This is a genomic window from Mycoplasmopsis opalescens ATCC 27921, assembly GCF_000712185.1.
Classification (GTDB): domain Bacteria; phylum Bacillota_I; class Bacilli_A; order Mycoplasmatales; family Metamycoplasmataceae; genus Mycoplasmopsis; species Mycoplasmopsis opalescens.
The window spans coordinates 1-57,671 of sequence record NZ_JOOB01000012.1; the positions used below are offsets into that span (position 1 = coordinate 1).

The 57,671-nt window shown below is 29.8% G+C and carries 46 protein-coding genes, 1 tRNA gene, 1 other RNA gene and 1 pseudogene (1 of these 49 running past the window's edge); 28 read left to right on the forward strand and 21 right to left on the reverse strand.

What is annotated here, in order from left to right; translation table 4 throughout:
* Positions 1–314 precede the first annotated feature (314 nt).
* A complete protein-coding gene (locus tag T385_RS0101040; protein ID WP_029905727.1) occupies positions 315–1,934 on the reverse strand; it encodes an ABC-F family ATP-binding cassette domain-containing protein in 1,620 nt (539 codons plus the stop codon).
* 45 nt (positions 1,935–1,979) lie between these two features.
* Positions 1,980–3,206 (reverse strand): trigger factor-related chaperone, encoded by a 1,227-nt coding sequence (locus T385_RS0101045; protein WP_029905729.1) that lies wholly within the window; start codon positions 3,204–3,206, stop codon positions 1,980–1,982.
* A 619-nt stretch (positions 3,207–3,825) separates the two neighbouring features.
* Between T385_RS0101045 and rpsL the strand changes: the two genes are divergently transcribed.
* From rpsL to fusA, 3 genes are read left to right on the forward strand one after another with little or no spacing between them, the layout of a single operon-like run.
* Positions 3,826–4,245 (forward strand): 30S ribosomal protein S12, encoded by a 420-nt coding sequence (rpsL, locus tag T385_RS0101050; RefSeq protein ID WP_029905731.1) that lies wholly within the window; start codon positions 3,826–3,828, stop codon positions 4,243–4,245.
* A 31-nt stretch (positions 4,246–4,276) separates the two neighbouring features.
* The gene (rpsG, locus tag T385_RS0101055; RefSeq protein ID WP_029905736.1) at positions 4,277–4,747 is read left to right on the forward strand and encodes a 30S ribosomal protein S7; all 471 of its coding nucleotides are present in this window, start codon (positions 4,277–4,279) and stop codon (positions 4,745–4,747) included.
* A 57-nt stretch (positions 4,748–4,804) separates the two neighbouring features.
* Positions 4,805–6,895: an elongation factor G gene (fusA, locus tag T385_RS0101060; protein ID WP_029905737.1), complete on the forward strand. Its 2,091-nt coding sequence runs from the start codon at positions 4,805–4,807 to the stop codon at positions 6,893–6,895.
* 214 nt (positions 6,896–7,109) lie between these two features.
* Here the strand turns inward: fusA and T385_RS0101065 are convergent, their stop codons facing one another.
* The 7 genes and pseudogenes from T385_RS0101065 to T385_RS03470 all read right to left on the reverse strand — a co-directional run bounded on the left by T385_RS0101065 (position 7,110) and on the right by T385_RS03470 (position 13,385).
* Positions 7,110–8,096, reverse strand: a complete 987-nt coding sequence (locus tag T385_RS0101065; RefSeq protein ID WP_029905738.1) for an alpha-ketoacid dehydrogenase subunit beta — start codon at positions 8,094–8,096, stop codon at positions 7,110–7,112.
* A 59-nt stretch (positions 8,097–8,155) separates the two neighbouring features.
* Positions 8,156–9,247 (reverse strand): pyruvate dehydrogenase (acetyl-transferring) E1 component subunit alpha, encoded by a 1,092-nt coding sequence (gene pdhA, locus T385_RS0101070; RefSeq protein WP_029905739.1) that lies wholly within the window; start codon positions 9,245–9,247, stop codon positions 8,156–8,158.
* Positions 9,248–9,434: 187 nt separating this feature from the next.
* Positions 9,435–10,403: a lactate/malate family dehydrogenase gene (locus T385_RS0101075; RefSeq protein ID WP_029905740.1), complete on the reverse strand. Its 969-nt coding sequence runs from the start codon at positions 10,401–10,403 to the stop codon at positions 9,435–9,437.
* Positions 10,404–10,580: 177 nt separating this feature from the next.
* On the reverse strand, positions 10,581–11,909 hold the full coding sequence (locus T385_RS0101080) for an AEC family transporter (protein ID WP_029905742.1): 1,329 nt from the start codon (positions 11,907–11,909) through the stop codon (positions 10,581–10,583).
* Between the two features lie 313 nt (positions 11,910–12,222).
* A pseudogene (locus tag T385_RS0101085) lies at positions 12,223–12,450 on the reverse strand (biotin/lipoyl-containing protein); the annotation flags it as partial.
* A gap of 1 nt (position 12,451) precedes the next feature.
* Entirely contained in the window at positions 12,452–13,177 is a 726-nt protein-coding gene (locus T385_RS0101090; protein WP_029905746.1) for a 2-oxo acid dehydrogenase subunit E2, read from the reverse strand.
* A 1-nt stretch (position 13,178) separates the two neighbouring features.
* Positions 13,179–13,385 (reverse strand): hypothetical protein, encoded by a 207-nt coding sequence (locus T385_RS03470; protein WP_036450718.1) that lies wholly within the window; start codon positions 13,383–13,385, stop codon positions 13,179–13,181.
* Positions 13,386–13,703: 318 nt separating this feature from the next.
* Here T385_RS03470 and T385_RS0101100 point away from each other — a divergent pair, with 318 nt between their 5' ends.
* From T385_RS0101100 to T385_RS0101110, 3 genes are all read left to right on the forward strand, one after another.
* On the forward strand, positions 13,704–14,681 hold the full coding sequence (locus tag T385_RS0101100) for a phosphate acyltransferase (RefSeq protein WP_029905748.1): 978 nt from the start codon (positions 13,704–13,706) through the stop codon (positions 14,679–14,681).
* A 33-nt stretch (positions 14,682–14,714) separates the two neighbouring features.
* Complete coding sequence (locus tag T385_RS0101105) at positions 14,715–15,893, forward strand: acetate/propionate family kinase (protein ID WP_029905750.1); 1,179 nt, start codon at positions 14,715–14,717, stop codon at positions 15,891–15,893.
* Between the two features lie 145 nt (positions 15,894–16,038).
* Positions 16,039–16,806: a hypothetical protein gene (locus T385_RS0101110; RefSeq protein WP_029905752.1), complete on the forward strand. Its 768-nt coding sequence runs from the start codon at positions 16,039–16,041 to the stop codon at positions 16,804–16,806.
* 53 nt (positions 16,807–16,859) lie between these two features.
* On the opposite strand, the gene lpdA is transcribed toward T385_RS0101110, so the two are convergent.
* Positions 16,860–18,314 carry a dihydrolipoyl dehydrogenase gene (gene lpdA / locus T385_RS0101115; protein WP_036450721.1) on the reverse strand — a complete coding sequence of 485 codons (1,455 nt, stop codon included), beginning with the start codon at positions 18,312–18,314 and terminating at the stop codon, positions 16,860–16,862.
* A 253-nt stretch (positions 18,315–18,567) separates the two neighbouring features.
* Positions 18,568–20,178, reverse strand: coding sequence for a DUF2179 domain-containing protein (locus T385_RS0101120; RefSeq protein WP_051677946.1), 1,611 nt, complete (start codon positions 20,176–20,178; stop codon positions 18,568–18,570).
* Positions 20,179–20,293: 115 nt separating this feature from the next.
* On the opposite strand from T385_RS0101120, the gene gyrB reads away from it, so the two are divergent.
* The 3 genes from gyrB to T385_RS0101135 all read left to right on the forward strand — a co-directional run bounded on the left by gyrB (position 20,294) and on the right by T385_RS0101135 (position 23,151).
* Positions 20,294–22,222 carry a DNA topoisomerase (ATP-hydrolyzing) subunit B gene (gene gyrB / locus T385_RS0101125; RefSeq protein WP_029905757.1) on the forward strand — a complete coding sequence of 643 codons (1,929 nt, stop codon included), beginning with the start codon at positions 20,294–20,296 and terminating at the stop codon, positions 22,220–22,222.
* A gap of 70 nt (positions 22,223–22,292) precedes the next feature.
* Positions 22,293–22,736 carry an SsrA-binding protein gene (smpB, locus tag T385_RS0101130; protein WP_029905759.1) on the forward strand — a complete coding sequence of 148 codons (444 nt, stop codon included), beginning with the start codon at positions 22,293–22,295 and terminating at the stop codon, positions 22,734–22,736.
* Between the two features lie 103 nt (positions 22,737–22,839).
* The gene (locus tag T385_RS0101135; RefSeq protein WP_029905761.1) at positions 22,840–23,151 is read left to right on the forward strand and encodes a thioredoxin family protein; all 312 of its coding nucleotides are present in this window, start codon (positions 22,840–22,842) and stop codon (positions 23,149–23,151) included.
* A 79-nt stretch (positions 23,152–23,230) separates the two neighbouring features.
* On the opposite strand, the gene T385_RS0101140 is transcribed toward T385_RS0101135, so the two are convergent.
* On the reverse strand, positions 23,231–24,181 hold the full coding sequence (locus T385_RS0101140; RefSeq protein ID WP_029905762.1) for a LacI family DNA-binding transcriptional regulator: 951 nt from the start codon (positions 24,179–24,181) through the stop codon (positions 23,231–23,233).
* Between the two features lie 146 nt (positions 24,182–24,327).
* Here T385_RS0101140 and ffs point away from each other — a divergent pair.
* The 3 genes from ffs (at position 24,328) to T385_RS0101150 (ending at position 26,487) form a co-directional block, all read left to right on the forward strand.
* Positions 24,328–24,416, forward strand: an RNA gene (gene ffs, locus T385_RS03625) — signal recognition particle sRNA small type.
* Between the two features lie 138 nt (positions 24,417–24,554).
* Positions 24,555–25,379: an HpyAIV family type II restriction enzyme gene (locus T385_RS0101145; protein ID WP_051677947.1), complete on the forward strand. Its 825-nt coding sequence runs from the start codon at positions 24,555–24,557 to the stop codon at positions 25,377–25,379.
* Entirely contained in the window at positions 25,369–26,487 is a 1,119-nt protein-coding gene (locus tag T385_RS0101150; RefSeq protein WP_029905764.1) for a site-specific DNA-methyltransferase, read from the forward strand. Before T385_RS0101145 ends, T385_RS0101150 begins: the two co-directional genes overlap by 11 nt.
* A 25-nt stretch (positions 26,488–26,512) precedes the next feature.
* Here T385_RS0101150 and rsmD read toward each other — a convergent pair whose 3' ends face one another.
* Positions 26,513–27,061, reverse strand: coding sequence for a 16S rRNA (guanine(966)-N(2))-methyltransferase RsmD (gene rsmD, locus T385_RS0101155; protein ID WP_029905765.1), 549 nt, complete (start codon positions 27,059–27,061; stop codon positions 26,513–26,515).
* Positions 27,062–27,097: 36 nt separating this feature from the next.
* On the opposite strand from rsmD, the gene def reads away from it, so the two are divergent.
* Positions 27,098–27,676 carry a peptide deformylase gene (gene def / locus T385_RS0101160; RefSeq protein WP_029905766.1) on the forward strand — a complete coding sequence of 193 codons (579 nt, stop codon included), beginning with the start codon at positions 27,098–27,100 and terminating at the stop codon, positions 27,674–27,676.
* Positions 27,677–27,774: 98 nt separating this feature from the next.
* Here the strand turns inward: def and T385_RS0101165 are convergent, their stop codons facing one another.
* Positions 27,775–28,356, reverse strand: coding sequence for a hypothetical protein (locus T385_RS0101165; RefSeq protein ID WP_029905767.1), 582 nt, complete (start codon positions 28,354–28,356; stop codon positions 27,775–27,777).
* Positions 28,357–28,424: 68 nt separating this feature from the next.
* Between T385_RS0101165 and T385_RS0101170 the strand changes: the two genes are divergently transcribed.
* The 5 genes from T385_RS0101170 to T385_RS0101190 all read left to right on the forward strand — a co-directional run bounded on the left by T385_RS0101170 (position 28,425) and on the right by T385_RS0101190 (position 35,497).
* A complete protein-coding gene (locus T385_RS0101170) occupies positions 28,425–30,713 on the forward strand; it encodes a HinT-interacting membrane complex protein P80 (protein ID WP_029905770.1) in 2,289 nt (762 codons plus the stop codon).
* A 9-nt stretch (positions 30,714–30,722) separates the two neighbouring features.
* Positions 30,723–32,168: a HinT-interacting membrane complex lipoprotein P60 gene (locus T385_RS0101175; protein WP_051677948.1), complete on the forward strand. Its 1,446-nt coding sequence runs from the start codon at positions 30,723–30,725 to the stop codon at positions 32,166–32,168.
* A 16-nt stretch (positions 32,169–32,184) separates the two neighbouring features.
* Entirely contained in the window at positions 32,185–32,505 is a 321-nt protein-coding gene (hinT, locus tag T385_RS0101180; protein ID WP_029905773.1) for a histidine triad protein HinT, read from the forward strand.
* Positions 32,506–32,600: 95 nt separating this feature from the next.
* Complete coding sequence (locus T385_RS0101185; protein ID WP_029905782.1) at positions 32,601–34,325, forward strand: S8 family serine peptidase; 1,725 nt, start codon at positions 32,601–32,603, stop codon at positions 34,323–34,325.
* Positions 34,325–35,497: a hypothetical protein gene (locus T385_RS0101190; protein ID WP_029905784.1), complete on the forward strand. Its 1,173-nt coding sequence runs from the start codon at positions 34,325–34,327 to the stop codon at positions 35,495–35,497. The genes T385_RS0101185 and T385_RS0101190 overlap by 1 nt, the downstream gene beginning before the upstream one ends.
* A 75-nt stretch (positions 35,498–35,572) precedes the next feature.
* Here the strand turns inward: T385_RS0101190 and T385_RS0101195 are convergent, their stop codons facing one another.
* On the reverse strand, positions 35,573–36,964 hold the full coding sequence (locus tag T385_RS0101195; protein ID WP_029905786.1) for a M17 family metallopeptidase: 1,392 nt from the start codon (positions 36,962–36,964) through the stop codon (positions 35,573–35,575).
* Positions 36,965–37,050: 86 nt separating this feature from the next.
* Here T385_RS0101195 and T385_RS0101200 point away from each other — a divergent pair, with 86 nt between their 5' ends.
* The 10 genes from T385_RS0101200 (at position 37,051) to T385_RS0101245 (ending at position 50,961) form a co-directional block, all read left to right on the forward strand.
* Positions 37,051–38,070: a folate family ECF transporter S component gene (locus T385_RS0101200; RefSeq protein ID WP_051677949.1), complete on the forward strand. Its 1,020-nt coding sequence runs from the start codon at positions 37,051–37,053 to the stop codon at positions 38,068–38,070.
* A gap of 41 nt (positions 38,071–38,111) precedes the next feature.
* A tRNA-Lys gene (locus tag T385_RS0101205) sits at positions 38,112–38,187 on the forward strand.
* Between the two features lie 292 nt (positions 38,188–38,479).
* Positions 38,480–39,265 carry a DUF5378 family protein gene (locus tag T385_RS0101210; protein ID WP_029905791.1) on the forward strand — a complete coding sequence of 262 codons (786 nt, stop codon included), beginning with the start codon at positions 38,480–38,482 and terminating at the stop codon, positions 39,263–39,265.
* Between the two features lie 107 nt (positions 39,266–39,372).
* Entirely contained in the window at positions 39,373–40,593 is a 1,221-nt protein-coding gene (locus T385_RS0101215) for a YitT family protein (RefSeq protein WP_029905792.1), read from the forward strand.
* 242 nt (positions 40,594–40,835) lie between these two features.
* Positions 40,836–42,824 carry an excinuclease ABC subunit UvrB gene (gene uvrB, locus T385_RS0101220; RefSeq protein ID WP_029905794.1) on the forward strand — a complete coding sequence of 663 codons (1,989 nt, stop codon included), beginning with the start codon at positions 40,836–40,838 and terminating at the stop codon, positions 42,822–42,824.
* A gap of 39 nt (positions 42,825–42,863) precedes the next feature.
* The gene (gene uvrA, locus T385_RS0101225; protein WP_029905797.1) at positions 42,864–45,689 is read left to right on the forward strand and encodes an excinuclease ABC subunit UvrA; all 2,826 of its coding nucleotides are present in this window, start codon (positions 42,864–42,866) and stop codon (positions 45,687–45,689) included.
* Between the two features lie 157 nt (positions 45,690–45,846).
* Entirely contained in the window at positions 45,847–47,832 is a 1,986-nt protein-coding gene (locus T385_RS0101230; RefSeq protein WP_029905798.1) for a GGDEF domain-containing protein, read from the forward strand.
* Positions 47,813–48,268, forward strand: coding sequence for a 50S ribosomal protein L9 (gene rplI, locus T385_RS0101235; RefSeq protein ID WP_029905800.1), 456 nt, complete (start codon positions 47,813–47,815; stop codon positions 48,266–48,268). Before T385_RS0101230 ends, rplI begins: the two co-directional genes overlap by 20 nt.
* Positions 48,258–49,688: a replicative DNA helicase gene (gene dnaB, locus T385_RS0101240; RefSeq protein WP_029905802.1), complete on the forward strand. Its 1,431-nt coding sequence runs from the start codon at positions 48,258–48,260 to the stop codon at positions 49,686–49,688. Before rplI ends, dnaB begins: the two co-directional genes overlap by 11 nt.
* A 1-nt stretch (position 49,689) precedes the next feature.
* Positions 49,690–50,961: a CNNM domain-containing protein gene (locus tag T385_RS0101245; protein ID WP_029905804.1), complete on the forward strand. Its 1,272-nt coding sequence runs from the start codon at positions 49,690–49,692 to the stop codon at positions 50,959–50,961.
* 87 nt (positions 50,962–51,048) lie between these two features.
* Here the strand turns inward: T385_RS0101245 and msrB are convergent, their stop codons facing one another.
* The 6 genes from msrB to rsmA form a co-directional block, all read right to left on the reverse strand.
* Positions 51,049–51,480, reverse strand: a complete 432-nt coding sequence (msrB, locus tag T385_RS0101250; protein ID WP_029905806.1) for a peptide-methionine (R)-S-oxide reductase MsrB — start codon at positions 51,478–51,480, stop codon at positions 51,049–51,051.
* Positions 51,481–51,593: 113 nt separating this feature from the next.
* Positions 51,594–52,919 (reverse strand): transglutaminase-like domain-containing protein, encoded by a 1,326-nt coding sequence (locus T385_RS0101255; RefSeq protein WP_029905808.1) that lies wholly within the window; start codon positions 52,917–52,919, stop codon positions 51,594–51,596.
* Positions 52,829–55,447, reverse strand: coding sequence for a rhodanese-like domain-containing protein (locus T385_RS03555; protein WP_051677950.1), 2,619 nt, complete (start codon positions 55,445–55,447; stop codon positions 52,829–52,831). Before T385_RS03555 ends, T385_RS0101255 begins: the two co-directional genes overlap by 91 nt.
* Before the next feature lie 151 nt (positions 55,448–55,598).
* Positions 55,599–56,588, reverse strand: a complete 990-nt coding sequence (locus T385_RS0101265; protein WP_029905812.1) for an NAD(P)H-dependent glycerol-3-phosphate dehydrogenase — start codon at positions 56,586–56,588, stop codon at positions 55,599–55,601.
* 14 nt (positions 56,589–56,602) lie between these two features.
* Positions 56,603–57,007 (reverse strand): hypothetical protein, encoded by a 405-nt coding sequence (locus T385_RS0101270; protein ID WP_029905813.1) that lies wholly within the window; start codon positions 57,005–57,007, stop codon positions 56,603–56,605.
* Positions 57,008–57,039: 32 nt separating this feature from the next.
* A protein-coding gene (gene rsmA, locus T385_RS0101275) for a 16S rRNA (adenine(1518)-N(6)/adenine(1519)-N(6))-dimethyltransferase RsmA (RefSeq protein WP_029905814.1) crosses the window boundary here: on the reverse strand, positions 57,040–57,671 show its 3' portion. 148 nt of this gene lie beyond the right edge of the window; 632 of the gene's 780 nt are visible here — the last part of the coding sequence; its start codon lies off the right edge, out of view — the gene reads right to left on this strand; the stop codon is at positions 57,040–57,042.

Sequence of the window (57,671 nt, forward strand, 5' to 3'; positions counted from 1 at the left end):
AATACTAAGTTAATTGATTTTTTAAAAGACTGTAATAAGTTAACTAAATTAAGAAATGGGAAAATAATTGAAGAAAGATTTATTGATCCCGCTATTAATAAAAGCAATGAAGAAACGTATAATGAATTTTTAGAAATTGTAAAAAATTGTATATAGAAAAAACAAAAAGTGTATTTTGACTAAAAATAACGGTCAATTTTACACTTTTTGTTTTTTACTCCGAAACTCAGGAAAAAAAAAAAGAAGTATAAATTCACCAAAAGAGCTGTATTACAACATTTTTGGTGAATTTATTATTTATGATTATTATATTATTAGTGTTCTAAAATTGGATATAACTCTTCTCATTCTTCTAGCGAACCATGGAAAATATAACTATTTTGCGGAGAAATTTCTAGAATGACATTTGCTACTTGGTTAACTAAAGCACGGTTATAAGTGGTAAAAATTACACCACCACGATATGATTTTAAACCTGCTATTAATGAGTCGATGCTTTCAGTATCTAAGTGGTCAAGCGGTTGATCTAAAACCAAGAAGTTAGCTTCAAGAAGCATCATTCTTGAAAACATTAATCTTGCTTTTTCGCCACCACTAGTAACGGCAACTTTTTTAAAAACTGAATCATTTGAAAAAAGCATACGGCCTAAAAAACTACGCATTCTTTGGTCAGAAACATCTTTGGTTTCTTCGGTTGAGTTATAAGGTGGTCATTGCGCGATTCACTCTAAAATTGACATATCTTTTTGAAAATATTCTCTATTTTCATTTGGATAATATGTATGTTTAATTGTTTGCCCTCATTTGATTGTGCCTGTAGTTGGCTTGATTTTGCCAATTAAGCATTCTAAAAAACGAGTTTTTGCAATGTCATCTTCACCAATTAAAACCATTTTTTCACCTTTAGCTAAAGTAAATGAAACTTTTTGGAATAACACTTTACCATTTTCTTCATAAGAAAGATTTTCAACATTTAATATATCTTTACCTGGTTCACGGTTTATATCCCAGTGAATGTATGGATATTTACGGTTTGACGGTTTAATTTCATCAAGTGTAATTTTTTCAAGAGATTTTTTTCTTGATGTTGCTTGACGTGATTTTGATGCATTTGCACTAAAACGTGCAATGAAGCTTTTAAGCTTATCTATTTGAATTTCTTTTTTAGCATTGGATTGTTTCATTAATTCCCGAGCTAATTCACTACTTTCTTTTCAAAAAGTATAGTTTCCAGTGTAGATTTTAGCTTCATTATAGTCAATATCAACAATGTGAGTGCAAATATTATCTAAAAAGTCACTATCGTGACTAACTACAATCACAACATTTTGATAATCAGCTAAAAAGTTTTCAAGTCATCTAATTGCACGTAAATCAAGGTGGTTTGTAGGTTCGTCCATAATTAAAATGTCAGGGTTTCCAAATAAAGCTCTCGCCAATAAAACTTTGATTTTTTGGTTAGCTGTCAATTCAGACATTAATACGTCTCATTTATTCTTTGGAATTTGTAAGCCTGCTAATAATTCTTGGGCATCATTTTCAGCGCTTCATCCACCTAATAAACCATATTTTTCTTCCAATTCGCCAGCTCTAGTGTAATCATCCATAGTTGCATCTGGGTTAGCATAAATTGCATCTTTTTCGTCTTTAATTTGTTGTAATTCTTTATTGCCGGCCACAACAACATCAGTAACATTTAAATTATCATAAGCATTATGGTCTTGAGCTAAAACGCTTATTCTACGGCCTTTTTCAACAATTATTTGCCCTGATGATTGTTCAACATCACCGGCTAAAATTTTTAAAAATGTACTTTTGCCAGCCCCATTAGCACCGATAATTCCATATGTATTTCCAGCCACAAATTTTAAGTTAACACCTTCAAAAAGCTTTTTATCACTAAAAACTTTACTTAGATTTTGTACTTCTATCATGATTCTCCTTAGTTATAGTCATATTATACAAATACCTATGCCTAATTAGACATAGATATTTAAATCATTAGATAAATTATTATATAAATTTTCATCATTAATTTTAGCTAATCGTAAAGCAGTAAGTTTACGGCGCAAAATATTGTGCATTTGTTCAGGACTTTTAGCGATTGTATCGCTTGAACCGGTTTCTTCGATGTGGCGCAATTCATTACTGATTAACTCATTGGTAATTAACTTATCGTTTTCGTCTAAAAACATTCTACTTAGGACAACTTCAGCCAATTGAATTGCTTTATTGGTTATAGCGGAAAGCAAAATTTCATGCATAAGTTTTTTATTTTCTTCATTATTTTCATCTTCTAATTTAGCCTTAAGAGCTTCGTTCGCATCTTTAAAAAATGCTTCTTTTTTAGCTTCGAAATCTTGATCTATATCATGTGGATGAGGTTGCAAATTATTTACTAAAATTAGCTGTTCGAGGGCATAATGGTAAAATTGTAATAAATTTTGTGAGGCAAAATCTTTTTTAAAATCTTTAAATAATTTAGCTTTTAAATCATCTAAAGTTTTTATTGTTTCCATTTGTAATGTTGGTAATAATTCTTTTGTAAGCTCGGCATGAAAAATACGTCTAATTTTTTTAATTGTTATTTCATAATGTTGGCGATCTGGATCATTTACACCGATTGTATCGTTTAATTTAGCTCCAATTAATTCTTGATTAATTGTTCAAGTATCTTTTTTTGATGCTTTAATAGTTAAATTAACATCTTTAGCTAATTCTTGTGAATCTTGTGAAACATTATAAGTAATTGACACAATATCATCTTCATTAACTTCGCTAACATCGTCTAAATATTGATAATTTTTAACAAATGCTTGATAAGCTTCTTCTAATTTTGCTTCAGTAAGCGAAGGATATGAAAATTTAGAACAGTCAAATTTTAAGTTAAAATTAGCGAATTGTCTAGTAGATGTATAAGAAAATTTAATTTGATACTCACAAGAATCTTTGTCAACTTTAACTACTTCTATAGTTGGTTTAAAAGGAATAATTAATTCATCATGATTAATATTTTCATCTTTGACTAAAGTTTGGATAATATTGTCCATATTGAACTTCACATTATTTTGTAATGCAAGAGCTAAAATATCATCAGGACTAACTTTTTGTTGATTTTTAATGCTATGCAAAAGAACATTATTTTGTGTTTTTTTTCATTCTTCTTTATTAACATTAATTATCTTGCTTAAAAAATCTATTTTCATATTCACCTCATATTAATTTATTTTATCAAATTAGTAATAATATTGATTAAAAATAGAATTTGGGTTCATTTTTGTCTATTAATTTTTTTTATGTATTTTTTATTTCTCTAATTTTTGACTTAGCATCTGCTACTATGACTGATTTATGTTCAACTAAGTCAAAAATTAGTGAGCTAAAAAAATATATTAAATTAATAGTCAAAATCGCATTAAAAATCCACCAAATGATGCAACAAATGAACAGTTGAAAAAATTAAAAGAAACTACTAAAAAGTTGCACAAAAAACATTGGATGGTGTGAAATTAATTTCAAAGGGATGAAGATTATCTTGAGAAAAAGAAAAGACAATAGCCTTGCTTGGATTCACTAAATAAATTGCTAAAAAAGCTGCGCTACAGCTATTTTCGCAACAAAAAAGTTAATATAAAAGTACTTTTTTGTCGCGGTTTTATTATCTTTTTATTAAATAATATTCGTTATTTTGCTTAGTTTTTAAACTAAAGATATGAAGCGTAAAAAAAATTATTTTTTTTGATACACACGGCATAGTTGTTATATAATAGTTCTAACTGCCTTGTGGTAGTTATACTATTACTATATTATTAAGAAAGGAAAAAAATGCCTACAACTAATCAGTTAGTTACAAATGGCCGTGAGCAAAAAGTGCGTAAACAAAACGCGCCTGCTCTCTCATTAATTTTTAACTCATTAAATAAAACTGCACGTCGTATGAATTCACCTTTTAAACGTGGTGTATGTACTCGTGTGGCTACTATGACTCCTAAAAAACCTAACTCAGCTATGCGTAAATATGCTCGTGTTAGATTATCAAACGGTATGGAAATTACAGCATATATTGGTGGTGAAGGACACAACCTTCAAGAGCACTCTGTTGTTTTAATTCGTGGTGGTCGTGTTAAAGACTTACCTGGTGTTAGATATCACATCGTGCGTGGAACTCAAGACTTAGCTGGTGTTAACAACCGTAAACAAGGTAGAAGCTTGTACGGAACTAAAAAAGAAAAAGCTTCTAAATAATTAGTAAAGAAAAAGAAAGGAAATAATAACTATGTCAAGAAAACATAAAGCCCCTGTGCGTGAAGTTTTAGCAGACCCAATTTTCAATTCTGTTTTAATTACTAAATTAATTAACACCATTATGCTTGATGGTAAAAAATCAATCGCACAAGATATTCTATATTCAGCATTTAACATCATTAAAGAAAAAACAAACAAAGATCCAATGGAAGTTTTCGAAGTTGCTTTAGCTAACGTTACTCCACAATTAGAAATTCGTACAAGAAGAATTGGTGGAACCAACTACCAAGTTCCTACTGAAGTTTCAAAACGTCGTCAACAAACATTATCATTACGTTGGTTAGTGCAATATGCAAGATTAAGAAACGAAAAAACAATGGATGTTCGTTTAGCGACTGAAATTATTGACGCGTCAAACAAAACTGGTGGAGCTGTTAAAAAACGTGAAGATACTCACAAAATGGCCGAAGCCAACAGAGCATTTGCTCACTTTAGATGATAATTTGTTCTTACTAAAATTTAACCAAAATTACATTACTACTATTATTTAAGGAAAATTATGGCAAGACAATATGAACTAAAAGATTACCGTAATATCGGTATCATGGCACACATTGACGCAGGTAAAACTACCACAACAGAAAGAATTTTATACCACACTGGTAAAATTCACAAAATTGGTGAAACACACGATGGTGCTTCACAAATGGACTGAATGGCTCAAGAACAAGAAAGAGGTATTACAATTACTTCGGCTGCTACAACAGCTTTTTGAAAAGGTAAAAGAATTAACATCATTGATACCCCTGGTCACGTTGACTTCACCGTTGAGGTTGAACGTTCACTTCGTGTACTAGACGGTGCCGTTACTGTTCTTGATGCTCAATCAGGTGTTGAACCGCAAACAGAAACAGTTTGAAGACAAGCTACAAACTATAAAGTTCCACGTATCGTTTTCATTAACAAAATGGATAAAGCTGGTGCTGACTTCTTCATGTCTGTTCGTTCAGTTAAAGAAAGATTAAATGGAAATGCAGTTGCAATTCAAATGCCTATTGGTGCAGAAAGCAACTTCCAAGGTATCATTGACTTAATCGAAATGAAAGCATATATTTATGATGGTAAAGCAGATGAAAATGCTGAACCACAAGATATTCCCGCTGATTTAGTAGATGAAGCACAATTAAGAAGAACCGAATTAATCGATGCGCTCTCTACATACGATGATGAATTTATGATGAAAGTTTTAGAAGGCGAAGAACCTACTCAAGAAGAAATTAAAGCAGTATTACGTAAAGCTACAATTTCAGCAACTTTATTCCCTGCTATTTGTGGTACAGCATTTAAAAACAAAGGTGTTAAGAAAATGATTGACGCTGTTGTTGATTATTTACCTTCACCACTTGATATTCCGGGTGCTTCAGCAACATTAAATGATAAAGAAGTAGAGCTTACTTCTTCAGATGAAAACGATTTTGTTGCTTTAGCTTTTAAAGTTATGACTGACCCTTATGTTGGATCATTAACTTTCTTTAGAACTTACTCAGGTGTTCTTAAAAAAGGTTCTTATGTATACAATACAACTAAAGATATTAAAGAAAGAATTGGACGTATTATCCAAATGCATGCTAATTCACGTCAAGAAGTTGATGAAAGCTACGCTGGTGATATCCACGCAGCTGTTGGACTTAAAGGCACAACAACCGGTGATACTTTAGTTGGCGAAAAATCACCTAGATATGTACTAGAAAAAATGGTCTTCCCTGAACCAGTTATTTCTCAAGCTCTTGAACCAGAAAGCAAGGATGCTATGGAAAAATTAGCGCTTGGTTTACAAAAATTAGCTGCTGAAGATCCTACTTTTAGAACTTATACTGATGAAGAAACCGGTCAAACAATTATTGCTGGTATGGGTGAATTACACTTAGATATCATCGTTGACCGTCTTAAACGTGAACATGGTGTTAAAGCTAATGTTGGTGCACCTCAAGTTTCATATCGTGAAACAATTACTAAAACTGCTGAAGTTGAAGGTAAACACATTAAACAATCTGGTGGTAAAGGTCAATATGGTCACGTATGAATTAAATTCGAACCAAACCACGACAAAGGCTTTGAATTCGTTGATAAAATTGTTGGTGGTAAAATTCCAAAAGAATACATTAAACCAATTCAAAAAGGTCTTGAAGACAAAATGGCTAGTGGTATTTTAGCTGGATATCCAATGATTGATATCAAAGCTACATTATTTGATGGTTCATACCACGATGTCGACTCTTCAGAAATGGCTTACAAAATTGCGGCTTCTAAAGCTTTAACTAAAGCTAAAGATCAACTAGGCACAGTTTTACTTGAGCCAATTATGGACGTAGCTGTTGTTATTCCTGAAGATTACTTTGGAGATGTTATGGGTGACTTAACCCGTCGTCGTGGGGGAATCGAAGATAACGAAACTAGAAATGATGGAGCTCACATTATTCGTGCATTAGTTCCACTTAAAGAAATGTTTGGTTATGCAACCGATTTACGTAGTATGACTGCTGGACGTGGGACATACCAAATGCAATTCCACCACTATGAAAAATGTCCAAAAACCATCAGCGACGAAATCATCAAGAGAAGAAACATCCAAAATAAAGACGAAGATTAATAATAAAAAATATTGGCTTATGACCAATATTTTTTGTAAGCGAATTAAACTTAATTAATAAAATTATCTACGCTACCATATTATTACAAATATGATAATTATTTAATTAGCAAAATTACAGCATTTAATTCATTTTATAGCTCAGAAAAAGTGTCAATTAAAGATAAAAAAAATTCAAAGGAAAACCCTTTGAATTTTTTTAGGATTATGTTGATTATCCAAGCATTTCTTTAATAACTTGAGCAATTTTGTTTTTGTCAACCATATATAAGTATTCTAAAGCAGGAAGTGGAATTGTAACGTCAGCACCGTTTAAACGAACTGGAGCAGCTACTAATGAGTCGAAGCATTTTTCGTTTACACGAGCAATAATTTCAGCAGCGATTGAACCTGATTTAACAGCTTCACTAACTACTAATAAACGTCCTGTTTTGTTTACTGATTTAACAATGGTTTCTGTGTCAAGTGGTTTAAGTGAACGAAGGTCGATAACTTCGATTGAGTATTCTTTTCCTTCTTCTTTAAGAGCTTTAAGAGCAGCAATAGTTTCGTGAACCATGTGTCCATAGGTCACAATTGTTAAATCTTCACCTTCAACAGCAACATTTGCTTTTCCAATTTCAACTTTGTAGTATCCTTCAGGAATTTCTGATTTAAAAGCACGGTAGTCACGTTTGTGTTCTAAGAAAACAACTGGGTCATTGTCTTCAATAGCAGCTAACATAAGACCTTTTGTGTCATATGGGGTAGCTGGCATAACAACTTTAATACCTGGAATGTGTGTGAAAATAGCTTCAATTGATTCTGAGTGGTGTTCAAGAGCTTTAACTCCACCACCACAAGGCATTCTTAATACCATAGGAACAAATCATCTGCCACGTGAACGGTTACGCATACGAGCTGCGTTTCCAAATAATTGCGACATTGTTAAGAATGAGAAGCCAGAGAATTGAATTTCTGCAACTGGTCTAAGACCTGCAACAGCAGCTCCAACAGCTCCACCTGCGATAGCAGCTTCTGAAATTGGAGTGTCAAATACTCTTAAATCACCATATTTAGCTTGAAGACCTTTTGTAGCACGGAAAACACCACCTTCAAACCCTGCGTCTTCACCAAAAACAACAACGTTTTTGTCTCTTTCCATCGCAATGTCTAAAGCGTTTGTAAGTGCTTCGATATTATTTACTTTAATTGTATTCATAATAATTTCTCCTTATTAATTAAATAGATTATGTATAAATTGATTAATATTTCTACAAACTATTTTTTAAGAAATCTCATGTTTTCTTGTTTTTGTTCTTCAAGTTCAGCTGGCAATGTTTCATAGGTGTATTTGTAAATATCGTCATAGCCTTCTTCTGTTAATCTCGCATTAGAACTTTCGTTTGCAGCTTTTGCTTCTTCTGTGTATTTTTCGTATAATGAATCAATTTTAGCTTGTGTAATTAAACCATGTTCGAATAAGTATTTTTCAATACGGTGGAATGGTTCTCATTTTTCTTTTTCTTCTTCCATTTCTCTTGAACGGTAAACTCTAGGATCATCACTGGTGGTGTGTTGTCCTTGACGTCATGTAACTGCTTCAACTAAAACAGGTCCATTGTTATTTCTTGCTCATTCAACAGCTTCATTAAGAACTTCTGAAACTGCTAATAAGTCGTTACCATCAACACGAATTCCTGGAATGCCGTATGACATTGCACGTTGTGATAATGTTGGAACTGAGTATGAGTTGTGTTCTGGAACTGAGATAGCTCATTGGTTGTTTGAAATAACAACAACAAGAGGTAATTTACGAACTGCAGCTAAGTTAAGAGCTTCGTGGAATTCACCTTCGTTAGTTCCACCGTTACCAATCATTGTTAAAGCAACTTTCTTTTCACCTTTAGCTTTGATTGCATAAGCAACACCAGCAGCTTGTGAAATTTGAGCTCCGATAATAACTTGGTAAGGTAAGATGTTCTTGTTAAAGAATGATCCACCTAATTCTGAACCTTTTCAGTATAGGTAAATTTGTTCATAGCTAACACCACGTGCTAATAAAGCGCCTAAAACACGGTAGTGAGGTACGAAGAAATCTTCATCTTTCATTGAATATCCAACAGCTGTTAAAAGAGCTTCTTCACCAAGGCTAGGTGCAAATGTACCTAGACGTCCAGTTTTTTGTAATGTAAGAGCATAGTTATCTCATGCACGAGATTTAACCATATTTTCATACATTTTAACTAATGTATCGCTTGAAATTGATGTTTTGTAATTTTTTTCAATTAAGTTTCCATCAATATCTAAGTGACGAATCATTGCTTTTGGGTAAGTCATGACTTTGCCTGCTTCAATGTGTTTAAATTCCATATTAATCCTTTCGGTAAAAAAAATTTGTATAGTATCGATACGTTCTATACATATATATTATATTAGAAAAATATTAAATACTTATTCAAATATGGTATTATTTTCATTTTTTAGATTTTTTCTTTGTTAGAGATTTATGTCCAGTTAATAAAAAAATATGTCCGCATAAGCGAACATATAATTATTATTATTTAAAATCGATGTTAATTCCGATTTGTGCCAATGTTTCGGTGTGAACATTTGCCATGTGAGCTGTTGAAGCTTCAAATTTTTCCATTTCTTCTTTAGATAATTTTAATGTACCTGGGAGATATTCGTATCCTCTTTCACCAACGATAACTGGGAAGCATGTGTAAATTCCAGCGTTTTTGAATGGTTTAGGTAATTTAACACCAAGAGGAATAATAGCTCTTTGATTTTCTAAAATTGCTTCTGTTGTACGGTAGCATGATGTAGCAATACCGAATTGAGTATTTCCTTTACGTGAGAAAATAAAGAATGGTTCAGATAATGTTTGTTTTAAAATTTCATCTAAGTCTGAACGTTTTAATTTTCTTGCTTTAATTAAATCTTCAACTGAGCTTAATCCAACTCTTAATTGTGATCATGCGATCATAGCTGATCCACCGTGTTCTGCGCAAACAAAACCATGTACATTTTCTGGTGATGTTTTAACTTTAGCTGCAACGAATTTTCTCATACGTCCTGAATCAAGCACTGTACCTGCAGACATAACTTTGTTAGCTGGTAAGCCTGAAGCATAGTGGATAACAGCAGCCATAACATCGCATGGGTTTGCCGCAACAATAACAGAACCTTTAAATCCAACTTCTTTAAGTTTATCGCCGAATGATTTCATTAATTTAGCATTTGCACCAGCTAAAGCTAAACGATCTGAAAAGTCTTTTCCGGCAGGGATTGATGCAGCAATCATAACGATATCAGCACCTTTAGCATCATCTAATGTACCAACTTTAAAGCTTGAGTTATTACGTGGTAGGATTGCACACATATCTTCAAAGTCATGTGCATGAGCTTCTGCAACCTCTGTGTTTTTATCAACAAAAATTCATTCTGCTTGAATATTACGTGCAACACAAATTGTTACATATGTAAAACCAACATTTCCTAGTCCGATTACAACTATTTTTTTCATATTATCTCCATATTCTTTTTTGTTTTTCAAATATTATGCATGATTTTTTAGGCATGCTATTAAATTATATTTAATATTTTTGAGATTTTTACCAAAAAAATTTTTTTGATTCATACTGAAAAGACAGTAAAAAAGCACCAGCGGTGCTTTTTTTATTTTTTCAATATTCCTTTATTTTTAAGCTGGTATTGCAACAACCGATTGATATGCGATTGATGATAAAATAATGAATAAAGGCATTGAGATTACACATACAGCTGTTGAAAGTGATGAAACTTTTGCAATGTAATCCAATGAACGGTGTTTGTTAGCACTAGCGAAAATTACGTTAACTGCCGCAGGTGGAGTAGCCATCATTAATACAATTAATGTAGCTGAAGCTGGGTCAAGAAGACCAGCATTACCTTTGAGTTCACCTGTTAATTGAACCTCACCGTAGTTTAATTTTCCTCAAATTGGAAGAACAAATAAGAACATTATTCCAAATGTTACAAGAGGGTAGATGAAGTTTTTAACAACTGTAGCTGTTCAAACTCCTTTATCTTTAATAACTTCTTTAAGGTTAGATGCTGCTAATGATCCACCAATTACTAATCATGCTAATGGAGAAACTAATCCAGTAGCCATTGTCATTCCACTCATTAGGAATGTCATGTTAGTTTTGAATGCACCTCAGAATTGTGGAGCTTTTGCATAATCTTTTGCTGCGTCTGATCCTGCAGGTCCATCTTTAAGAAGGTTATCGTATGGGAAGTCATTTGGTTCACCAAATCTTGCTTCGTAGATTCCAGGAATAAATTGTAATAATCAAAGAACTAATGATAAGTATAAGCAGCACATCATTGGGCTGAATACTTGTTGCATGATAGGTTTAATGTTCTTTTTAGAGAATTTAAGACCTGAGTATTCTAATGGTAAAATAATAAATACTGAAACCATATATGGAACACATCATGTTTGTGCTAGAACTAAGCTAAAACTGTTGAAGATTCCACTACCATTTAAGGCGATGATTAATGGGTAAGCAAAGAATTGTAATGAACCGAATATATTCATTCATTGGAATGCCATATATTTTGCTTTGTAATCGGCTAATGCTTCTTCTTTGTATTTTTCTAAATCAACTCCATTTTCGTTAGCTGATTTTTTTCTTCAAAGAGCTTCAGCTTTTGCTGTAATTCGCTTTGAAACTAAATGTGGGTAGTAATTAATAAGTAATTTTCCCACTAAAATTGCGAATGTATAGAATAATATTGACAAAATAAAGATTGCTGCTCAAATTTTGATTTGTGATGTATTTGCGCTAATCATAAATGCGGTTAAGCAAATAAATGGAAGAGCATATTTTAGGTTAAAAGCAGAAAGCTTTTTATTAATTTCTTTATCAAATATGCCTTTCCGAGTCACAATGAAACCCATTGCTATAAATAAGAAAGTAGCAAGAATTCCACCTCAAAGAGCTTGTTGTTTTGTCACAGATAAGAATATCGTACTAAAGTTATTCATTCAAATCCTTTCAAATGACAAATTAAATGCGTTTTTATAAATGTGGTTAAAAAGGGATAACCAATATTATTATATACAAAAAAACGTGGAATTATTTACATTGTCGAGAAAAATAGTCATTTTCTAATATTTTTTAGTATTTTTGTAATGAATTAGAAGAGTTAAGCATATTTTTTATGTGCATAAATTTTTTCATTTTTTGAAAATTTTTTTATTTTAAAAAAACCAAAAGAGCTGTATTACAGTGTTTTTTGCAACAAAATAAAAAAATAACTTCACACGTGAAAGTTATTTTTAACATTAATTAGTTTGTTTCAATGTTGAAAATTTCGTCTCCAACTGTAATTTCGTCACCAGCTTTAATTAAAACTTTAACTACTTTTCCTGTAACTGGTGCAGGAATTTCTGAAGTCATTTTGTCGGTTTCAACTGAGAAAAGAATATCCCCTTCTTTAACTGAGTCTCCTTCTTTAACAAAAACTTCAGCTACTGTTCCTTCGTGTAATCCTTCTCCGATGTCTGTAAATTGCATTTTAAACATATTAAATTTCTCCTAATGATTCTGGGTTTTCTAATAATTCAATAATTCTGCCTGTAAAACGGCCCATGTCTGCACCATCAACTCAACGGTGATCTGCAGCAATTGAAATGTTCATTATTTTGCTTGGAACAATGTTGCCTTCTTCAACAATCACGGTATCTTTGATACGTCCAGTAGCGATGATTGATAATTGTCCTTTATTCATAATTGGTGAACCGCTAATTACGCCAACTGAACCAACGTTAGTTACTGTAAAGCATCCGCCCATCATATCTTTCATAGATAATTTTCTATCACGAGCTAAACCTGATAAACGGGTAATTTCTTGTTGAATTTGAACTAATGATAAGTTTTCAATGCCCCTGATAACTGGAACAACTAGTCCGTAAGGTGTATCAACTGCGATTGAAATATCAATAGTTGAAGGGTATGAAACTTCACCTGTAGTTTCGTCGAATTTTGCTGTAAATACAGGGAATTCGCTTAAAGCGATTGAAGCAGCTTTAATAATTCATGGTAAAAATGTTAATTTTAAATTATGTTTTTCTAAAGCTACTTTATTTACAGCTGCACGGTGATCTCATAGTTTTTTCATCTTTGCTTCCATATCTAATGAGCAGTATGCAACTGAGTTCATAACTTCTTTTAAGTTAATTGCTATAGCTTTACGAATAGGTGCGATTTTTTCTACCTTTGCTACAAGTGGTTGTTCTTTGATTTGACTCATTTTATTTTTCCTTTGCTTTTAGTCTTTCTAAAATAGCTCTTTCACGAGGTGTTAAGTTATCGTCAGCTTTTTTAGCACATTCGCTTTTTTTGCATGATTTTTTAACTGAAAGTGAGCTAAAATCTAAAATTTCGTCTGATACTTGTAGTGTACCAACAACTGCTGGAGCAGCTTGGTTTCCTACTTGTTCTTTTTCTTTGTCTAACATGTAACCTCCTACAATGTTTATTATTGTTTAAATTCGAATTCATAGCAATAATATCAAGGCCTAGTAATAATATTGCTATTCATATTATAATGTAAAGCCACAAAGTCAAAAATATTTATTTTTTTATATACTTTTACCAAAAACGTAGTGCTACAGCATTTTTGGTAAAAATTTAGATGAATAAATAGGTAAATTTTTTTTGCTTTTGTTTTGGAAAAATAGTTTGAAATATAAAAATATTTCCATATATCGCCAGAAATAATAAAAATATTGGTAAAATTAAAAAAGATATAAAAGAAATAAAATTATGGAGAAAAAATGGCAAACATTTCAAAATTTAGTACACATATTCAAAACTTATTAACAAAAAAAGCACAATGTAAAGTTTTAAGCGTGCTATTTATTGATGGAGATGACAAGCGTTCACGTGAAGCAGCTTTATTTTTACAAAATAATAAATTGGCTAAGCCAATTATGCTTCTAGAAAATGAAAATCAGGTAATTAATGACGGTTTAACAAACGTTATAATGACTGAAGAAACCAAGCTAATTGAAAAGTTAGCTTCAAGAATGGCTGAAATTAGAAAAGGCAAAGAAGATTATGAAACATGTTTAAAATTAGTCTCATACCGTCCATACTTTGGGGCTATGATGCTTCGTGAAAAATTAGTGGAAAGTGCTGTAGGTGGCTTAATTTATTCAACCGCTGATATTCTAAGAGCAGCATTTAAATGTGTTGGTGCAAAAGCAGGAATCAAAACAATGTCTTCAATTATAGTTATGCATAAAGACGATGAAAAACTTATTTTTACGGACCCTTCAACTGTTGAAAAGCCTACTGCATCTCAATTAGTTGATTTAGCAATTAATGCTAGTGACTTCGCTAAAACAATGGAAATGAATGATTTAACTGGCTTTTTAACATATTCAACTAATGGCTCAGGTAAAGGTGAAAATCCTGATTTAGTTAGAGAAGCCCTTAAAATGGCATTAGAAAGAAAAGAGTTAAATTTAATTCCTGGTGAAATGCAATTTGATAGTGCATATGATTTAAAAGTTAGAGCATCAAAATTTCCTTCTGCACCACAAGAACCACTCGGTGTATATGTCTTTCCTAACTTAGAAAGCTGCAATATTGGATGCAAGATTGCTCAGCGTTTAGGGGGCTATGGCGCAGTTGGTGCAATTATGCAGGGTGTAAATGGAGCTATTAACGATTTTAGTCGTGGTGCTAGTGTTCAAGATGTAATCGATGTGACTTCAATTACAATTTTAAAAGGATATGAATTTTTATAAAATAAGCCTAATACTGATAAAAAAGGAAAAAATATGAAAAAAATATTAGTAGTAAATCCGGGTTCATCTACCTTAAAATGAAAACTTTTTGATACAGACTTAAATGCTATCGCATCAGGTTTATGTGAAAGAATTACAATTGATGGTAGAATGATTACTAAGAAAAATGGTGAAAAAATCACTGAAGATATTGCTTTGCCTGATCATCCGACAACAATCAAAGAGTTAATTCAGTCATTTTCTAGACATAAAATAATTAATAATGTTAATGAAATTATTGGAATTAGTTTTAGAACGCCATCATCTGGCCATGCCCACTTAGTTCCAGAATTATGAAATCCAGCTTTAAAAAATGCTATTGCGGAAACAAGTAAATTTATCCCAATTCACTCAAAAGCTACATTAATAACTATTGATGCATTTGAAAAAGTTTTACCAAACGTTAAAAAGGCCATTTGCCAAGACACGGCTTTCCACGTAACAATGCCAGAAATTAATAAAACTGTACCAATTAACCAAGAATGAGCAGAAAAATACCACATTAAGCGTTTTGGATACCATGGTCTAAGTTATGATTACATCACAAATAAAATGAAACAAGTTTTAAACAAGAGAAAATTAAACTTAGTTATAGCCCACTTAGGTTCAGGGAGCAGTGTATGCTTAGTTAAAAACTCAGAATCAAATGACGTTTCAGTTGCCTTTTCATCAATTGAAGGTTTAATTATGGGAACAAGAACAGGTAATATTGACCCTGGAGTAGCTGATTACCTTATTAGAGTTGAACACGAAGCACCAGAAGCTGTTTATAAAATGATGACACAACAATCTGGTCTTTTAGGTGTTTCGGGAGTTTCAAATGATGTTCGTGATTTGCATAAAGTATATGATTCAAATCCTAAGGCTAAGTTAGCCATTGATATGTTCACACAAAAAGCCGCTGATTATATCGTTAGCTACTTATCACGACTAGAAAAAGTTGATGCTCTTATTTTCACTGCAGGTATTGGAGAGAATGATGAAATTATCCGAGATATGATTATTAAAAATATTCATGCATACGATTTAAAACTTTCTAAACCTGCAAATTTAGCTTCATATGATGATTATGTCTTAATTTCTTCACCAAAATCAGAATTACCAATTTACAAAATGCGCACTGATGAAGAGTTAGTCATGGCTCGTTATACCTTAGATTTAATAAATAAATAGTTAATAAAATATCACTTTTTAAGTGATTTTTTATTTTAAAATAATTTTTTAGTTAAATATTTGTCATACTTCGCCATTTATGGTAATTTTCTCCTAAAAAAAATAAAATTTAATCAGGAGTAATATGAAAAAAAAGGAGTGGCAAATGAATATAATATTAAAAAATAAACTAAAAATTACACTATTAGTATTGGTTTTGTTTTTTTCTATAATAATTTTAATTGCTGATATCATTCAAAATGATAGTTTAATTTTTCATTATTGGTATGAAGTTGATAAAAACGATCCCGCTTCACTTAAAAGTTGGCGTTGAGCTTTTAGCCTAGCATCATTTATACCTTTTTATGATATGATTTTCGTTGGTTGGTGGCTATGGTTATTTTGATACGCATTTATTTGATTATCTAATAATAAATTAACTAATAAAATCTGATTAACAATAATGGTTTCAATTTTATATATCTATAAATTAATTGTTTTATTGGATTTTGGAATTAATACTATATATGAAGGTTATTTATCCTTTGGGAATTATTCAAATGGAATTACTTATATTATTTTGTGCAAGATTAATTTTGGTTTAATAATTTATCTTTTAGTTTATATGCTAAACAATATTATTCTTAATTATAAAACAATTGAAACTTTAAAATCTTTAGGCGAAAATGATTATTTAAGTTTTGTTAAAAAAACTAAATTGACTGAAGATGAAAAAAGATTAACCATATTCTCTTTTGGCAAATACAAGGCAATTTTAAAGACTGAAGAAAATATAGCTAAGATAAAAGTAGCTTATTTAAATGTGATTAATAATAGTATTGTTTGAGATTTAAAAATAACTCATAGAGAAACTCCTGAAATAATTAATTTTGTTTTACTTGCTAATAAACGAAATGCGATAATACAAAAATAACTAAAAGCACTGTTCTACAGTGCTTTTAATGATTTTTAATTATGATTTAATTACTATTTTTTAGCGTCTAATTCCATAGCCGCATGGCGTGCACATTCTCATATAATTTCGTTAAATGTTGGGTGTGGGTGTGTTGCTAAAGTTAAATCTAAAACAGTTAAATTATTTTCAATAGCAACTTGAACTTCAGCGATATAGTCGGTTACGTTTGCACCAACCATGTGGCCACCTAAAATTTTGCCTGTAGCACGATCCACAACTAATTTAGCAAATCCTAGAGTTTCATTTGAAGCTACACCTTTTCCTAGGCGTGAGAAAAGGTATTTAGCTGAAAATGCATCAAATCCTATTTCTTTAGCTTTTTCTTCAGTTAAGCCTACAAATGAAATTTCAGGACTTGTGTAGATGCACCCTGGAACAGGTTTACCAGCATAGTATTTTCTATCTAAACCATTAATGTGGCTTACAGCAGTAACCGCATGTTCATATGCAACGTGAGCTAACATTGCTTGTGCAGTAATGTCACCGATTGCATATACGCCTTCAACATTTGTACGTTGATATTCATCAACTATAATCTCATTGCGTGAACCTAATTCAACACCAGTTTTTTCTAGACCTTCGGTTGCTGGAACACGACCGACAGCCAATAAATAAACTTCTGATTTAATGGTGCGTTTTTCATCGCCGACTGTGAATTCTAATTCTTTATTAGCATTAATTCCTGAGCATGAAGCATTGTAAATAACTTCGATACCTTTTGAAGTAAACACTTTAGTAATTTCTTTAATAATATCTTTATCTAAACCAGTCAATAATGAATCTGTGTTTTGGATCAATGTAACTTTTGTGCCTGCAGTAGCATACATTTGGGCTAATTCAACACCAATAACACCACCACCAACTACAGTCATTGTTTCTGGTAATTTTTGATCAAAGTTAATAGCTTCACGTGATGTTAATAATGTGAAGTCTGCATAGTTTTCTGTAAATCCAGGTAAATTTTTAAGTCTACGGCTGTGACTTCCCATAGCTAAAATAATTTTTTTGCCCCGGTAAATTTTGCCATTAACTTCAATTACGTGTGATGCAAGGAATTTAGCTTCTCCATCAACTGTGGTGCATTTTGACCCTTTCATAAGCATTTTAACACCAACTGAAATTTGTTTAACAACATTAGCCTTACGTTCATGCATTTTTTTTCATGTTTCTTGTGCATCAATTTTTAAGTCTGAAAAGTTTCCAACAATTCCATAATTGGCTGCATGAGTAATGTGATCTAAAATATGAGTTGAAGCTAACATTGCTTTTGTTGGAATGCAACCAATATTTAAACAAACTCCACCTCAAAATTCTTTTTCAACGATTAAGGTTTTATTGCCTGTTTTACCAAGCATTTCAGCTGCTAAGTACCCTCCAGGACCTGATCCTATAACGATTGCGTCAAATTCTTCATCGATGTGGCCTTCGTATTTTGTGCCAGCATCGCTAAATGGTTTTTTATTCATATCAATTCCTTCCTTGTATTAAATATATTTATTATTATAAATAATTATTATATTTTTTGTTAATGAGTTGTAAATGTTTACGAATCTATTTATATACTATTAAATTAACTAGTTATGTTTAAAAGAATAAAAATTTTAAATAATGTTGTTTCCGTTTTAGCCTTAATACAGATAAAACGGGAACAAAAACTAAAATTATTTTTAATGCGAATTAATGATTGAAGAATAAAAAAATCGCATAAAATGCGAAATTTTAGAATTTGCTTTCTGGAATATAAATGTTTCCATCTACTGCCGAAACATTTGAAATAGTTATTAAAGCTTTTTGATCAACTTTTCTAATTCTTTTAATTAAACGTGGCACTTGTTTGTAAAGCGTGATAGATGATAATATTTTTGTTTTGCTTCCTGTTCTTCCACTTTCACCAACAGTAATTGTAAAGTTTGTAACTGTTCTTGAATCATCAGCAATTGCTTTTCTAATTAATGACATATGGTGTGAATAAACCTTGAAGTGAACCACTTTAAATCTTGGGAATAATTTGTTTAAGTAAATAACAAACACAAAATTACAGATAAATGTCGCTACAAAATTTGGTGAAAAATACATAGATGGCTGTCACGCTTGTGATTTCAATAATTCATAAGCTTCTCTGATTTTACCTATTTGGTAACCTATTTGGTAAAGCTCGGTTATATTTGACACTTTTAAATCTTTTAAATCGGTTATATTTGACTCTTTTAAATATTTTAAATTTAAATCTTCTAAAAATGTGTCTATATTAAATTCTTTAATGTCATTTAATAAGAGGCTTCCGGGTAAATATGAACCAACTAAAACAGACACAATTAAAATTATTAAATTAATATAACCATTAATAGTTCCAAAATTCTTTTGTTTTACTGTCGACATATATTCGCCAATAATACCTGTAACACCGGCACTTCCGCCAATAATAGCGATAATGGCAAAGAAAAATGCTAATAATACACCATATACCACTGCAAAAATTGTTTGAGCTATAACGTTACCGCCATCTGATCAAACAAGCGGAACTAATGTTCACATTTGTCCTTTTCCCGCTCATAATTCATCTTGAATTCCTTTTCTTAGCGCATCTGGAATTTCACTATGTCCAAAGTCACCAATAATATAGATTTTGTTAATTACGGGAATTTGACCTAATGCAAATGAAACTATAGATGAAACAACTAAGAATTCCAAAGTTAAAATTGTAAAAACTTTACCAACTTTTTTTCATCCAAAAATAAAAATTGGGATAGATAAAATCAAATAAAGCAATCAGAACAGAGAGTGGTCGATAATATTATAGATTTCTGGCGTAATTTTAGGATTATTACGGAGTAATACGTTAGTTAAACGTGAAATGGCTTGTCCAAAAGCGGCTAAACCAAAGTTATAAATACCTGGGTTCTTAACTAAAAACACCCCAACAATACCAAAAATAATAGCTAAAAAACCTGTAATTAAGGCTAATTTTCACATTGACATTAAAGCGTAAAAGCGCGATAATTTTAAAACAAAATTAGACATTTTAGTGTAGCGATAACTAGTGTTTTTTTTCTCAACAACATCCTTATGAATTAAGCGAGGTTCATCTGCTGTATTTTTTGGATTTTTAATATTACTTTCAACTTGTACAAATGAATCTTGAATATCTAATTCAGTCTTGATTATTTTGGCTTCTATTGTTTCGTTATCATTGATTGTATTATTTCAGTTTTGTTGCGAATTTGAGCCATCTACAGGAGAATTGGCTGCAGAATTAGCTTCTTTAGGAAAAACATCTGGTGGCTCAGAATTAGCATCTTTGTTGTTTAAATTATCATTTAAAAATATCATTAATTCTCCTTTCTTTGTGGTTTAAGCATTATATTACTTTTTCCAAAAAACGGAGGCAATTATTTGATTTCTATTAAATTAGTATATAATATTAATATTAAATATAGGGGGCTTCATGAGTTCACAAAATTATACCGCTAATAGCATACGTGTTTTAAAAGGGTTAGAAGCAGTAAGGGTTCGTCCCGGTATGTATATTGGCACAACTGGTGCACGTGGTTTACACCACTTAATTTGAGAGATTGTTGATAACTCAGTCGATGAATGTATGGCTGGTTTTGCAAGCAAAATTGATATTAAAATAACTAAAGATGGATACATTGAAGTAAACGATGATGGTCGGGGAATTCCTACAACAATCCACCCCGAAACTGGCTTGTCTACAGTCGAAACAGTTTTAACTGTTTTGCATGCTGGAGGAAAATTTGACAGTGAAACATATAAAGTCAGTGGTGGATTGCATGGTGTTGGTGCATCAGTTGTTAATGCTTTAAGCGATGATTTTGAAGTCTGAGTAAAGCGTGATGGTAAATTACATTATGCACATTTTAATAATGGTGGTCAAACTGTTCAGTCGCTTTCTGTTATTGGTCAAGTTGGCGAAAATGATACTGGAACTAGAGTTAAGTTCCATCCTGACTATTCAATAATGGAAAAAAATGAATTCGATAAAGGCGTTATTTTAGACCATGCAAAACAAATTGCTTACCTTAACGGAGGTTTAAGAATTCATGTTACTGATGAACGAGATGAAACATTCCAAGAGTATTATTTTGAAGGCGGAATTGTTGATTATGTTAAAGAACTTAATAATGGTCAAAAGTTGCTCCACCAAGAAGTAATTTATGCTCGTGGTCAATATGCTTATCAAGATCAACCAGAGGTGATGGTTGAAGTAGCTATTCAATATAATGAAAGAGTTACGGGTAACGTTGTAACCTATGCTAATAACATTATCACTGTTGAAGGTGGAACCCATGAAAGCGGATTCTATGATGCTTTAGTTCGTTTAATTAATAATTATGGTCTAGAAGCTAATATGATTAGGACTGAAGATGATAAAGTTAATCGTGACGATGTTAAAGAAGGACTAGTCGGCATAGTTTCAATTAAACACACTGACCCAATTTTCGAGGGTCAAACTAAAGGAAAATTAGGTAATAAAGATGCTAGAATAGCTGTAAACAAGGTGTTTTCTGAAACATTAGAAAGATTTTTAAATGAAAATCCTACCGAAGCAAAATCAATAGTTAAAAAAGCTATTGATGCTAAACATTCACGTCTAGCAGGTCAAGCCGCACGTGACGCTGCAAGACGTAAAACTGTTTTTGATTCAGGATCATTACCAGGCAAACTAGCTGATTGTTCTTCAAAAAACGCAGAAATTTCAGAGCTATATATTGTCGAAGGTAATAGTGCTGGTGGTTCTGCTAAAATGGGACGTGATCGGCAAATCCAAGCAATTTTACCACTACGTGGAAAAGTGATTAACGTAGAAAAAAATCAACCTAAAAAAGTTTTTGCTAATGCTGAAATATTAACTTTAATTTCTGCTCTTGGAACTGGAGTTGGTGAAGAATTTAATATTAACAAGCTTCGTTATCATAAAATCATTATTATGACCGATGCCGATGTCGATGGTGCCCACATTAGAACCTTATTATTGACTTTCTTCTATAGATATTTTAGGCAGCTCATTGAATATGGATTTGTTTATATTGCACAACCCCCTTTATATAAAATTCAACAAAATAAATTTGTTGCATATGCCTATAGTGATGCAGAAAAAGAAAAAATTCTTGCTGAATTACCTAATCAAAACATGAAGGTAATTATCCAACGTTATAAAGGTCTTGGAGAAATGGATCCTGAACAATTATGAGAGACTACAATGGATCCTGAAAACAGACAAATGCTTCAAGTCCAAATCGAAGACGCAGCTAGAGCTGATTGGGTATTTACAACTTTAATGGGTGATGAAGTTTTACCTCGTCGCGAATTCATTGAGGCAAATGCCAAGTATGTTAAAAATATTGATCTTTAATTAAAATATTATTGAAAATTATTCTAAAAAATGCCGCTAGGGCAATTTTTTATATTAAAATTAGTTAACTATGAAAGTGATTTCTGATAATCGTAAACAAGTACATAATTATAAAATAATTGAAAAACATGAGTGTGGAATTGAACTTTTAGGTTGAGAAGTTAAATCAGCTCGTGCAGGCACTGTTCAATTAAATAATAGTTATTGTTTTTTTAAAAAAGGCGAATTACTTTTAGAAAATGCAACATTTAAAAAATACATGCTTTTAAAAGTTGATGAACAAAGACAACGCAAGCTCCTAATGCATAAAAATGAATTATTACGCCTATATAGTAAAAAAGAAAAGTATAATGGTTCAACCATAATACCTACTAAAATTTACTTTAATAATCAAAGCCGAATTAAAGTGGAAATTGCTTTAGCTCAAGGGCTTAATAAAATTGATAAACGTGAATTAATTAAAGAAAGAGACAATGAAAGGTATTTGAAAAAGACATTAAAAATATGAAGCTAAAATAAAAAAGTTTAATTTTTATTAAAAATAATAATATTTTTTTGAAGTTTTTTAAAAATGCTATAAAATGTAATCACAATTAACAATTGAAAGGGTGAAGAAAATGTTTTACGAAATTAATACGAACGAATATAACTCTAATGTTAGAGGCAAGGAAGAATTACACTTAGTTGTTTTTCATGCTATATGATGCCCTCCTTGCAGAATGTTCAAAGAATCATTACAACAATTAGCTGCAAATGATAATGTTCCAGTTTATAGAGTTGATGTAGATCAAAATAAAGAATTAGCTAATGAATTTCACGTTCAAAGCTTGCCAACATGATATGTTTTAAAAGGGAAAGAAATTATTCATACTGGAGTTGGATACTTACCATACCAAGAACTTGTTCAAGTAATTAATAAATTGAAATAACAATTAACTAAAAACCTTGTACTACTGGGTTTTTAATAAAATAAACAACAACTTAAAAATGGTTGTTGTTTATTTTATATTATTCAATAATTGTTGTTTTAAATGTTCGTTTTATTTTTTTATTTGTTGTGGCTGCGACGTTTAAAATCTCTTCCATTTCGTTTCCGATCGCAGAATAATTTATGTAAATTTTAGCTGTATATTTTTTTTGAGTATCATAAATTGATTTAAAACCAATATCAGTTAATCTAACGTTTTTATCTCCTGAGCTAATCATATTAATAAAAATTTCATGAGTTGAAGATACAACGTTAACTAAGTTTTTGTGGCGTAAAAAAGTTTGGAATTTTTGTACATCTTTTTGCGAACGGTTGTTATAAGTTTGAATTAAATAAGGAATTTTCAATTCTTCACATGCTTTGATGAATCCAGATACCCTGCTTTTTCTTTGTTCTAAAGATAATTTTTCATCTTCAGCATAAACAATTTTTTCGCCTTCATCAATATGTTCAAAAAGTTTTTTCGTTACATTGTAGAATGCTTCTTCATAGTCGATATCAACAGATGAAACATTTTGTGCATCGGAACCATAAATTAATCCAACTGTATCATCAAGATGTTCATCGATGAAATCAATAACTTTTTTTGTATTTTCTTTTGGTAAGAAAAAGACTATTGCACTAGGTTTTCAGGCTAAAACATATTTAATTGTTTCGATATAATATTCAGCGTTGTCTTCAGAATGAGTTATAAAAACACGTTTTTTATGTTTTTTTGCTTCTTCTTCAATCCCGTTCATAATTGCTGTATAAGCATTTTCATATCATTCAGGTACGATAATAAAAATACTATTGTCACGACCTCTAATTAATCGCGCCCCATGGTTTGGGTAATAATCATAAGCCTTAACCGCTTCTTCTATTTTCTTTTTAGTGTTTTTGCTTACATAACCTTTATTATAGTATCTTGATATTGTGGAAATCGAAACGCCAGCGGCTTTTGAGATATCTTTATATGATAATTTTTTCATATTTTAATTATATATTAATATTTGTATAAATTAAATTACATTAAAATTATCTAAAAAGCCTGTGGAAAAAGATTTTTAGTAAAATTTATTTTTACTATTTTATAACTAAATAATAGTAACATTTATTTTAATTAATAATATAATACTTTAGCTAACAAAACAATAACCTTATAACCTGGTCAGGACAGAAATGTAGCAGCCATATTAAGTAGTGTTGTGTTTGTTAGCTTTTTTTATTTTTTTATCAATTTTATAGGTTTTTTAGTTGTTTTAACTATGTGGATAAATCACTTCATTATCATTATTTTTAGCAATCAAAATAGCATTATTACTTATATTGTTTATAATTATATTAATAGATTTTTGGGGGATTATGTATATTTCATACGAAGCATTTGAAGAAAAAATAAATCAAGAATTAAAGATAAGTGTAGAAAAAATTTTAGAAGCAATTATTAAAAATCCAAAACGATTTATAAGCGTATTTAGGCCAACAAGCAAAAGGCAAAAAATAATTCAATTTATTTCACAAAGCCGAGAGATTAAATTTGGTGATTTTATGGAAAAAATAGTCAAAGAATATTTATCTATTAAAGGCTATAAAATTTTAAACAGAGATATCATTAATGAAAACAATGAAAAACAAAATATTGATCATCTTTTCAGTGATGGTAAAACAATTTTTATGGTTGAACAAAAAATTCGTGATGATCATGATAGTTCTAAAAAGCGCGGCCAGTTCGAAAATTTCAGATTGAAGTATGAGGCCATTAAAGAAAAATATAAAGATAAAGAAATTAATTCATACCTTTGGTTTATAGACCCTGATTTTGAAAAAAACAGAAAATTTTATTCACAATCTATTGAAAACACATTTGGTAATTGTGAAGATAATTTTTACTTAGTCTATGGAAAAGATTTTTTTAGCTTAATAAGTATGGATGATATGTGAGATGAATTAATCCAGCATATTAAAAAATACAGTTGTTTAAGCGATGATGTTTTAGAAATACCAAATTTTAGCAAAGATATAGAAGTTTTAGATGCACTGGTAAACTTAAAAAGTAATTTATGAAAGAAATTAAATTCTAATAATTCAAGTTCACTAAAAATTATTGAAGAGTATTTTTCTGATGGTGATAATCTTAAAAAAGCGAAAGATATAAGAATGAAAAGAGAGGTTAAAAATGTTAAATAGCATTATAAATGCTGATTGTTTAGAAGCTTTTAAAACTATACCTGATAACTGTATTGATTTAATATTTGCCGATCCTCCATATTGAATGCGAACCAGTGGGACATTATTAAGAGTCGAAGGAACTGAATTTAAGGGTGTGAATGATGATTGGGATAAATTTGATTCTAATCTTGAATATAATGAATTTACTAAAAAATGGCTTAGTGAATGTTATAGGGTTTTAAAAAAGAATGGTTCATTATGGGTAATTGGTGGTATGCAATGTATTTATAGTATTGGTGGAATAATGCAAGATATTGGCTTTTGAATAATTAATGATGTAATTTGAAACAAGAGTAATCCAACTCCAAATTTCAAAGGAACTAGATTAACAAATAGTCATGAAACCTTAATTTGAGCTACTAAAAATGAAAATTCTAAATACACTTTTAACTATAAAACAGCTAAAGAGCTAAATATTGATGTTGAAAATTATTCTAAGGGTAATCGTAAGCAACTTGGATCTGTTTGGAGATTTTCAGTAGCTAGCGGTAATGAAAGATTAAAGGATCAGAATGGTCAGAAACTTCATAATACACAAAAACCCGAAGAGTTGCTTTATAGAATTATTAATATTAGTTCAAAAATAGGGGATACGGTTTTAGACCCTTTTGGTGGCACAATGACCACAGCCAAAATTGCAAAACAAACAGGCAGAAATTACATAATGATTGAAAAAGAAAAAAAATATTGTGATTACGGACAACGAAGAATAGATGAAACCACAGTTAAAATAACTGATATTGAAAAAGCAACTTTTGATATTAAACCATTAAAAGCACCATTGAAAGATATGGTTCAAGCTAATTATTTACAAGAAAATGAACAATTTTTTCTTTACAATCAATCTCACAAAAAAGCTTTTCTAACTAAAGATGGTAAACTTTTACTCGAAGGCGGATCTGTAGTTGACATACATACCGCTGCAGCTCAATTATCAAATAAAAAATCAGCAAGAGTAAATGGTTTTGATTACTGATTTGTGAAACGAGATAATAAATTAGTTCCACTTAAGAATATTCGTGAGGAATATCGTAACCGCTTACTATCTTATGAAAAAAATCTATAAATATTTAGATAATAAAAAAAGGCGCTTAGTTATTATTAGCAATAAAACTAACTAATATCTCGCCATATTTTTTTTGTTTTTGAATAGTTAAGTTCTCTGGGGTTTCTAAGATTAATTCTGCTTCATGTTCGACAACCAATAGCCCATTTTTTGCTAATAATTTACCTTTGGAAATTAATTTTATTACTTCAAAATAAAGATTTTTGTCTTTATAAGGTGGATCAAAAAATATAAAATCATATTTACAGCCTTCCTTATTTTTTAAATAATTTAAGACATCAATATTATTTATTTCAATATTATTTGCGCCTAATTTTGAGCAATTATTTTTAATTATTTTAACTGCTCTATAGTCGTTTTCGACAAAAATAGCTTTCATTGCTCCATTACTAATTGCTTCTAGTCCAAAAGCACCTGAACCAGCACATAAATCAAGAAAAATAGCTTCTTCTAAATCATAGCGAATTGATGAAAAAATAGCTTCGCGTATTTTATCCTTAGTTGCTCTCGTTATTTCTTTAGGTGGCTGTTCGATAATCTGATGTCTATACTTTCCCGAGATAATTCTTAACATTTTTGCTCCTTAGTTACTTTATTATATAATTATTTTATGTATAAAATTAATTTAGTTAAATTACCTAAAAAAGTATTACGCGAAAAATCTAAAGAAGTCAAAATCCCATTAAGTGCCGAAGATATAGAATTAGCTGAAAAAATGATTTGACATATTGATGATTCACAACAAGAAGGATCGAAATTCCAGCCTGGTGTAGGGGTTGCAGCTGTGCAGTATGGTATTTTGAAACGTATGTTTTACATCAATGCTTCAATGGCTGATCCAGCAAACTCGCATAATGTTATTGAGCTTAAAGATGTGTTGATTAACCCTGTAGTAGTGGCAAAAAGTGATTTTGAAGTCGCATTAAATGAAGGGGAAGGTTGCTTATCTGTTTCTTATACTTGACCAAATCAAGACGGATATGTTTATCGGAAAAATCGCATAGTTATCGATGCATATTCATACAATGAGAAAAAAATAAAAAGATATGATTTAACTGGTTACTTAGCAATCGTGGCTCAGCATGAGTTAGACCATTTAGAGGGCAAATTATTCGTTGATCGGATCCAGCATAAACAACCTTGAAACAAAAAGCAAAATTCACGGTTAATTAATCAAGGTGATATGTAGCTAAAAAAACTGTAGCACAGTGTTTTTGGCTACAACTTTTTTTTTATTTTAATATTTTTTGCTTAAACAACTGTATTACAAGTATATCAGTAAAAAAGCTATGATATTTCTTCATAACTTTTATATATTTCTCGAAAGATTGGAATTTTTAAACCAGAGACTTCTAACTCAAGCATCTTAGTTACATCAATATTGTCGTAAATTCTAATAAAACGATAATCATCACTTAAAATAAGTAATTTTGTGTATTTTTCATCGGCAAAAAGTTCAATTATTTTATCAATATAGATTTTTTTGTTTTTATAAATTGTTTTAATAAAGAAACTTTTTTGAGACGTATCGCTAGCTTTTAATATTTTTTTAAAATGGGGGTTATCTAGTTTTTTTAGCTTATTTGAATTTGTACCGATTATGATATCTAAATATATTTGTCCACCATCGTAACTAAAATGAGGAATTAATGAACCCATATATTTAGATTCTAAAAAAATAAATTCTGGATATTTTTCTTTTAATTTTAAAAAATCTAAGTATCACAAGGCAATATGTAATTCACCATTTTTAATGGTTGTGTCTTTTGTCTGAAAATGCTTATTCACAGTATTAATAGAAAAAAACATCTCTTCATTTTTTAGAATCGAAACTAATTTATTATATGCGGTTGCTAAAATATTTTTCATATGGTAATTATATTATCATAAAAAAGAATATTATATATAATATTAAATATTAGTATTTAAGGAGAATTATGGCTAAAGTTAAAAAAGAATCATTTTTTGAGAGATTAACTAAGAAAAATGCCCAACAAGGCGGATCATCTCAATCTAATAAACCACCTAAGCGTAAAAAATGAGTATTTCTAGTTCCTGCAACAATTTTAGTAGGTGCTGTAGCAGCTGGGATTACTATTCCATTAGCAATTAATAGTACTCGTAAAATAATTAACGAAAAGCTTAAAGATGATGTTTTAGTTTATACAATTACCTTACCTAATGGGGAAAAAATTACCTATAAAATAGGCGAATTAGGTTTAGAAAAAGCTAATGAAGTTGCTAAAGACCCCGAAAAACAATTAGAACAACTTTACAAAATCATGGTTTACTATCTTTATGATCAAGAAGTTAAGGCTTCAGAAGAATATCAAAGATTATGAAACTCTTCACGTGAACCAGAGGAAAAAGAAAGCAAAACTATTGCATTAAAACCTATTAGCGAGTTAAAGAAAAAACATGAAAATTTAATTGCTGACGTACGTGATCAAATGATTAAAGTTTTCGGTTATGAAAAATGAGAAAAACAATTTACCGAATGATTAGGTAAAAACTTTAATGGTTCAAAAACAGTTGAAGAAGCAGTTGATCACCAAGTATACCAAGAAATTCAGCGTGATGCGTTGCGTCGTTTTAGACTTTCAACAACAGCTAATATTAAAGATATTAAACGTAAAGCAAATGCTGATATTAAGAAAATTGGAGCTGATGGAAAAGTAACTGATGAAATTTTATTTAGACAAGGTGATTTAGTTTTCCCATGATTGCAAAAAGACAAAAACTACTTTGAAATCGAAGGAATTGACAAAAAAATTACTTTTGTAACTGAAAGTTTTGTTGCCACAGAAAAAAATGGAAAAACTTTTAATACTGAAACTAAAGATGGCGAAAAATTTATTGATTCATGATTAGCTAAAGAAAAAATTTATTTATCAAGTCGCTTTACTTTACCTGGTGTAGTACCCGCAACTCAATCAAAAGATAGCAAAATTAAAGGTGGAACTTGAACAGTTAATGCTGACCAATTCCTTAAAACTTTATATATGTGACCTCGTGCTATTAATAACACATTAAAATCAAATTTTGATGTTATTTCAAGCAAGCTAAGTGATTACAAAACCATAGCAGAGAAGGTAAAAAACAACAAAAATGAACTTAGTCCAGAAGCAATTGATTATGGTCTTGTTTTAGCTCAACTTTCAAGTGATTCAGATGAAATTAAAAACAACTGAGGAACAGATGGCGTTAAATCATTTACTAACTTATTAACCGCAGGTGGCGACAATGCTCTTGAATCATTAAGCTTTTTGAGTGGTGTATTAAAAAGTGGAACTTCTAACTCAAGCGATGATTCAAAACTTAAAGAAATTGATTTATTCACAGAATTAAAGAAAATTGCTAAAGAAATTGAAAAAGCAGCCGGCATTCAAGACAATCAAATTCCGCAATACAATAGTAATAATGAAGAAAACGTTAAAAAAATTAGTGAATATAATGAAAAAATTCAAGAATTTTATGAAAATCCAGACAGCAGAATTACAGTTAGAGAAAATGATAAAGATGTAGAGAAGAAAATTAATGAATATGTTGCCGATGCAATTAAGAAAATTTTTGTAAATGAGCAAGGTAAATATGATACTGTTTACAAACTAAAAGATCAACAAGGGTGAAAAATATTATTAACTACTAAGGGTATCACTTTAATTAAATCCGCTCATATTAACTCCGCTCCTGACGTCAAAAAAGATGTTAAAGAAATGATTATTAGCGATTTCTACTTAAAAGAAAAATACAAAAATTTAAGCGGTGTTCACTACAATATCTTGGCTCAATTAAATAAAGACAATTCTTCTAAAAACACTGTAATTAAGGCATTATTGCATGATAACGACTTTAAAGATCATCTAAAAAAACAATACAATATTTATGATTTAGATAAAGACAATAATTTAACTTATAAAGTGGATAAATCAGGAAAAGTTATTGGTGGTAAAAAATACACCGATGATGATATTGATAACTTTATTGAACAAAATAAACAAGCCAATTACTATAACCGCAGAAGTGATGTCCTTAAATATTCAAAATCTCTTGAAACTTACATTAATACTTTAGCGGATAGCAACTTAAATAATGACTTTGTGCGTAATGGTGATAATAAAGTTTATCTTGTAAATAATAATGATAACTATAAGAAAACCGCATATGAAATTTTAGAAAAAGTCTTACGTGATGAAATTTTAAATGTATCACGAGGAAGCAAATAGGAGGTAATTATGAGTAAAAAGCTATTTAAAAATTTATTATCTTTATGTCCAGCCTTATTATTACCAACAGTTGCAGTTTCATGTGGCGGAGTTAAAATTGATTCAAAAGAAAAAATTGATCAAGATAAAAAATTAAGCAAAATTCGTGATGAAGTTTCAAAACAATATGTGCAAAGTATTTTAGCTTCGCTTTATGGAATTAATGTTAGTGACGCAAACAAATTAACTATTTATCAAGAATCATTTAAAAATAAAAATTCGCAACTATATAAAGATAGTTTAAAAGCATTTAGACTTTATGAAAGTGATAAAAAAACAGCAAATAGCCACTATTTTGAAGAAAAAATTAATGAATGAGCTAAAGCTAATATTTTTACCTCTCAAGAATTAGCCGCTTTTGGTGATGTTCGTGCAACTCAACCTCTTACCGAAGAACAATTCATACTATTATGATTAAAAGACAAAACTCAAATCAGAAATGAAATTGAAAAAATGCTTTTAGTGCATAAATATTTTGAAATTGGTAACCGAAAATTAGATGACGATAAAGAAAAAAATCTTAAGAAAAATGTTGAAGAACTTAAAAAACTAGATAAAGATTTCAAATACGACAAAAATCTTAAATATGAGTTGGAATATTACACAATAATTAAGTACGCTTTAGAAAAAAAACTAGTGCAACAATGAGAATTTGATGGCTCAACAGACGTTAAACACCCATTTTTCATCACACCACACGCTACAATTACAGGCATTAATAGTTTCAATGATTTCTTCATTAAAAAAGGAATCAAAGGCAATGCAAAAACTAAAAAAATAGTTAGCGATTTTGAACTATTAAGAGAAAAAGCAACTAGTGAAACACAAAATGAAAAGCAACCAGATCAATGATTAGACGGCTACAAAGGCTTTAAAACTGGATTTACTAGCTACAATCTTTCTTGAGATTATGAAAATCTTAAAAATAAAGAAGCAAATAGACTTTATGGATATTATGATGCTAATAATAATCGAATTATTAATTTAGATTTTATTTCAGCAGATACATTTAAAATTGAACCTTACAAGCGAGGCGAAAATTCGGATAAACCAATTGTTGCTTATATTAACCAAATCGCACCAATTGGAGCAGCTAAAGAAGTTGAATTACCTAATTCAGAAGATGCTAAAAAAGATGAAAAAACTAAAGTTAAACTTTTAACATTCAATGGTACCTTTTTCCGTGATAAATTAGACCTAATTTCATTTATCTTTTACTTAAAAGATGGATCACTTTATGATAAAGCTATTAATTCATATGCGAAATTAGGCTTTAAAATTAAAATTAATATCGATAACGATATTGTTAAAGAAGCTTTAAAAGACTTGGTTTTTGTGGAAAAAGAAGAGAAAAAAGACGGCAAAGATAATAAAGACGGCAAAGATAAAAAAGATAAAGATTCGAAACAAAAATAGAATATAAGGAACAATTATGGATCATATTTTTTTGGACATTATTGACCGCAAAATTCCAGCCGAAATTATTTATGAAGATGATAAATGCATCGCTATTATGGATAAATTCCCAATTCAACCTGGACACTTTTTAGTTATTCCAAAAGTAAAATCAGCTAACATTACAGAAGCTAGTGAAGAATATGCTTCACATTTAATTAATGTTGCCCGTAAACTCGGTAAACAAAGAGTTTTGGACACTAATTATGGTGGTTTTAAAATTATTATTAATACAGGCGCCGAAGCTGAACAGACTATTTTTCATACACACGTACATGTTATTCCATACAAAAAATAACAATAAAAACATGGTATAGCCATGTTTTTATTGTTGCGATATCTTTCTTAATATTTAAACAAATATAAAATGATAAAATTTTATAGGAGGAAGAAATGAAAAAATTGCTTTTACAAAAAGTTTTTTATGGAATGATACCATTATCGCCGATTTTTTTAACTTCTGCATTCATTAATAATTGGAACACAGAAAATAGTGATTCTCCAAACAATCCAAATTCAGAATTATTATATAAAAATGTTTCACACGTTTATGATGAAGCACTTAAACCAATAGGTGTTTTAGGATTTAAAAAATGGTTATTAGAAAATAATGGTGGTTCTTATAAGAGGGTTAAAGTTGGGATAATCGATAATGAACATGTAGATTTTGGTCAAATAATTCAACCCAAAAACTCAAATTTAAAATATAAAACATTTTCGGGTACAAATGAAGATTTTTCAGAAAGAACTGAACATTCGACTAAAGTTGCATCTTTTATCGGAGGAGTATCAGGAATTAATCCATATGCTGAATTGTATAGCTTTGGTAAAACCAAAGACATGGATGATTTGATTAAGAAATTAAATTGAGCTGTTCAAGAAGGGGTTAAAGTTATAAACATTTCGATGGGTCCAGATCTATCATTTTTAAAAGATATTTTAAATTGAATTGATGAATTTAAAAAAGATGAGAATACTGAACATTTAATAAAAATTTATCAGCATTTAAGCACTAATTGGTGGCCATATAGTTCTAAAATGGGTTCAATCATAGATGAGTATTCTTATAAATATGGAATTATTTTTGTAGGTGCTTCTGGAAATGAGTATGATGAGTATGAACAGATTTTTGAAAAAATAAGGGAATTGCATAAGATCCATCCTGAAAACAATTTACTAGAGAAAATATATAATCTTTTTTTATCATCTAAAGCTTTTTTACCAACTTATAAAAATACAAGCTTCAATATGATTAGTGTTGGTGCAATTACTCCACATTTCCAATTAAATTCTATTATCAATATGCCAACTCATTTTAAATTCACACCTGACTTTAATTTTATTTCGGCAATTAACGGTTTTAATATAACTTGAAAAAATAAAGAATTAGAAAAACCTGATATCTATAAAAGAAATCCAATTGGAACAAGTTTTACCAGTCCAATAATCACCGGTCTTATATCTTTATTGATTTCCACTTATCACAGTAAGGTAGATTGAGAAATTGATACATCTGACATTAAAAGTATTTTTGCTTTGAATTCTGTTTATGCTAAAAATTATACAGGTGTTTCAAAAATTTTTACAGATGAGATGGATAAATATAATAGAGGAGGTAAGAAAAGATTAACTGGTTATGGAATGCCAAATTGAGTTAAAATTAGAAAATTTTTTGAAAATAAAAACAAAAAGAACAAATGATCGAGCATTGATTTTGAAGAAAATTATTATGGTGACAATTTACAAACTAAAGTTTTAAAAGATTTTATCGATATACAACCGCAAAGTAGATATCGTCTAGCTTTATCTTGAATGCAATCTGGCTGAAATCCTAAATATTATTTTAGCGATTTTGGCAGTCAAACACCGGAACAGCTGGAATGGTTTTTCAAATTATCAAGTGACTATTCATTAGATTTAAAAGGACAAAATATATCCCGATGAGCTGATATACCTTTTGGAAATCATGAATTTATCCATCAAATAAACACTAGTGATACGAATATTAAGTATGACTTGTATATAGGTTACAAAAAAGATACTCAAGACTTTAAGTCTATTGGATCTAAAAATATTAACAAAAGAAAATTGAAGTTATATTATAAGGAGGGGGATTAATGAAAATTAATAAATTAATAATTAATTCTGTATTATTTCCAATTTTATTAACTCCTTCATTAACTTCATGCTCCTATAAAGAGCAAAATTTAAAATTAGATTTTCATAATATTCAAGAAAAAATGAATGAAACCATTAAAGCAAACATCGAAAAATTCAATCTATACACTAACCATGATCGAAAAATTATTTTTAATCAAGATAATACACCAAAATGGGATGAAATAATTACAATTAAAGACTCTGATATATCAAAAAATATTTTTAATCAAGATACAGAAGTTACGACTAACTATATTGCTCTATCTAAATTCTTAGCCTTCCCATTTGATTTTTTAGCTCGAAATTATGATAAAAATAAGGAAATTCCTAATCAAAAAAAATTTTTTGAAAATTATTTCAATAATCACCATAGAATTTTAATGAGCAACCAATTTAAACATTACATTGGTTATAAAAATGATTTATTATATAATGCTCCAATAACTAAAAAAATTCTATCTGGTAATCAACTTGAAAAAAATTATGATAAATATATTGAATATATTAGGAAAAGTTCAAAAATAATCAACGAGCCAGTTTATGATTGGTGATTAGCCTTTAATGATGATTTTAATTATAAAAATTTGTTAAGTTTTGAACCTTATAGCAATGACAAAAATTTATTAAAAAATAAACTCTACTTTGTTTTTAATGCCCCTGTTTTGGTTTTGAATAATTGATGAGATGATATCGAAGAATCGACAGAAATATTTGGTTGATATCCAGAAATAAAAGATGGCCGATTACTATTTTCAAGAATTATTAAAAATCAAAAATTAGATAAAATTAAAACTGATTTTTTAAATTTTCCAAGTCATATTTCGCGACACATTGCAATGAAAAGCTATATATTTGATTTAGATAAATTAGTACTCAATTTAGGCATTAATCTCAACAAATTCAACATTGAAGAACATATAAGAATTAATTTCAATAAAATTTATAAAAATTTTGACAATGAACTTCCAAAAAATAGTATCTCAAAGGAAAATGATTTAATTAAGCTTTTAAAAAATAATGGAATTAGCAATAGACAATACAATTTTTGAAAGCAACAAATAGATAATCTTGATGATGAATCACTTTTAAATAAATTTCTTTTCGAAAAATACCTTATAGTTCCTAATTAAAAAAATAAAAAAACAGCATTAAGTGATATGCGTCCAGGATTCTGGGTACATATCAAGAATACTGTTTTTTTATTTTTATATTAATGATAATTCTACTAATGTTCTTACCATTACTCCTTGTGGCTCTTCACTAATGTCTGCAGTACCTGCAACATCTAAGTGAATGTATTCCACATCTTCGGTAAATTCTTTTAAAAACATAGCGGCTGAGCAACTTCCGGCGTTTCCAGATAAATCAGTGTTTTTTAAGTCTGCAACTTTTGAAGCTTTAATGTTTTTGCTAAATGCTTCATCAAAAGGCATTCTTCAAATTAATTCCTGTGATCTTTCGCTCGCTGCTTTAATATCTTCTCATGCTTTATCACTAGTAGCTCATGCTCCGGTGTAGGTTGTTCCTAAAGCAACTAAAATTGCACCAGTTAGTGTAGCCACGTCAATTAAACGTGTAGCTTTTAATTTTCTAACTGCATAAGTTAAACCATCAGCTAAAACCAATCTACCTTCAGCATCTGTATTGTTGATTTCAACGCTTTTACCATTCATTGAATATCATACACTGTCAGGTAATGAAGCGTCACCATTTACACGGTTATCGGTAATACACATAATTGCTGCAAAGTTTTTTTTTGGTTTTAATTGTGCGATCGATTGTAAGGCACCGGCCACAATTGCTGCACCAGACATATCATATTTCATGCCTAGCATTGAACGAGCAGGTTTAAGTGAGTATCCACCACTATCGAATGTAATACCTTTACCAACTAAAACAGTTTTTTCTTTAGATGATGGGTCTCCGTTGTATTCAATTACAACAACTCTTGGTTCATACATACTTCCACGGTTAACTGAAAGTAATAATCCCATTTTATTTTCTTCAATTTGTTTTCTGTTTAGAATAGAAACTTTTAAGTTGTCATATTTAGCTAAATCTTCAGCCACAATTTGAGCTAATTTTTCTGAATTTAAGATGTTTGGAGGTGTAACTTGTAAATTACGCACAAAGTTAACACTTTTAGCCACAATTAAAGCCTTATTGAAACGATCTTGTACTCATTCTGGCACTTCGTTTAAATATGGAACTAATCTAAATTTGCTCTCTTGTTTTTCAACTTTAGCATTGTATAAGTCAGCATGAGCAAAGTAAATTCCTTTAACCATTGCTTCAACAACGCCGCCATAGCAAATACCATCAGTTGTAAAACTATCGACATCAACTTGGTAACTTCTGCCTAAATTCAATGAAAGATTTTTGAAAAAAGTTACATATTCATTTCATTGTTTAATTGATTTATCAGCTTTTTCTTTCTCTCCCATGTAAACATAAGCTAATTTTTGATCTAAATACTCAGTTGCAGCGAATTTTTTTTCAATTAAGTTGCTTAATTTAATGTTTTCTAAATCTTCCTTAAATAGCGCTTTTAATAAAATATCTTCGCTTCTTTTTGTACTGATTTCGTTAAAAAGCATTTTTTCTCCTTAAATAAATGTTTATAAATAATAATAATATTTTACTATTTATATGTTAAATATCTCAATTTTATTATAATAAATATATGAATTTACACAAGAACGAACAAAACAACGAAAAAGGTTTTTTTAATAAGCTGAAATCATTTTCATTGCTAGGCAATTTTACAATCCGCAAAATAACTTTTGTGGGAATTTTAATAGCACTAGCGGTTGTTTTTTATATAGTTGTTGTCCAAATTTTTCCTTTAGTTGCTTCCAATCCAGGCTGAAAAAGTTCATTTATTGGTTTGCCAATTAAAATTAGTGGTTTTATTTTTGGCCCCGCAATTGGTGGATTGGTGGCGCTTTGTTCCGATTTAATTAGTTTTTTATTACTTCCGGGTGCTTATAATCCAATTTATACAATGGTTGCAATGGTGTCTGGAATTGTGGCTGGAATTACAGGCAAATTATTTTTAAATGTGTTTAAATTTATGCTTTCAGGCGATTTTAGAATTAGTAACATTGATCAAAAAATTTATTCAATCAGTGACAAAATTAGATCTTTAAAACTAGCTTTTAATGAAAATTCTAAACAAATTAGAAAGCTTGAAGACCAAATGATTCAACTTTACCTTAAGCGTCAAAGCATTATGATTAAGAAAAATGAAAGTATGCTTGTGAATTTCAACCTTATTATTGCTTTAATTTTATTAATTACAACTATTATTGCGATGATTTATATTTTTGGCTACTTAATTCCACAAGATATTATTGATCGCAGTATTATACCATCTAGAATTGGTCTTATTATTATAATAAATAGTGGTTTTTGCTCAATGTCAGTTTTTTTAGTGATTGCTAGATTTAAAATGAGCCACCACAAATATATTATTATTGTACCAATTGTAATTATGTCAATGTGAATTGAACTTATTAATGTGCCACTTCTTGCATATGCAGATCAAAGTTTTGCTTCAGGTATTCCAGATGATATTTTAGTTTATATGTTTCAATACATTATAATTAGCCCAGTAAAAATTTGATTTAACCTGCTAATTATTTATTACACATACATAATTATTAATCCATTGATTACTAAAAACTCAAAAATATCATATTAGTTATCGAAACATATAAAATGTGATATACTATGTTTCGATATGCACCGTTAGCTCAGTCGGTAGAGCAGATGGCTCTTAACCATCGGGTCACAAGTTCGAGCCTTGTACGGTGTACCATATGTTTATAACTGCCGCTATTTGCGGCTTTTATTTTTTTAAAAAAATTATATTAATTATTTTTGTTCCCAAAATAGCTGTATCAAAAATGTTTTGGGAACAAGACAACTAAAATATTATATTTAAATTTTGGTATAATTAAATGATGAAACAAAGTTTGCTAACCTTTGATATTGTTTACCTTTATATTGTATTAATTTCACTATTATCTATAATAATAACTAATATGTTTTATACCTATATGCCTAAAATATTTATTAAGCATAAGAAACAGTGAAGTAAAAGTAAATTTATGTCTTTTTTTTACGATCATAGTAAAAAAGTTAAAATAATATGCTGGCAAATAGTGGGTATTTTTTTCCTTTCTTATCTTATTTATTTTCGCTTTTTCAATGACTGAGTAAAATTAATTAATTATGCTACAAACTTAGATTGGTCTAAGATTAAAACTCCAGATTATAACCATTCCACAATATTTAGCTCAGCCTTATTATTAGATATGTGTCCATTTATGGCTATAGTTCTTTCATTACTTTTTATTTTTGATTATAAAGGCAAAATTTCATCTTTTTTTGCTCCCTACTGTATTTTCGGTGGAGTGCTTACTGTAAATTTTGTTAGATTTTCTGAACCAAATATACCTTTTAATTTACATTATTTTTTTGTTGGTACAACAATCAACCCGCTTTATTTTTTTATGCATTGATACTTAATGGTTTTTGGGATTTTGGCTTTTAGAAGAAATAAAAATCCCAACTATTTTGATTTAGTTTACTTGCATTTAATAGCAATTTTATATTTTAGTTATGTTCTTATTATTTCAAGTGATTTTAAGGTTTCTTATAATATAACTGGTATCCGCGAATATGATTGAAACCCTGGTGGGGAATATGAGGGGGTAAGTATGATTTTTAATAATAAAGTTTCTTACCCTTGGATCATGATTATTGGTTTTACCTTTGTATGGTTTATTATTGTATCAATGTGAATATTAAGAGTTTTATATACAAAAAATGCTGATAAGATATCTAAAATTTTTAAAACTAAAAAAAATATTGAAAAAAAATTACAATATTAATGATTATTTTATTACCAAAAACACTGTAGCACAGTTTTTTTGGTATTTTTTCTAAATTAAAAAATAAATGTGATTTATTGATAAATAAAAATTAATATAATTAAAATATGAATAATGAAGAGAAGAAAAATAATGAGCTAAACACAACTAAAGCTTATAGGCTTTTTGGTAATTTTGTTAAAAATAGAAAAAAAGTTAGTGAAAGCTTATTGCATTTTAAATCATTTCACAAAATTAAAAGAGAGTGATTACAATATCTGATAGTTTTTTTAATAGCCATTATTTATGCTTTTGCAATATTTATTTTTGTTCAAATTACAGGACTTTATGAAACAGGTTTAACGGGTCTTTGCCAAGCAATAGCTCGTCTAGTCAAAGTTTCAATAGCTAAAAATGGAGTTGATGAAAAAATAGTTAAGCTTATTTACAATATTTTATTCTGGGGCTTAAATATGATTGGAAACATACCAATTATCATTTTTGGTTATATTAAGCTTGGGAAAAAAATATGTTGGATGACATTAACGTTTTTAGTTTCAATGTCTTTAGCTGGTTTTGTTATTGCATCAATACCTGGCAGTGATAGATTATTTATTTTGGGAGACCCAAATACACAAGTTACACACAATGGTCAAGATTTATTAGCAAATGTAGATATTATTCACTGGCAAAGTTTTAACTTGCGACACTTATCAATAATTTTCTATGCTATTATTTTTGGATTCGTTCAAGCCGCCATTATGTCTATTGTTATGATTTTCGATGCTACTAGTGCAGGGTTTGATATTTTTGCAATTTACCTTTCTCGCCGAAACTTTAGAGATTTGGGCTCAATGTTCTTCGTTATTAATGTGATCTCATTATTAATTGCTAACCTTTTAGGAACTTATTTACCCAACGCAATTCAGTTAAATTCGATTGAATTAGCTAAAATTGATGATATTTTTGATTATGAACCGGGTAATGTTTATAAATTAGAAAACTATTTTAATATAACTTTAATTGCTAACTTTATCCTTATTATTACCAATAGTGCATCCTTAAATATTTTTTATCCAAAGTTTAAATTAGTTAAAGTTGAAATAATTACACCGCATGCAAAAGAAATTGCAAAAATCCTAACTCATTTTGATGGAAAACACTTTTCAGCAAGTATTCATAAGTTTGTCGGAGGATTTAGCGGAAATGAGCAACAAATGGTTGTTACGAATTGCATTTTTATGGATGCAGCAATAATTTTAAATAAAGTCCGTGAAATTGACGAATCAGCCCTATTTACAGTAATTGATATTAAAAAAATGGACGGATACGTATATATTAATGATTAATCAATTTATTTGCTTTTTTTACTTTTTTCATTAATATACAGTATTTTTTGGAACATATAATGAATTTGTTTTTTTAAAAATAGATCTTTTTTTACTTTGCAATTATTCCAAAAAAATAATATTAGAATTTTAATTTGCTTATTATGTTTCCAAAACACTTGTACTACAGTCGTTTTGGGAACAATAAAACTTAAAAACCATCAAGTAAAAACAAATAATAATTAATATATTATAATTAAGATATGTCTATATTTAAATTAAGTTCACTATATCAACCTGCCGGTGATCAGCCACAAGCTATTAATGAGCTTGTCTTAGGTATAAAATCAGGTGAAAAATACCAAGTTTTAAAAGGAGTTACAGGTTCAGGTAAAACATTTACTATAGCTAATGTTATTCAGCATTTTGACCGACCTGTGTTAGTTCTTTCACATAATAAAACTTTGGCAAGCCAACTTTATAGTGAGCTAAAAGGCTTTTTTCCAGAAAATAAAGTCGAATATTTTGTCTCTTATTTTGATTATTACCGTCCAGAAGCTTATATTCCTTCAACAGACAGTTACATTGATAAAACTAGCAAAACTAATGTTGATTTGGACGCAATGCGAATGAGTGCTGTAAACTCGATTTTAACTAGACAAGACACTATTGTTGTTGCTTCAGTTTCAGCTATTTATGGTGCCTTAAATCCTGAAGAATATGGCGGACAAATTTTTGAAATTAAAGTAGGTCAAAAATTTATACCTAGAGATTTTGCGCGCTTATTAATTCAAAAAAATTTCGAAAGAAATGATTTTGAACCAAATTTTGGCAATTTTTCACTTAAAGGTGAAGTTTTATATATTCATCCTGCTTATACAGATGAGTTTTTAATTCGCATAGATTTTTTTGATGATGAAATTGAAGCTATCAAATTAGTTGATCCAATAACTAAAAAAGTTATTTCAAACCATGAAAAATTCACAATTTTTCCTGGGGATGCTTACACTGTTGATAATGATGTAGTCGCTTATGCCATTGAAAAAATTAAAGCAGAATTGGCTCAAAGAATTAAATATTTTAAAGATAATAATGAGCTTTTAGCTGCAGAAAGAATCAAGGAAAGAACAGAAAGGGATTTGGATTCATTAGCTGAATTTGGAATTTGTCAAGGCATTGAAAACTATGCTCGCTACATGGATAAACGTGAAGAAAATGAGCCTCCTTACACACTTTTAGACTATTTTAAGGGCAAGGATCCATTAATAGTTATCGATGAATCACATATGATGATTCCGCAACTTAGGGCCATGTTTCGTGGGGACCGTTCGCGTAAGCAAACTTTAGTTGATTATGGTTTTCGTTTGCCTTCAGCTTTGGATAATAGACCATTGCGTTTTGAAGAGTTTGAGCAAAATTATGATTATCAAACTATTTATATTTCTGCCACACCAGCAGAATATGAATTAGATAAAACACATGGAGTCATAACTAAATTATTTGTCCGTCCCACTGGTTTATTAGATCCAAAAATTTTTATTCGACCTGCAACATCGCAAGTCGAAGATATTTTTGATGAATTAGCTAAGCAAAAAGAAAGAAACGAACGAACTTTAATTTTAACAACAACTAAAAAAATGGCTGAAGAATTATCTCGCTTTTTTCAAGAAAAAAAACTCAAAGTTGCCTATATTCATAGTGAATTTAATAATTTTCAACGGAATGAAATTTTAAGAAAATTGCGTCGTGGAGTTTATGATGCAGTTGTGGGAATCAATTTGCTTCGTGAAGGAATCGATCTGCCCGAAGTTAGTTTAATTATGGTTCTTGATGCTGATAAAGAAAGTTTTTTTAGAAGCACAAATAGTTTAATTCAAATTGTAGGTCGTGCAGCTAGAAATGAAAATGGTCGCGTAATTTTTTATGCAAATACCATTAGCAAAAGCATGCAAGAAACGATAAAGGATAACGAAGAAAAGAGGGCTTTGCAACAAGCTTATAACCAAAAACATAACATTATTCCTCGCACTATCATTAAGCCAATTCCTGAGCCTTATAAAGGAGAGGGAATTGAAGCAAGTATCGACTTTTTCTTAAATAGCAAAGATGAGAAAGCAAAGAAAAATAAACAAACATCGAAAGAAAAATTAATTGCTTCATTACGTGAACAAATGAATAAAGCAGCTAAAGAATTAGATTATGAAAAAGCAATAGAACTAAGGGATTTAATTTTAGAATTACAAGCAAAATAATACCAGAAGTGCTGTAGTACAGCCAATTTAGGAGCAAAAATGTCGGCAAAAGATGAAATAATTGTTAAAGGCGCAAGAGAAAATAACTTAAAAAATATTAATGTTACTTTACCAAAAAATAAATTGATTGTTTTCACAGGATTAAGCGGAAGTGGCAAGAGTTCATTAGCTTTTAATACAATCTATGAAGAAGGTAGAAGAAAATATATAGATTCACTAAGCAACTATGCGCGCTTATTTTTAGGTGGCACTTCAAAGCCTGATGTTGATAGTATTGAAGGGCTTTCGCCAGCGATCTGCATTGAGCAAAAAACCACACACAATAATCCGCGGTCAACAGTAGGAACAGTAACTGAAATTTATGATTTTTTAAGATTACTTTTTGCTCGCATTGGAAAACCTTTTTGTCCAAAACACAATATTGAAATTACAAAGCAAACAAATAAAGATATTGTTAATTCGATCTTATCGTTACCAGCAGAAAGCAAAATTCTGATTTTAGCTCCTGTTGTTGCAAACGAAAAAGGAACTCATCAAAATTTATTTGATCGGCTTAGAGCTGACGGATTTATTCGTGTGCAAGTTGATGGCAATATTTATCAGCTTGATGATGAAATAAAATTAGAAAAAAATAAGCGTCATGATATTGATTTAGTTATTGACCGCTTAGTTTTATCTAACGAAAGTGAAACGAGAGTTTCAGAAGCCGTGGAAGTAGCAACTGAATATTCTAAAGGTTTAGTAAAAGTTAGTGTAATTGGTGGTGAAACTAAAGTTTATTCAAAATTGCACTCTTGTGTTTTTAAAGATTTTGAAATGCCAAAAATCGAAACAAAACTTTTTTCATTCAATGCTCCTTTTGGTGCATGTGAACAATGTAAAGGGCTAGGTATAGATTTAAAAGCTTCATTTGATGCTCTAGTCCCCGAACCATGAAGAAGTATTAATAATGGTGCAATTAAAATTTTTGAAAATACCATCAATACACCAAATTTGGAATGACAAGAATTTGACACAATGCTTAAATATTATCAAATTGATAAAGATACGCCGATTGAAGATTTAAGCGAAGATGAGCTAAATATTATTAAATATGGTTCGCCGGATGAATTAGAATATGTCTTGACTTCAATAAATGGAAACCAAATTCGGAGAAATAAATTTATTGAAGGTATTTTAACCAAAATTGAACGCCAGTATATGGAGACTAGTTCGGAAGCTATTAGAGATTGATTAAAAAAATATATGGGCACATTCCCATGCTCTAAATGCAATGGCGCAAGATTAAATAAATATACCTTAGCTGTTAAAATAGAAAATTTAAATATTTATGATGTTACTAAAATGCCTATAGCACAGGCTTTTCAGTGAATTCAAAATTTAAAACTTTCGGAAGAAGAATTGAAAATAGCTAGATTAATTATTAATGAATTAAAATCAAGACTTCTGTTTTTAAGTGATGTAGGACTTAACTATTTAACTTTAAATCGCAATGCTGAGACTCTTTCTGGTGGCGAAAGTCAAAGAATTAAATTAGCTACTCAAATCGGGTCAAATCTATCAGGCGTTTTATACGTTTTAGACGAACCTTCGATTGGTTTACACCAAAAAGATAATCAAAGACTAATAAAAACCATGAAAAATATGGTTGAATTAGGAAATACATTAATCGTTGTCGAACATGATGAAGAAACTATTTATGCAGCGGATCATATTGTTGATATAGGGCCAGGTGCTGGAGTGCATGGTGGAAAAATAATAGCTCAAGGAAACATTCAAGACATTGCCAATGTTAAAGAATCGTTTACTGGACAATATTTATCCGGAGAAAGAAAAATAGCTGTGCCAAAAACAAGACGCAGCGGCAATGGAAAAGTTATTAGCATAATTGAAGCTTCAGAAAATAACTTAAAAAATATCAATGTTAAAATACCTCTTGGCAAATTCATCTGTGTTACAGGGGTTTCGGGATCAGGTAAAAGCTCACTTGTTAATGAAATTCTAGTTAAAGGAGCAGAAAAAGTTATTAACAAAAGCAATATTAAAGTTGGTAAATTTAAATCAATTAATAACTTAAAAGAAATCGATAAGGTTGTTGCTGTTTCACAATCGCCAATCGGTAGAACTCCGCGTTCTAACCCTGCAACTTATACTTCTCTTTTTGATGAAATCAGAGATTTATTTGCTTCTACTCAAGAAGCTAAAGCTCGTGGTTTTACTCGAAGCCGCTTTAGTTTTAATGTTTATGGTGGTCGCTGTGAAAAATGTTCTGGGGATGGATTAATTAAAATTGAAATGCATTTTCTGCCTGATGTTTACATAATGTGCGATCAATGTGAAGGTAAAAGATATAACCGCGAAACTCTTGAAGTTAAATATCGCTTAAAAACTATTAGCGATGTTTTGAATATGACTGTTGACGAAGCTTTAATTTTCTTTGATGGACGCGCAAAATTAATTCAAAAATTAAAAATCTTGCAAGATGTTGGATTAGGCTACATTAAGCTTGGTCAACCTTCAACCACTTTATCAGGTGGAGAAGCACAAAGGGTAAAATTAGCTACATATTTACAAAAACAGGCTACAGGCAAAACTATTTACGTCCTCGATGAACCAACTACAGGTTTACATACTTATGATGTGCAAAATTTATTAAATGTTTTAAATCGCATTGTTGATAAAGGTGACACAGTATTAGTTATTGAACATAATTTAGATGTGATTAAATCTTGTGATTATGTTATTGACTTAGGGCCTGATGGCGGAGATGGTGGTGGCTTTCTAGTTGCAGCCGGCACACCTGAACAAGTAGCTAAAGTTGAACATTCTTATACCGGTCAATTTCTTAAAAAGCTTGTAGCATAGCTATTTTGGAAACAAAAAAATATTTTATTTACTAAAAAAATAATAATCATGAATGAATTTATTTCATTTATTCATGATTATTTTTATTTTTTAAATGTTGCTATTCTAGTTTTGCCATATTACTAATAAAATTAAATTCTTAATATATAATATAAATATGTATTTATCTAATAAGAAAAAACGATTATATTATACCGCTTTAACTTTAATTGGTGGTATAGTAACCGTTGCATCATTTTTACTTCTTATAGTAAGAAATAAAGACAAGTTATTTTTGGCAATTTCAATTATTGCAATGATTTTTGGACTAGTATTCACAGCAGTTTTTACTGCCTTATTAATTGAAAATTCACTACGTCGTAGTGCAATAAGTAAAAAATCATTTAGCAGATATATTGATAATATAGTAGCTGATGAAATGGGTGTAATAATTTATGATAATACTGGAACTATAATATGAGTTTCATCTTTTATTAATCGTCGTTTTAAAGGCGGATACTCTGGAAATACCTTATTAGAATTTTATAAAGACGTAAAAGTTGATTTTGATGAAAAAGCTATAAATAGCCAGTTTTGGTATGAAAACAATTATTATGAAGCCACATTAAATCCATTTAAAAACTACTTAAAAATTGTTGATAAAACTTTAGAAAGAAGAAGCATAACTACTTATGAACAAGAAATACCTGTTTTAGGTGAATTAGAAATTGATAATTATCAACTTTTTCAATCTATTATTTCTGATGAAGATTTATATAATGTAACAAAAAATGTTATTCAAACATTAGATTACTTAAGCAATAAATATAATTTTGTTTATAGACAATACAATGATAATGGACGTTTTCTTATTTTGACTAATAAGCTTGTTTTACAGCAACTTGAGAAAGATGAGTTTAAAGTTTTTGCAGCATTACATGATTGTATGAAAACTGATAACAAAGACTTTATGGTCTCAGTAAGTATTGGTTTTGCATTAGGCACAATGTCGTATAAAGAAAAAAATGAATTAGCTAAAAAAGCATTAATGCAAGCCCAAAGCCGTGGTGGTGATCAAATAGTTATTATGGGTGATATGCTGCCTACTCGTTATTATGGTTCAACAAACGAGATATTACCAACTTTAGATAGAACTAAGAGTAAAGTCTTTTCTAAACGCATTGGGAATAAACTTAGCAATCCTATGATTAAAAATGTTCTTGTTTTTGGTCATAAAAATGCCGACCTAGACGCTCTCGGAAGTGCCTATGCTACAGTTAAATTAGCTGAAAGTTACGGTATTGAAAACTGTAAAATAGTAGGCAAAACATTTGACAACACATGTCGACAATTACTTAGTAAATATCCAGATAAGTTCGAAAAATATATTATTAAAAATATACGAAGCCAAAAATATGATCCAAATGAAACAGCGATCTTTATTGTTGATATTGCCTACCCTGATGGCACAGATTTTCCAGACTGTTTAGAAAATATGCTCAGTGATAATGTTTTTGTTATTGATCATCACCGCTTAAGAAGTCCTATTAATTTCACTAACAAAAGTAATACCTTAGTAGATCCATCCGCTTCTTCAGCAAGTGAATTAATAAGCGAAATAATAATCTTTACTGAACATGCGATTAAAGTGGAGCCATTTACAGCTCAAATGTTACTTAATGGTATTTACTTAGATACTACATTATTCCAAAAGAAAACATCGGCAAGAACGTTTGAAATAGCAGCATGGTTAGAAGGCAGAGGGGCTAATTCAGTTGAAAGTTCAGAAACATTAAAAATTTCTCCAACAAATTATGAAAACGTTGTGGAATTATTAAATAATATCCAAGAAGTAAAACCTGGTTTTTACTTAGCTTATAAAGATATACCGGTTGCAAATGATTTAGTCAGTGTTGCAGCTGATGAAATATTAAGAATTGGTGGTCGAAAAGCGAGCTTCGTTGTTGCAGCCACTGAAGACAGGAAGGGTTATAAGCTTTCTGCCCGAGGAATAGGCACAAATGTGCAAAAAATTTGTGAAGCTGTTGGTGGAGGTGGACATTTCTCATCAGCCGCAGCCGTAACAAATGAAAATTTAGAAACATTTATAGACAATATTAAACAAGCAATAGTGAGTGTGAAAGATGAAAGTAATATTAATTAAAGATTGTAAGGACGGGAAAGCAAATACCGTTATTGAAGTATCAAATGGCTATGGAATGAACTTTTTAGTTGCAAAAGGTTTTGCTAAACCATATAATTTTCAAACTGAAAAAGAACTGCAAAAACGTTTGAATGAATTAACATCAAACGAAATGGAGACAAGACGAGAAGCCTTATTACTTAAAGAAAAAATTGAAAAAGAAAAATTAACTTATGTTTTAGATGCAAAAATTGATAATAACGGTAACGTAATAACTCATAAATCGATTTCAACTAAAGATATAATGAAAGATTTAAGCAAATTAGGCTATAAATTAGATAAATACGCAGTTCAAAAAGTTCATATTGTAAGCAATGGAACACACGAAGTTAAAGTTTACGTGTACAAAGATATAAAAGCAAAAATACAAGTTGAGGTGAAATTCAATGCAAAGTAATGAAGGTATACCCAATATAACTAATTCACAACATCGAGACGATGAATTAGAAGCAAAAATACTTGGCATTGTGCTGTCGAATAACCGATACGCTGATCAGATTTTACCCTTCCTCCTCCCAGAGGATTTCGCAAATATATCATACCGTCACTTTTTTGAAGTGATTGTTTATTTATATAAAAATGCTATTACTATTAACGACTATCAAATATTTGAACATACTAAGCAAAATCCTAAAAGCCTTGTAAATAAGGCACTTTTGATGGAATTATATAATTCTGCTGGTTTAGTTTCAAATATTCAAAGCTACTTAGAAAAGCTCGTAAAATTAACAAAATTACGCAAAATCGCCTCTATTGAAAGAATTATAAGTGCCAAATTAAGCAAAGATAGCGGGTTAGTTCAAGAAGATGAAATTGTCTCATCTATTCAAGAAGTTTTATATGACATTGATCGTAATAATTTTTCGCAAGACTTTTTACCAGCTTCTAAAGTTAGTCATTCATTCTATCAAGATTTAGAACGCCAGCGTTCACTTGATATGCATGATATTAATGGTATAGCCACTAGATATGCTGAATTTGATAATATCACACAAGGTCTCCATGGCGGCGAGCTAATAGTTTTAGCCGCTCGTCCAGGAATGGGTAAGACCGCTTTTGCATTAAATATTGCCACTAATATAGCATCAAGTAAGGATCGTGATGGTCGCACACGAAAAGCAGCTTTTTTCTCACTTGAAATGGCTCCTAAACAATTAATGATTCGTATTTATTCTTATATATCAGGCATTGAATTAACAAAATTAAAGCGACCACAAATGCTAACAGATGAAGATATGTATACAACTATCACTTCAGTTAAAAATAATGTGATTGAAAAACTTAATTTGTTTATAGATGATACGGTTGATAATGACATTGACACAATAATATGAAAATGTCGTAGACTTCACAAAGTTGACAAGCTTGATTTAATCGTAATTGACTATATGCAACTAATTTCAATTAAAGGTAAAGCTGGTGATAACCGCCAACAAGAAATTACTAAAATATCTCGCCGTTTAAAAGCCCTGTCTTTAGAGCTTAATGTTCCCATTTTAGTCCTATCACAGCTAAATCGGCAAACTGAGAACCGGGAAAATAAGAGACCTCTATTAAGTGATTTACGTGAATCTGGAGCCATAGAGCAAGATGCCGACTTAGTATTATTTTTATATCGCGAAGAATATTATGCTTCTATGCGTCGTAAAGATGAAACTAATCCTGAAAACGAAGCTTTAGCTAAAATTCATGGTGAGCCAATCGAATTAATTATTGCAAAGCATCGTAACGGTGCTACAGGTGTAATTAAACTAGGTTTTGTGCCTTATACTGGTAAATTTAATGATCTTGGCCACAGAATCGAAAGCGAGATTTAGAATGATTTACCTGTATAGTGCCCTATCTGCCTTATTTATAGTACTTTCAGCAATTTTTAGTGCTTGTGAAACAGCTTATACTAGCTTAAATCCAGGCAAGATTGAAAAGATGATTGAAAACAACGAATTTGGTTCAAAGATTATCAAAAAACAATATAGCTTCTTTAATCAAACCCTTAGCACTATTTTAATATGCAATAATATTGTTAATATCGCAGCTTCTTCAACTTTTTCATTCATATTAAGTTCTTCTTTATCAGAAATAAACAAAGATTATAATGTTTTAATTTCAACTGCAGTAATGACTCCAATTATTGTTCTTGTCAGCGAAATAACACCAAAAATTATTGCTAAAGCAAAACCAGTTCAAACTGCTAAGGCTTTTTGCATAATCCTATTAGCAATGTACTACATTTTGTTCCCAATCACCTATCCATTAGGCAAAATTGGTAAAAAAATTTATGTTACAAATGATGAAGAAGAAGTTAAAGGATTAATCACTGTTGCGCAAAATGAAGGTGTTTTAGAAGCAGAAGAAAGTATGATGGCTCAAAATGCTTTAGCGCTTGATAGCATAAAAGTTCGTTCTCATTATGTTAAGATGCGAGACGTTACTTGTTTAAGTGCCAACGATAATGTTGCTAAAGCTTTAGAAGTATTCAATGACACACATTATAGTCGTATTCCAGTTAAAAAAGATGACCAATTTATTGGAATTGTAATATTTAAAGATATTGCTTTTACCCAAAAAGGTAGAGTTATTAATTTCTTAAAAACTGTTCCCAATGTTTCCGCTAATTCAACACTTTCAAGTGCTTTAAAAACTATGCGTCGCGCTCAAGCACAAATGGCTTTTGTGCTTGAAAATAATTCATCTGTTACCCCAATTGGAGTTATCACAATTGAAGATATTATTGAAGAAATTATCGGCGAAATATATGATGAATATGACCAAGAAGAGGTTGAAGAAATCTTTGAAATTAGTTTAGATCATTTCATTGTTTCGCAACATGTTCAAATGCGCAAATTACTTAAAACAACTAAAATTGATTGAGAACTTGATGAATCAGAATATGAAATATCACTTGGCGAATTCTTAGAAAAGAAAATGGCTAAGAAGCTTTCGCGAAGTTTAAACTATGAACTCGAAGATGTTTATTTCAAAGCCTCGAAAACTCAAAAAAACTACAAAAAAGATTTACGTATTGAAATTCATATCGGTAACCAAGCGGAAATTAAGCAAGATGAAACTACGATTTATAATGAAGGATAATTAAAGATTTAATTAATATTAATAAAATAAAAAAATCTCACATTGGATGAGATTTTTTTTATTGCGCTACAGTATTTTTGGTAATTTTTAATCAAAAAGTTTTTTTAGTGCCCCGTATCCCTCTTTATCCATATCATCAAAGGCAATAAATCTTAATGAGCCTGAATTAATGCAATATCTTAATCCGCCTTTATCTTTAGGGCCATCATTAAAAACATGACCTAAATGTGATGAAGCATTAGTGCTTTTAACTTCGGTTCGTATTAAATTGTGTGATAAATCCTCGAACTCGCTAATAACTTCATTATTAATTGGTTTGCTAAATGCTGGTCATCCACAGCCAGAATTAAATTTGTCTGTTGACTTGAATAATGGTGTACCATCAACAATATCGACGTATATTCCTTTTTCAAAATGATTATCATATTCATTTTCATAAGGCTTTTCTGTGTATGATTCTTGAGTTATTTTATATTGTAATTCAGTTAATTCTTTTAATCTTTTTTCTTTATCAAACATTGGTTTTCTCCTTTATTTTTTTTATTATAAACTGATTTGAAAACAAAAAAAGTAAAAAAATCGACTTTTTTTAAGTCGATTTTATAACTTTTGGTTTTTTTCTAATTTTCTATTTATTTACGAATCTTGTTTAGAACTTCATCAAGTTTTTTTGAATAACTTTCTATTTCGCTTTGGCTTAAATTTTTACTTTTAAGTTTAGTTTCAATTTCTTTTCTTAGATTATCGAATTCAACTCTTAAAGTTTTAGCTTTATATTTTTCATTAGGCTGATCTTTGTAAATATATGTCCCAGCTTCTAATCGACTAATTCATAGTTTTTTTGTTAGTGTTTCAATTGTATTATTTTCAATTAAAGGTTTAATAGTTTCATCTTGTGTAATATCGATTACTAAGTCTTCACCACCGTGTGGGTTTTGAATTCTTAATTTATTTTCAAAAATACTCATAACATTGATTCTTACAGTGATATTTTTTAATTTATCTGCAATATCTGTTTTAGTTCAAGTTTTATTATTTTCTGATAAAACAAAGAATTGGTGTTTACTTGTTTCATCTCACTTATAAATGAAATGCATATTTTTATAAGAAACTACTGAAGTATGATTGATTGAACTTAAAAAAATATCTTTATCAAAGATTTTAGCTACTGGATCATCACTTAAATGTACTTTATTAGCTTCCATAACTAATTCAAATTGGTTTGATTGTAATTCGGCTCTAAATAAGCCAACTTTAGTTGATGAGTTTGGTTTATTTTTATCCACAAAATAAGTAAATACATATCAATATTGACCAACTTTAAAGAAATTAGACGCTTGCTTGATTGAAATTTTATAATATGCATTTTGAGGCTGACTAATCATTAGTAAATTTTTATAATCGTCATCAGCCATTTCCTGGTTTTTGTACAAGGTATCAATTGGTAAATTATGTTCCATTAATCAACCACTATAAGTCGTTGCATTACCATAATATTTTATATTGCTTTTTATTGGTCTTAAAAATTTATTATGTCAATCACGCTTCATGTCTTGACCAAAATGGTAGCCATTAGGTGTAAAAGGTTTTTCCACTTGTTCAGCATCGATATGTAAAATATCTAAATATCTTCAATGTGGCTTGTCTTCTTTTTTCATTTGAAGCTTAACTCAAATAAATTCGTGCAGACCATTATTACTTACTTTAGGATATGCAGGCACACCAACTATATTAAGTAATAAAGCGCCTAATCAAGAATAATGTTGACATACTGCCTTAAATTGATTTGAATTATTTTCATATCCTGTTTCTAAAACTTTATCGATTGAAAAATTAGACATCTTTTCATCATAGACCAATCTATCAGCTACATAACGGCTAATTGCAAAAGCTTTTTCTTGAGGTGTGTAATCACTTTTAACAACTTGTAAGCCGTATTGATAAATTGAATAAATCAATTTTTATATTTTTGATCCCAAATTAAGCTGTTTACAATAGTTTTAGGAAATTCTGGGTGATTTTTATTTTTATATTTTGAAAAGCTTAATAGTTTTATAAATTGATCATCATATTCAGTTTCATCTTCATTTAAGCTTATTGATTCTGTTTTAAATCTAGTTCCATAGAATCCACCTTGCACATAAGCATGATCTACTCAATCATTTGCAAATCATTCCAACATTGCATCAACCATAAATCTAGCATGATAATTAGCTTTTTCTACACGATAAGTATGATATTTATCATCATCAATAAATTGATTAAATAGTTCTCTTAATTCTTTGATTTCTGCTTCTTTATCAGTGAAATTATTTAATTTTCTTTCGATGATTAACTCATCTTCAGCCGCTACAATATCTCTTTTTGGAACTCTGTTTATATCTTTAGGGTATTGTTTTTTAATTTCTTCATATTTACCATAATATGGATCAAAAGTATTGTTTGGATCATCTGGTATTGTTAAATTTTCATCTAAAGTTGAAATAGTTCCCTTGATTTTATTTACTCATGAACTAGCTTGAGCAGAATTACTTAAAAACATTGTGAAATTAAGCTCTTCATCTAAAATGAAGCATTGTGGAATTCCTGAAGCATCAGGAACTAATTGAATTAATTTTTTTTGTGAATCTCTAAATAAGACTGTATCTTTAAGTTTTTCGGCTCCATTATCTTTGACAAATTGTTCTCAATTTGAGCCGTTACTTTCCATACCATAAACTAAATTGTACTCAAGTGAGCTCAAGTCTTTATTTTTATATTCATCTAGTTTTTTAATGCATCATTGGCAATGAGTTGAACCTAAAAATACTACAGTTGGCTTAGTTTTGTCTTTTACTATCTCGCTTAATTTAATCATTGTTCCATCAGATTTTTGCAATTCCATATTTTTTAATGCTTTTGCATAACTGTGTTTTGAATATTTTTCAGCATCACTAGGCAATTGTTTCATTTTTTGGCGTTGTTCAAATGTTCGATATTTAGTTAAGTTGCTATCATCGATTTGATTATCACTATCATCTGGTTGCTGTTGATCATCTTGTGGATTTTCTGGTACAATTGGCGAAATTGGTTCACCATTTTTTTTAGTTAATTCATCTGAAAATGAAGCAGATAATTTTTTGTTAACTTCAGTTAAAAATGGATCAATTGTTGTTGAATCAACACCAAACATATTAATTATTTGTCCATATTCATCTAATAAAACAAACTTAGGTGTAGTTTTAAATTCTATTCTGTCTCTTCAAATAAAGTCATAAGCATCATAATATGTATTTTCTTTTAAATGCCCTAAATTCTCTTGATCTAAAACTTTTTCTGAATCTGCAATCGATGATTTTGTATCATTTTCGCTTATTGAAGTCATAACTTTGACATAGTTATAATTATCGGTATTAACTTTATCCATTAATTTTAATGCATCTAAACAAGCTAAACATGTGGTTGAAGCAAATAAAACAAGTGTTTTTTTGCCATTATTAGCTAATTGGTTAATTTGAACTTTTTCAGCTTTATTATTCGCTAAAAAGTACTTGAATAAGCCATTTTGGTAATTTTTTGTTAAAAATTCATCATTTAATTCTGCTGTTTTTGACTTTGAAAAATGATCGAAAGCTTTATTGTTTGCGTAATCATCATAAGTTTTTTGTGTTTTCGTTTGTGAAAGTTCAAAAACATAAGTTGCATAGCCATGATATTTATCATTTGTTAATGTTTCAATTTGGATTGTGTATTTTTTATCATTTTCAAATGTGATATTTTCAAAAATATCTTTAATATTTTTTTCAAAATTATTTTCTAGTTTAGCTAATTCTTTTTTAGCTAATTCTTTATCATCTGCAAATAATTTAAAGGTAAAATCTGAAACGTGATTAATTGAGCCTGCACCAATATTGGTCAAATCAAGCTTAATTTTAGCTTCGTTAATGTTTTTAAAAATATTTGTAGCATTTTTTACTCTTAGTTCTGTAACAACTTTTTGCTTTTCAGGGGTTGTGATGGGTTTGCCTTCCTTAGCTCATTGGGTATAGCCACCATTCATTCAATAAATGTAATCAAAACCCATTTCTTTAATTTCTTTAGCCGCTTTTTGTGATCTATTTTGGGTTCGACAATATATTAGATAAGTTTTTTTCTTATCTAGTTTATTAATTTCAGCTGCAAAAGTTTTACGGTTATTGTAGCTAATTTTAACTGGATTATCGATGTAGCCTTCTTCTCATTCTCCAGGGTCGCGAACATCAAGAAGCACAAAATCAGCGTTATTTTTGTTTTTCATTATTAAATCCAAAGCTTCATTGGTTTCAACTTTAGTTATAAATGGTGTTTTTTGGTCGCTTTCATTTGGATCTGGATTAGGTTTTGGATCTAAATTATCATCTCCAGGCTTTTTATCTGGATCTTCTTTTTTATCACAAGATATTACAGTTGCAGCTAATAGTGATGTACTAGCTACAGGGATAAGCGATAATAGTATTTTACGTTTCATGATTTCTCCTTAATTAATTTATAAGCTTATTGTAATATATATGTAAATGTTTTCACTATTTCATAATAATATTTTTTTAAGCGAATTTGCCTGTATTATAGACCTTTTGAGAACAAAAAAAATAACTTAAGGAGCTAAGTTATTTTTTTGTTTAGATTATTTCGAAGTTGCAAATTTCTTTTTCACTTTTGCCATGATACAAGATATCTACAATGTTTTTTAAAAATGGTGCTTTTAGTTTTGGATTGTTAGTAAGCATCTTATCCAAAGTTTTTGCAGCATAATAACCTTCTACGACTTTTGTATTTTTTTGAAGTGCTTCTTCAAGGCCAAATTCGGCAATTAGTTTGCCAAAGGAAAAGTTTCTGCTCTTTTCTGATGTACAAGTTAATAAAGTATCACCTAAAGCTGATAATTGCAATGCAACCGAAGCACAAGAATGCGGATTGAAATGTTTATAAATATTAAAAATTTCGTTAACACCAATCGTAACTAAGGCGGCTACAGTATTTTTAGCTTCAAAAAAGTAATTTGCAATCGAAACTCCGATAGCTAAAGTATTTTTAAATGCTGCATAATATTCTGCGCCATGTTCATCTTCAGTTGGGACTAATTTAAAGTAATTATTGTTAAAAGTTTGCGCTATAAGCTGATTGAATTCTTTATTTTTACCAACAACATTTGCCATTGTTAATAAATTATCGAATACTTCAACTGCAAAAGAAGGACCAATCAATGATGCAAAAGAATTTAAATTATTTTTAAAATGGTTGTAAATAAAATTACTTAACGGTTCGCTTGTTTCATAATCAAAACCCTTCGCCACAGATAAAATATTAGCTTTTTTAGAGCCTAAAACTTTAGTTAATTGAGTTAAAACATTTTTAATCGCTACAGATGGAACTGCCAAAACAACAAAATCTGCTCCCTCAACAACTTCTTCCATTTTTAAGCTTGCTGTAATGTTTTTGGGGTTATTGAATTTTTTTTCACCAAAAAAAGCTGTATTTACACCATTATTGATGTCATTAACTTCTTTTTCATTAATTCCTCACATTTTAACTTTGTGGTTATTAAAAGATAAAACTGAAGCTAGCGCACTACCCCATGCACCAGTTCCTAAAAATGCTATTGTTTTCATAATTTCTCCTGAATTTATTTTACAAAATTATTAAATTTTTTCAGTGCATTTAAATCAAAAATCGCAAGTTTATAAAATTTATAATATTTTAAAGCTTTTTGATGGTCAGCTAAAGCTAATTCACATTTTATGGCCTTAATTATGGTTAAAAAAGCAATAAATTTACAAGTACATAAAAATACTGAAATTCCTATACTAATACCAAGAAAAACTAATCCCAAGATAATATATCATTCATTTGATTTTGACAGAGTTATGATCATTGTTCACGAAAGTGCGAGCAAAATCATAATTCAAAATCACATTATGCCAAGAATTGAATAACGTTTAACTTTATTTTGAAAATATGTTCTTTGTTCGTTGTATGTTTTAAGATCATCAGCAAAATCTGCTTCATAAATATATTGATAAGAATGCATAAAAGTCCTTGTCTACAGTGCTTTTGGTAAAATTATTTTTCTAATAATCGATATAATTCAACAATTTGCTCTAAATCAAGTTGTTGAACTCTTATATTTGAATCAAAATTAAGTTTCTCGTATGCATCTATAATTTTTTCATTTGGATATTGAGTTAATAATGCATAGGTTAGTTTTTTTCTTCTTGCTAAAAAGCATAATTTAAAAAAATCTTTGATTTTTGAAAAATTATCTTCGGCTTGCTTATTAAATGTTAGTGTAACAATGGCGGATTCGACATTAGGTGTTGGTTTAAAACAGTTTCTAGGAACAATAAAATTTAATTCAACATTTGACAAATACTGCACAGTTACAGATAATTTAGAATAATTTGGGCTATTTTTTTTGGCTATCAATCTTTGGGCAACCTCGTATTGAACCATTAAGACTGCTTTAGTAAAATTTTGATAATTATCAAGTAATTTAAAAATGATGTCGCTAGTAATATAGTAAGGAATATTACCAATAACAATTGTATTTTTATAATTAGATAAATCATATTCTAAAAAGTTACCAGCTATTAATTGCTCAGGTTTCAAGATTTTTTGGGTAGTTAAAACATCTATCATATCTTTATCGATTTCATAACCAACAAAAGAGTTTGCTATTGGTTCAATAAATTTAG